Here is a 57,671-nt window from a genome sequence, read left to right on the forward strand (position 1 = left end):
GGATGGCTTCCCGCGAGCCCCGGCCCCCCACCCCAGCCCTCTCCCCGGAGGGGAGTGTGAGCCCGGTTTACGGCGCGGCGGATGCCGCACGCGCAAGCCGCAGTTCCGCATACCGCCTGAGCCGCCGCCCCGCAGACAACCTCCTGCTCCCTCTCCCCTCCGGGGAGAGGGTTGGGGTGAGGGGCGGGGCTCGCGAAGATGTGGAACGACGCGGGGCTGGGGCTTTTTGCTCTCGGACGATCAGGGACTGCACGCGGATGGCTTCCCGCGAGCCCCGGCCCCCCACCCCAGCCCTCTCCCCGGAGGGGAGAGTGAGCCCGGTTTACGGCGCGGCGGATGCCGCACGCGCAAGCCGCAGTTCCGCATACCGCCTGAGCCGCCGCCCCGCAGGACAACCTCCTGCTCCCTCTCCCCTCCGGGGAGAGGGAGCCCGGTTTACGGCGCGAGGCGGGACAAGCTCCTGCCCCTCTCCTTTCCAGGGAGAGGTGCCTGTCTACGGCACGTTGGACGGATGCCGCTCGCGCAGGATCTTCACCACGTCGGGGAACGAGAACCAGTCGGGGATCTCGCTGCCTTCGCGCAGGCGCCGGCGCAGTTCGGTTCCGGAGATGTCGCGCACCTCGTCGCTCGGCTCGACCTCGGTCGCCGGGATATAGGTGTCGCGGTTGACCGCGTACACCATGGCCGGAAACGGCACGATCCGGATGCCAAGTTCTTCCTGGTGCTGCTCCAGCAGTTGCTGGGCATCGTACGGGCCATAGAACGGCTTGCCGCTGGCGTCCTTGCCTGGCCCCGCGTGGTCGCGCCCGACGATGAAGTGACTGGCGCCGTAATTTTTGCGGATGAGCGCGTGCCACATCGCCTCGCGCGGACCGCCCATGCGCATGGCCAGTGGCAGCAGCGACAACTTCGCCTGCCCCTCCGGATAGTGCGAGAGCAATGCGCGGTAGCAGCGCACCCGGGTGGAGTAGTCGACATCGTCAGGCTTGGTGCGCCCGACCGAGGGCTGGATCAGCAGTCTCGCACCCACCTGCTCGGCCGCGCGCAGGGTCAGTTCGCGGTGTGCGCGGTGCATCGGGTTGCGCGTCTGGAAGGCGACGATACGGCGCCAGCCGTTGGCTTCGAACCACGCCCGCAGTTCGCGCGGTGTGTCGCGCAGCTCGGCGAAGTCCGGGTGCGCGGGCCGTTGCAGGCCCCGCACGCGACCGCCCAGGTAGACCGGGCCGGTGCGGTCGAGCAGTTCGGCCACGCCCGGATGCGTGCGGTCGCTGGTGCCGAACACGCGCAGCGCTTCGTGCAGGCGGTCGGGCCAGTAGATGTCTTCCACGTCGAGCACCGCCAGCGCCACGCCCTCGCCATCACGCAGCACCACTTCGCTGCCCTGCGAGAGGTGGGCCGAGAACGCCTCGTCCACGTCCAGCGTGATCGGCATCGGCCACAGCGTGCCGTCGGAAAGGCGCATGTTCTCGACCACACCGTTGTAGTCGCTGCGGCCAAGGAAACCCTCCAGCGGCGAAAACGCGCCCGAGAGCAGCAGCTCCAGGTCGCACAGCTGGCGCGTGTTGAGCTGCAGCGATGGCAGGTCGTCGACGCGTGCGCCAAGCGCCTCGGCCTCCGCCGGGGGCAGGTAAAGGTCCTTGAGTACGCCGCCGTGCGGGGCGATCAAGCGGTCGGTGGCAGCCGTGTCGGCAGCGAGCGCAGTCACGTTCATGTGGCCCTCCTCCAGTCGCTGGGCGACTAGGCTAGTCCAAGGCTCAGAGGATGTTGTGCAGGCCGCATTCACGCGTGAGACCGAAGAAGCGGGTGTCCTGCGGATCCATGCCTGGCTCCCAGCGGTGGCTGGTATGCACGTCGCCGATCGAGGTGTAGCCCTGCTCCCACAGCGGGTGATACGGCAGGCCGTGACGCTTGAGGTAAAGGCCGACGTCGCGATCGGTCCAGTCGGCCAGCGGGTGGAATTTCCAGCGGCCGTTGCGGTGTTCGGCGAACTCCACGCCGGCGCGGGTGCTGGCCTGGCTGCGACGCAGCCCCGCGAACCAGCCGGCGGCGCCCAGTTCGGCCAGCGCGCGTTGCATGGGCTCGACCTTGCGCATCTGGTTGTAGCGGTCGATGCCCGCGACGCCCTGCTCCCACAGGCGGCCATGGCGGGCTTCCATCCAGCCCGGGCTGATCGCGGCCCGGTAGACCTTGAGGTTGAGCCTGAGGCGGTCGGTGAGCTCGTCGACGAAGCGGTAGGTTTCGGGAAACAGGTAGCCCGTGTCGATCAGCACCACCGGGAGCCAAGGCCGCTGGCGCGTGACCAGGTGCAGCGACACGGCGGCCTGCGCGCCGAAACTGGACGAAAGCACGTGCTCGCCCGGTACGTGTTCCAGCGCCCAGGCGACGCGTGCCTCGGCATCGAGCCCTGCCAGGTGGGCGTTGATGTCGGCCAGCGCCTGCGGTTCGCCGATGGCCTCCCGCAGCAACGCCGCACTCATGCGACCACCTCGGCGGGAATGCGACGCGGGGGTGCCAGCACGCCGCTGCGCAGCAGGAAATCACCGAAACCCTCGTCCTGCACCCGCTCGGCCGCATAGCGCGCGAACAACGCATCGAGCGCGTCGAGGATCGCCGCCTCGTCGACGTTCTCGCGATAGGGACGATTCAACCGCTGGCCCGCGAAATCCGCGCCCAGGCGCAGGTCGTAGCGGCCGGGCGCGCGACCGACCAGCGCGATTTCGCCGAGGTACGGCCGCGAGCAGCCGTTCGGGCAGCCGGACAGGCGCAGCAGGATCGGCGCATCGAGCAGGCCGTGGCGGCCCAGTTGCGCTTCCAGCTTGTCGAGGATCGTGGGCAGGTAACGCTCGCTTTCGGCCATCGCCAGGCCGCAGGTCGGCAGCGCCACGCAGGCGATGGCGTGGCGGCGGATCGCGCTCTGCTGGCGGTAGTCGTCCAGGCCATGCGCGGCGACGATCGCGTCGATGCGCTCGCGGTCGGTCGCGTCGACGTTGGCGACGATCACGTTCTGGTTACAGGTCAGGCGGAAATCGCCGGTGTGTACGTTCGCCAACTCGCGCATGCCAGTGAGCAGGCGGTGTTCATCACGATCGACCAGCCGACCCGATTCGATGTGCAACGTCAGGTGCCAGCGCCCGTCCTGGCCCTGCTGCCAGCCGTAGCGATCGCCGTTGTGCTCGAAGCGGTACGGGCGCGCGGGCTGCAGGGCGAAGCCCAGGCGCTGCTCGAGTTCCGTCTTGAACGCGTCGGTGCCGCGGCGATCCAGCGTGTACTTGAGTCGGGCATGCCTGCGCTCGCCACGATCGCCCCAGTCGCGCTGGATGGCGATGATCTGCTCGGCGGCATCGCGCAACTGCTCCGGCGTGACGAACCCGATCACCTCGGCCAGCCGCGGGTAGGTCGTCGGATCGCCATGGGTGGCGCCCATGCCGCCGCCGACCGCCAGGTTGAAGCCGGCAAGCCGGCCGTCCTCGGCGATCGCAATCAGACCGAGGTCCTGCGCGAACACGTCGATGTCGTTGAGCGGCGGGATCGCCAGGCCGATCTTGAACTTGCGCGGCAGGTAGGTGCGGCCGTAGAGCGGCTCGGGCTCCGGTTCGCCAACCAGCTTTTCCCCGTCGAGCCAGAGCTCGTGGTAGGCGGTGGTTTTCGGCGCCAGTTCTTCGGAAAGTTTAGCGGCCCACGCATAGGCCTCGGCATGTGCCGCGGATTGCACCGGCAGCGGCGTGCTCACCACGTTGCGCAGTACGTCGCCGCAAGCCGCGATCGTGCTCGCCATGGCGTGGTTGATCGCCGCGATGGTGGGTTTGAGGTCGTGCTTGAGGATGCCGTGCCACTGGAAGGTCTGGCGCGTGGTGATGCGCAGGCCGCTGCTCGCGCAGTCGCGGGCGAGCCGGTCGAATACCAGCCATTGCGCCGGCGTGACCACGCCGCCGGGCAGGCGTGCGCGCAGCATGAAGCTGTAGAGCGGCTCCAGTTTCTGGCGGCGGCGCTCGTCGCGCAGGTCGCGGTCGTCCTGCTGGTAGCTGCCGTGGAACTTGAGCAGCTTGGTGTCGGCCTCGGCGATCGCACCGGTGACCGGATCGGCCAGGCCGTCGGCGATGGAGCCGCGCAACTGGCGGCTGTTGTCCTTGAGGTGTTCGAGTTCGGAGAGCGCTGGCATGGTCAGTACACGTCGCGGGCGTAGCGCCCCTGGGTGAGGAGGTCGGCGAGCCACTCGCGGGCCGCGTCGGGGGAATGGCCGCCATGCGCGACGGCGATGTCGATGAGAGTCGCGTGCACGTCCTTCGCCATGTGGTTTGCATCGCCGCACACGTACAGGTGGGCGCCGCCTTCGAGCCAGGCGTAAAGCTCCCTGCCCTGCTCGCGCAGGCGGTCCTGCACGTAGGTCTTTTCAGCGCCATCGCGTGAGAACGCCAGGTCGAGGCGGTGCAGCGCGCCGGCCTTCAGCGCCTCCTGCCATTCGACCTGATAGAGGAAGTCGCGGGTGAAATGACGGTTGCCGAAGACCAGCCAGTTGCGGCCGCGCGCACCGGTTTCGCGGCGGTCCTGCACGAACGCGCGGAACGGCGCCACGCCGGTACCCGGGCCGATCATGATGATGTCGCGGCTGTCGTCCGCGGGCAGCCGGAAGCGGTCGTTGGCCTCGATGAACACGGGCACGGTGGCGTCCTCTTGCGCCGACGAGAGAAAGGCCGATGCCGCGCCCCAATGCGGTGCGCCGTAGGCGTCGTACTCGACCCGCGCAACCGTGAGGTGCACTTCTTCCTCGCCCACTGCCCGCGCGCTTGATGCGATCGAATACAGGCGCGGCGTGAGCGGACGCAGGGCGGCGACGAGATCTTCCGCGCGCCATGCCGCGCGGTAGCGGCGCAGCAGGTCGATCGGCTGGTGGCTGGCCAGAAGCTCGGCGAAGGACGCCGCGTTCTCCTTGCGCAGCACGCGCATCAGGTCGGCATGTCCACTGGCGGCCGCGTGCGCGGCAACGAAGGTGCGGGTGAGCCGGGTCATTTCGCGCTCGCGGCCCAGCCATTGCGCGAGTGGCAGCGTGCGGCCCCCGTGGGTGACCTCCTGCGCGTCGTCGAGGCGCAAGGCCTGCAGCCACTGTTCGACCAGCGCGGGCGGGTTGGTCGGCCAGATGCCGATCGCGTCGCCGGGCGCGTAGCGCAGGCCGGAGCCTTCCAGCGAGAGCTCCAGGTGGTGTACAGCGCGTTCGCTGTCGCGCGACACGATGCGCTGGTTGGCCAGCACGGTGGCGGCAAAGGGCTGCTCGCGCGAATGCGTGTTGCGCGTGGGCAACGCATGTACGGTGGCACTTCGCGCGGCGGACGCAGGCGTGCCCAGCGCCTCGCGGGCCTGTTCCAGCGCCTTGGACGACCACGGCACGGCAACCTGGTCGATGTCGACGTCCGCCTCGCCCAGTGGCGCCAACCGGTCGGCGCCGAGTTCGGCCAGGCGTGCGTCGAGCTGGCGCCCGATCGCGCAGAACTGGGGATAGCTCGAATCGCCCAGGCCCAGCACGGCGTAGTGCAGGCCCGGCAACCGGGGGGCGCGCTTGCCGGCAAGGAACTCGACGAAGCCGCGGGCGTCGTCCGGCGGCTCGCCCTCGCCCTGGGTGCTGATCACGATCAGCAGGTGGGATTCCTTCGCCAGATCGCGCTGCGGGTAGGCATCCGCGCGCAGCAGCCGCACCGGCATGCCGGCCGATTCGCTGCGCGCCGCCAGTTGTTCGGCCAGGCGCTTGGCGTTGCCGGTCTGGCTGCCGTAGAGAATCGTCAACCGCGGCGCCGTCGCGGTACCGGCGTGCGCATCGGCCGGGCTGGCGCCACGCTGAGCCTGACCCGCCCGGGAGGCGCTCCAGGCGGCTACCCAGTAGAGCTCTTCCGGCGCCAGGCCTTCGGCCAACCGGGCGAGCAAGGCCGTCTTTTCCGGGGTAAGAATGGCGGGCAAGTGCTCCGGAGCAACCAGGGCGTTCACGTTGTCTTGTCCTTTTGGACGTCCAAATGTGGGGCCCGGACAATCTAGGGCGCGGTGGTCGCGCCAGGGAAAGGACAGCTCGGCATGTGGATATACCAGCCCCTTATTTCCGCGCATGGGCGGCGCCTTCGATACTCTCGCCACCCCTTCGCCCGGGCGTATCGATGACGATTCCCGCCGAATTCCTCACTTTCGCCGCCGTCGGCGCACTGGCCCAGCTGGTCGACGGCGCGCTGGGCATGGCCTATGGCGTGGCCTCTGCGGCGATGCTGCTGGGTCTGGGCGTGCCGCCGGTCACCGCGACCGCGAGCGTGCACCAGGCCGAGGCTTTCACCTGCGGCGCCTCGGGCCTGAGCCACTGGCTCGCCGGCAACGTGCGCTGGCGATTGTTCTGGGTGCTGGCGATCCCGGGCGTGATCGGCGCGGTCATCGGCGCCGCGGTGGTGGTGCACGTGCCGGCCGACTGGATGCGGCTGGCGTTGACGCCCTACCTGCTCGGCATGGGCGTGTTTCTGCTGATGCGCGGCGCGCTGGGCCGGCCGCCTGGCCCGGATGTGCCCCGCGGCACTCCCGTACTCGGCCTGGGCGCGGGCTTTGCCGACGCGATCGCCGGCGGCGGCTGGAGCGCGCTTACCGTCACCACGCTGGTCGCGCGCGGCGCCACGCCGCGGATGGTGATCGGCACGGTGCATCTGGCCAAGTGCGTGGTGAGCATCGCCGCCAGCGTGAGCTTCCTGCTGATGATCGGCCTCAGCCATGGTACGGCCGTGTTGGGCCTGATCGCCGGCGGCGTCGTGGCCGCGCCGGTGGGCGCGATCTTCGCGCGGCGCATGCCGGCACGAGTGGCTACGGTGCTGGCGGCGATCGCGGTGTTGGGCCTGGGCGTCAATAACGTGGTCAAGGCCTTCGGCTAGGCCGGCACCTTGCAGGAGCGAGCCCTGTGCGCGGCCGCCATGCACCCGGTCGCGCACGGTGCGCTCCTACTGGACCTTCGCGCTCTTACAATGTCGCGATGAACGATCATCCCATCGAAGTCCGCGGCTCGACGAAGCAGCCACTGGGCATGTCGCCCGCGCAATTCCTGCGCGACTACTGGCAGAAGCGCCCGCTGCTTATCCGCAACGCCTTCCCCGACTTCCAGCCGCCGCTGCAGCCGGATGACCTGGGCGGCCTGGCCTGCGAAGAAGGCGCCCTGTCGCGGTTGATCATCCACGATGAGGCGCGCGAGCGCTGGTCGGTGAAGACCGGCCCGCTGGACGAGGCCGACTTCTCCCGCACCCCCGACGGCAACTGGACCCTGCTGGTCCAGGACGTGGACAAGTGGGATGCCGACGTGGCGCAGCTGCTGGAGCATTTCCGCTTCCTGCCGAGCTGGCGCATCGACGACGTGATGGTCTCCTACGCCGAGCCGGGTGGTGGCGTCGGCGCGCACGTGGACCAGTACGACGTGTTCCTGGTCCAGGGCCTGGGGCAGCGCCATTGGGCGATCAGCACCGACCCCGGCGCTCCGAAGGACTTCCGCCCCGACATCGAACTCAAGCAACTGGTGCATTTCGAGCCCACCCACGAATGGCTGCTCGAACCGGGCGACATGCTCTACCTGCCGCCGGGCGTGCCGCACGATGGCGTCGCCTTCGGCGGCCCATGCATGACCTTCTCGATCGGCATGCGCGCGCCGTCGCAGGCGGAACTCACCGGCGACCTGGCCGACTATCTCGCCGAGCGGTTGGACGATTCACAACGCTATACCGACGCCGACCTCGCGCCCGCGCGTTCCGCCGGCGAGATCGACACCGCCGCCCTCGAGCGCTTGCGCAGCACCCTGCCCTTCGCCGGTGCGCTGGACGAAGAAAGCCTGCGCGACTGGTTCGGCCGCTTCATCACTCGCTACCGCAACGCGCAAACGCCCGCGCTGCCGGCCAAGTCGACGACCCTGGCCGCGTTGCGCAAGCGCCTCGAGGGCGGCGCGGCACTGCTGCGCCACCCCTGGTCCCGGCTGGCCTGGAGCCGCAGCCGGCGCGCGGCCGTGCTGTTCGCCAACGGCCAGGCGTATGCCGCCCCCGCCGAACTGGCCCGGCGCCTGTGCGCCGAGCGGTCGCTTTCCTTCGAGGACATGCCCGGCGACGACGCCCTTGCCGTGTTGCTGGCGCTGGTAAACGACGGCCACCTCGTTCCCCACAAGGGCCGCCGGTGACGGACGATCCCGCCGCGATCGAGGCACTGCCCGCCGGCGACGCGGCCGAACTCGCGTCCGCGCGGCTCGCACTGCTGGCGTCGGCACGTCGCCAGGTGGACATCCGGGTACCGCGACTGGATGACTCGCTCTACGCCAGCCAGGAAGACATGGCCGAGCTTCGCCGCATCGCCACCTCCGGCCGTGGCGCGCAGATCCGCCTGTTGCTCGGCGATCCGGGCATGGCGTTGCGCGATGGCCACCGGTTGATCCTGCTGATGCAACGGTTGCCCAGCGTGATCCAGGTGCGCATGCCGGTCGACGAGCTTGACCTGGGCAACCCTTCCGCCTGCCTGCTCACCGACGGCGGCGGCTACCTGTTCCAGCCCGACGCCGAACGTTCGCAGGGCCGTGCGGCACGAATCGACCGCCCCGGCTATGTGCCGTTGCGCCAGCAGTTCGACGAGATGTGGGAGCGTGCCGAGCGGGCCCGCATGCTGCAGCCGCTGGATCTGTAGCCGGGCGGGGGTGGGTTTGGGCCCATCCTGTCGTGCCCGAGAAAAGCCGTGGGCTGAAGCCCGCCCTACAGGACCTTCCGGTTCTTGCGCCCGATCGCCACGATAATGATCGCGAAAGCCGCCAGGCGGATCAGGTAGGCGAAGCTGCGATTCTCGACGTAGACGTTGGTCACCGCGATCAGGACCTGCGCCACGCCGAGCAATCCGAACGCCAGCGAGAATGCGAGGAACAGCTTGTCGCCGGTGCGCCGCCAGAACCGCAGGAAAAACAGGCCGACGATGGCGAAACCGAACGTGACCGCCCCGGAAAGGAAATAGATCAGAAGCGTCATTCCCCTTCTCCGTTCCAGATGAAGCCGAACAGCAATGTCGCAACCGCCGCCAGCGACAACAAGGAGCGCGGCACTGCCAGGTCGACGGAGCCCGGAAAGACGATCAGGTCCAGCACCAGCAACAGGTTCTGCAACGCCAGCAACAGGAAACACAGCGCGCTCCAGAACAGCAGCCCCGCGCGGGTCCGGTGGAAACTTCGGCCGAGCATCAACGCACAGACCGTGCTGGCCAGGAAGCACAACAGGTAAACCGCCGGTGCGAAGTATTGGGACACGCGCTAGTCCTTACGGAATCGGAAGGCGTCGGCGAAGGCGACAAGGTTGTCGGATCGTGACCGCATGATCAGCCGCAGCACGGCGTCGGGCGAACGCACGTAAAGGGCCTGGGAGGCTTCGACGAGCTCGTGGAGGTCTTCGGAGGCTGGGCCGTAACGAACCAGATCGTCGCTCTCGCGCACGATCAGGCCCGCGGCGTGGAGCGATTCCACTGCCTGGCTCACGACCAGTTCGCTGGCTCGCAGCGCATCGACCAGTTCCGGGGAGGACCAGCAGCGCGCGGGATCGCGCAGCAGCAGGAACAGCAGTTCCATCGACCAGATGGACCGGAATGTCGACCGCAGGAAACCGGCTACATCCTTCTCCAATGGCATTCCGAAGTTCGCCCCCTTGTCTGGCGGATCACGTGGGCCCCCTCTAAACCCCCAAAAGCCGATCCCGAACCGGAGCGACCTGCTGTAGATAGCCGCCCGCATTCTATGGACTCTTCCTCGCGAAGCCAACCCGGCACCATGCTATGGTGCGGCGGCGCCGGGAGGGGCGCCGGCGGGAGGCATCAGCCGGAATTCCGCGGCGCGGGCCGTGTCATGAGCACGCCCCGCGTCGGTTGCGCCTGCCCGTTGTGTCGACCGGTTGAAGCATGGGTTCAGTGTGGGAAGCGCACTCTCAACGGCTTGCCCCTCGATGGCCGGATGGCAGCCACGTATCCATGACTCGACCCTGGACAGGACGAGCTGTCACCACAGGAGACTCATGTGAGCGCCGAAATTCGCCAGGAATCGCTGGACCGCGCCCAGCTCATCGCCGCCCTGCGCAGCCTGCGCAGCGGTGACTTCAGCGTACGCCTGCCCGAAAGCGGGCCCGGGGCCGACCCCGAGGTCGCTCGCCTGTTCAATGAAGTGGTCGGCTTCAACCGGCAGCTCACCGATGAACTGGAGCGCCTGTCGATCGTGGTCGGCAAGGAAGGCCGCATCAACCAGCGCGGCCGGGTCAAGGCCGCTACCGGCGGTTGGGAAAGCGCGATCCGCTCGGTCAATGACCTGATCGAGGACATGGTGCAGCCCACCGCCGAGGTGGCGCGCGTGATCGGCGCGGTGGCCAAGGGCGACCTCTCCCAGACGATGACCGTCGAGATCGACGGCCGCCCGCTGCGCGGCGAATTCCTGCGCATCGGCAAGGTGGTGAACACGATGGTGGCGCAGCTCGCCTCGTTCGCCTCCGAGGTGACCCGCGTGGCGCGCGAAGTGGGTACCGAAGGCAAGCTCGGCGGCCAGGCGACCGTGAAGGGCGTGGCCGGCACCTGGAAAGACCTGACCGACAACGTCAACGCGATGGCCACCAACCTGACCGGCCAGGTGCGAAACATCGCCGAGGTGACCACGGCGGTGGCTTCCGGCGACCTCTCCAAGAAGATTACGGTGGAGGTGAAGGGCGAGATCCTGGAGCTCAAGAACACCATCAATACGATGGTGGACCAGCTCAACTCCTTCGCTTCGGAAGTGACGCGCGTGGCGCGCGAAGTGGGTACCGAGGGCAAGCTGGGCGGCCAGGCGCAGGTGCCTGGCGTCGCCGGCACCTGGAAGGACCTCACCGACAACGTGAACCTGATGGCTGACAACCTCACCGGCCAGGTGCGGAACATCGCCGAGGTGACCACCGCCGTGGCCTCGGGCGACCTTTCGAAGAAGATCACGGTGGAGGTCAAGGGCGAGATCCTCGAGCTCAAGAACACCATCAACGTGATGGTGGACCAGTTGAACTCGTTCGCCTCCGAGGTGACCCGCGTGGCACGCGAAGTGGGTACCGAGGGCAAGCTCGGCGGCCAGGCGCAGGTGCCGGGCGTCGCCGGCACCTGGAAGGACCTCACCGACAACGTGAACCTGATGGGTGACAACCTGACCGGCCAGGTGCGAAACATCGCCGAAGTGACCACGGCCGTGGCGCGCGGCGATCTTTCCAAGAAGATCACGGTGGAGGTCAAGGGCGAGATCCTGGAGCTCAAGAACACCATCAACGTGATGGTAGACCAGCTCAACGCATTCGCTTCGGAAGTGACGCGCGTGGCGCGCGAAGTGGGCACCGAAGGCAAGCTCGGTGGTCAGGCCACCGTGCCCGGCGTCGCCGGCACCTGGGCCGACCTCACCGACAACGTGAACCTGATGGCCGACAACCTCACCGGCCAGGTGCGAAACATCGCCGAGGTGACAGTCGCGGTGGCGCGCGGTGACCTTTCCAAGAAGATCACCGTGGACGTCAAGGGCGAGATCCTCACCCTGAAGGACACCATCAACGTGATGGTGGATCAGCTCAACTCCTTCGCCTCGGAAGTGACCCGCGTGGCCCGCGAGGTGGGTTCGGAAGGCAAGCTGGGCGGCCAGGCGCAGGTGCCGGGCGTGGCCGGTACCTGGAAGGACCTCACCGACAACGTGAACCTGATGGCCGGCAACCTGACCGGCCAGGTGCGAAACATCGCCGAGGTGACCACCGCCGTGGCGCGCGGCGATCTTTCCAAGAAGATCACGGTGGAGGTGAAGGGCGAGATCCTGGAGCTGAAGAACACCATCAACACCATGGTGGACCAGCTCAACTCCTTCGCCTCGGAAGTGACGCGCGTGGCGCGCGAGGTCGGTACCGAGGGCAAGCTCGGCGGCCAGGCGCAGGTGCCCGGCGTGGGCGGTACCTGGAAGGACCTCACCGACAACGTGAACGCGATGGCGGCCAACCTGACCGGCCAGGTGCGAAACATCGCCGAGGTGACCACCGCCGTGGCGCTGGGCGACCTGTCCAAGAAAATCACGGTGGACGTCAAGGGCGAGATCCTGGAGCTCAAGAACACCATCAACACGATGGTGGACCAGTTGAACTCGTTCGCCTCGGAAGTGACCCGCGTGGCGCGCGAGGTGGGTACCGAGGGCAAGCTCGGCGGACAGGCGCAGGTGCGTGGCGTGGCCGGCACCTGGAAGGACCTCACCGACAACGTCAACCTGATGGCCGAGAACCTCACCGGCCAGGTGCGAAACATTGCCGACGTGACCACCGCCGTGGCGCGCGGCGACCTGTCGAAGAAGATCACGGTGGACGTCAAGGGCGAGATTCTCGCGCTCAAGGACACCATCAACGTGATGGTCGACCAGCTCAACTCCTTCGCTTCGGAAGTGACCCGCGTGGCGCGCGAGGTGGGTACCGAGGGCAAGCTCGGCGGCCAGGCGCAGGTGCCTGGCGTCGGCGGCACCTGGAAGGACCTCACCGACAACGTCAACCTGATGGCCACCAACCTGACCAACCAGGTGCGAGGCATCGCCGACGTGGTGACCGCGGTGGCGCAGGGCAACCTCAAGCGCAAGCTGTCGGTGGACGCCAAGGGCGAGATCGCCGCGCTGGCCGACACCATCAACGGCATGATCGAGACGCTCGCCACCTTCGCCGACCAGGTGACCAACATGGCGCGCGAGGTGGGCATCGAGGGCAAGCTCGGTGGTCAGGCGCGCGTGCCCGGCGCCGCCGGCCTGTGGCGCGACCTCACCGACAACGTCAACCAGCTCGCCGCCAATCTCACCAACCAGGTGCGCTCGATCGCCGACGTGGCGACCGCGGTGACCAAGGGCGACCTCTCGCGCTCGATCGCGGTGGCGGCTTCGGGCGAAATGGCCGCGCTGAAAGACAACATCAACGAGATGATCCGCAACCTCAAGGACCAGACCTTGAAGAATGCGGAGCAGGACTGGCTGAAGACCAACCTCGCCCGCTTCTCGCGCATGCTGCAGGGCGTGCGCGACCTGGCGACGGTGTCCAACCTGATCATGTCCGAGCTCGCGCCGCTGGTGAACGCCCAGTACGGCGTGTTCTACGTCGCCCGCCGCGAGGACAACGAAACGGTGCTCGACCTGGTCGCCAGCTACGGCGCCGAGAGCCGCGACCAGTTGAAGCCCACCTTCAAGCTGCGCGAGGGCCTGGTTGGCCAGTGCGCCGCCGACAAGCGGGCGATGCTGATGACCGACATCCCCGAGAATTTCATCCGCATCGGCTCGGGACTGGGCCACGCGCCGCCGGCCAACGTGGCGATCCTGCCGGCGCTGTTCGAGGACGACGTCAAGGCGGTGATCGAGCTGGCCTCGTTCAACCGCTTCAACGAGACCCACCAGAACTTTCTCGACCAGCTGATGGAATCGGTCGGCATCGTGCTCAACACGATCGCCGCGACGATGCGCACCGAGGGCCTGCTCAAGCAGTCGCAGTTGCTCACCACCGAGCTGCAGGCGCGCCAGACCGAGCTCACCACCAAGCAGGAAGAGCTGCACAACACCAACGAAGAGCTGCAGGAAAAGGCCCAGCTGCTGGAGAACGAAAAGAAGCAGGTGGAGGCCAAGAACTTCGAGATCGACATGGCCCGCCGCGCAGTGGAGGAGAAGGCCGAACAGCTGGCGCTCACCTCCAAGTACAAGTCCGAGTTCCTGGCCAACATGAGCCACGAGCTGCGCACGCCGCTCAACTCGCTGCTGATCCTCTCGCGCCTGCTGGCGGACAACCCGCAGGGCAACCTGAGCGAGAAGCAGACCGAGTTCGCCCGCACCATCCACTCGGCCGGCTCGGACCTCTTGAGCCTGATCAACGACATCCTGGACCTGTCCAAGATCGAGTCGGGCACGGTGTCGATCGAGATCGGCGACATGCCGATGAGCGGGCTCAAGCAGCATATGGAGCGCACCTTCCGGCAGCTCGCCAGCGACAAGAACCTCGAGTTCAAGGTCGAGTTCGACCCGGGCCTGCCCGCCTCGATCCGTACCGACGAGAAGCGCCTGCAGCAGGTGGTGCTCAACCTGCTCTCCAACGCCTTCAAGTTCACCGGCGAAGGCAGCGTCACGCTCGCCGTGCGCCCGGTGTCCGGCGGCTGGAGCACCAACCATCCGGTGCTGCGCTACGCCGAGCGCGCCATCGAGATCGCCGTTACCGATACCGGCATCGGCATCCCGAAGGACAAGCAGAAGCTCATCTTCGAGGCGTTCCAGCAGGCCGATGGCACCACCAGCCGCAAGTACGGCGGCACCGGTCTGGGCCTCTCGATCAGCCGCGAGATCGCGCGCCTGATCGGCGGCGAGCTGCAGGTGCGCTCGACGCCGGGTGTCGGCTCGACCTTTACGCTGTTCGTCCCGCTCGAAGCGGTCACCGCGGCCGCCCTGCCCGTGGGCGGCAGCACCGCCCGCTACGACAACAGCGGCGCGATGGTTCCGGGCGCCCTGCCCGCGCCGATGGAAGTCACCGACGACCGCGACGCGCTGGGCGACTCGCCCTTCGTGCTCATCGTAGAGGACGACCCGACCTTCGCCTCGATCCTGCTCGACATCGCCCGCGAGACCGGCCTCAAGGGCGTGGTTTCCACCGCCGGCGCTGGCACGCTGACGCTCGCGCGCAAGCTGCAGCCGCACGCGATCACGCTGGACCTGGGCCTGTCGGACATCGATGGATTCGTCCTGCTGGACCTGCTCAAGCACGACCCGCAGACCATGCACATGCCGATCCAGGTGATCTCCGGCGCCGACAAGCTCGGCGCCGCATTGAGCCTGGGTGCCTTCGGCGTGACCGAGAAGCCGGCCGCCTCCGGGCAGCTGGCCGAGATCTTCAACCGCCTGGCGACCCACATCGGCCAGACACCCACACCGCGCCCCACGCCGGAGGCCGCCAGCGGCATGGGACCGGTACCGGAACTGGGCGGGGCGCGCATCCTCATCGTCGACGACGACATCCGCAATATCTATTCGCTGACCAGCGTGCTGGAAAGCCACGGCGTGGAGGTGATGCATGCCGAGGGCGGCCGCGAAGGCATCGCGATCCTGGAACAGACGCCCGGGATCGACATCGCCCTGATCGACATCATGATGCCGGAGATGGACGGCTACGAAACGATGCAGCAGATCCGCGCGCAACCGGCACTCGCCGAAGTACCGCTGATCGCGGTTACCGCCAAGGCCATGAAGGGCGACCGCCAGAAATGCCTGGACGCGGGTGCGTCGGATTACATCGCCAAGCCGGTGGACATCGAACTGCTGCTGGCGCTGCTCCGCGTGTGGCTTGCCCGCTCGCGCGAGCGGTCGCCTGCCATTGCGCTGTAGCGCAGAGCCCAAGACGCCATGAACGTACCTGTTTCCCGCCAATCCCCGTCCCCGCTGCGGCGCAGCCATCCGGCCGAGACGTCCGAGCGGGCGCGCATCCTCATCGTCGACGACGACGAGCGCAACCTGCTGGCCATCCGCACCGTGCTTGAGGACATCGCCGACGTGGTGCTCGCCCGTTCCGGCGAGGATGCGCTCAGGCAACTGCTCAAGGGCGAGTTCGCGGTGATCCTGCTGGACGTCTACATGCCCGGCATGGACGGCTACGAGACCGCGCAGATCATCCGGGCGCGCGAGCAGACCAAGCGCATCCCGATCATCTTCCTCTCGGCGGTCAACAAGGAAACCGAACACCTGATCCGCGGCTACGCGATGGGCGCGGTCGACTACGTGTTCAAGCCGGTCGAACCGGTGGTACTGCGCTCCAAGGCGGCGGTGTTCGTCGACCTGTACATGATGACTCGCGAGGTGCGCCGCAAGGCGAAACAGGAACAACAGCTGCTGGATGCCAACCTGCGCGCGAACGCCGAGCGCCTGCGCGCCGAGCAGGAGCTGCGCCTGGCCGAGCAGCGCCAGGCGGCGATCATCCACTCGCTGCCGCTGGTGCTTTACCTGGAAGACCAGGACGCCACGCCGCGCATGCCCAAGTTTGTCAGCGGCAATTTCACCGCAGTCACCGGTTTCACCTACGACGACGTGGTCGCCACGCCCACGCTGTGGCTGGACCGGTTGCACCCGGAGGACCACGACCGCGTCGTCGACGCCCTGCGCGCGCGCCGCCAGGGCCGCGCCTATGCGGTCGAGTACCGTTGGCAGTGTGCCGACGGCGCCTACAAGCACTTCCTCGACCAGGCGGTGCTGCTGCGCGACGCCGAGGGGCGCCCACTGGAATACGCGGGCACCCTGCTCGACGTCACCGACCGCAAGAACCTCGAAACCCAGCTGCTGCACGTGCGCAAGATGGACGCGCTGGGCCAGCTGACCGGCGGCATCGCGCACGATTTCAACAACCTGCTGGCCGCCGTGCTCGGCGGCCTGAGCCTGATCGAGCGGCGGGTCACGCTGGCCGACGACCAGCGCAAGGTGCTGGACATGACCCGCCACGCAGCCCAGCAGGGCGCCGAACTGGTCTCCCGGCTGCTCGCCTTTGCGCGCAAGCAGAAGCTCGAGCCGGCGCACATCGACATGGTCGACCTGTCTGGCGCCGTCACCCAGTTGCTGGGACACACGCTGGGCGGGCTGGTCGCACTGGAATGGGAGCTGCAGGACGGCCTGTGGTCGCCCTATGCGGATGAAACCCAGCTCGAACTGGCCCTGATGAACCTGGCGATCAACGCGCGCGACGCCATGCCCGAGGGTGGCAAGATCTGCGTCGCTTGCCGCAACGTCAGCGTCGTCGACGGCGAGGATGCGGCTGCGGGCGACTACGTGGTGCTTGCGGTTTCCGATACCGGTTGCGGCATCGCGCCGGACATGCTCGAGCGCGTCACCGAACCGTTCTTCACCACCAAGGCCGTCGGCAAGGGCACGGGCCTGGGCCTGTCCATGGTCTACGGCTTCGCCCAGCAGTCGGGCGGCACCATGCGTATCGAAAGCCACCTGGACCAGGGCACCACGGTCGAGCTTTGGCTGCCGCGCGCACCGGAGGCGGCGCGCCGGCCGCCGGCCATCGCGATCGATGGGGCGTCCGCCGCCAGCCGTACCCGCCACATCCTGCTGGTCGACGACCACGAGGGCGTGCGCGCGACCACCGCCGCGATGCTGGAGGACCTGGGGCACCACGTCACCACCGCCGCCGACGGCGAACACGTGAGCCAGTTGATCCAGGCCGACCACCTGCAGGCGATCGACTTCATCATCAGCGACTACGCCATGCCGCTGGTGTCCGGCTCGGAGGTGATCCGCAAGCTGCGCGCGGTCAAGCCGGGGCTGCCGGGCATCATCATCAGCGGCTACGCGGACAAGGCGGCGATCTCGGGCGCGCCCGAGGGGGTGATCGTGGTGTCCAAGCCCTTCACCCCGACCCAGTTGCAGGACGCCATCGCCGCTGCCGCACACGCCAACGCGTAGCTCGCCGCCGCCCATCCACGGACGCACCGCCGCGTTTCCTCCGAACGGAGGGGATCGAGCAACGGCTCCGGCCATGAGGATCATGCGGAACAGGCCCGCTACCGGCCTCGACACCCGTGCATCGGCGGCCAACTGAACAAAGGCTGGACCACCGCCCGCGCCCATCCCGGCGCCCCGGGACACCGGCAGGCACGGTGCCATGCCGATTCGCGCCTCCCCGGCCTTGAAATCAGCCGCCGCACCGCGAACTCCAAGGCTTGGCCGGCTTGCCGCGGCGCAGCAGGCCCGGCGTATAATCGTTAAGATTGCATACGGCCCTTCGCCCTTCCCCAGTCGGACGGCCGCAAAGCCTCCCTTCCCTGCCGGTGGTGACGTGAGCACGAACCTGATTCGCGAGTTTTCCGAGTCCTCCCAACTCGCTGGCGGCAACGCCGATTACGTCGAGCAGTTGTACGAATCCTGGCTCGCCGACCCTGCGTCGGTGACGGCCGACTGGGCCGGTTATTTCGAGTCGTTCAAGGGGCGCGGCAGCGACACTCCGCACTCGGCCGTCATCGCCCGCATCGAAGCCGCGCAGAAGCTGCGCCGCACGACCGGCGCCCCGGTCGACGACGCGCATGCCCGCAAGCAGGCCGGCGTGCTGCGCCTGCTGACCGCCTACCGCTCGCGCGGCCACCTGGCCGCGAACCTGGACCCGCTGGGCCTGGCCAACAAGATGGAGGCACCGGACCTGGGGCTGGCCTTCCACGGCCTGTCCGACGCGGACCTCGACACCGAATTCGACTGCGGCACCTACGCCGGCGGCGGCCAGCGGATGAAGCTGCGCGACCTGCTCGCGCGGCTGAAGAAAACCTACGCCGGCGCGATCGGCGCGGAGTTCATGTACATCTCCGATCACGCCCAGCGCGCCTGGATCTACACCCGGCTGGAGCAGGCCAACGGCAGCGCCGGGCTGGACGCCACCGGCAAGAAGCGCGTGCTGGCGGGCCTCACCGCCGCCGAAGGCCTGGAGCGCTACCTGCACACTAAGTACGTCGGCCAGAAGCGCTTCTCGCTCGAAGGCGGCGACAGCCTGATCCCGATGGTCGACGACGTGGTCACCTCGGCCGGCGACAACGGCGTCAAGGACCTGGTCATCGGCATGGCCCACCGCGGCCGCCTGAACGTGCTGGTCAACATTCTGGGCAAGCCGCCCAAGACCCTGTTCAACGAGTTCGAGGGCAAGTTCGAGCATCCGGACGATCCGGCGCACTCGGGTGACGTGAAGTACCACATGGGCTTCTCCGCCGACGTGCGCACGCCCGACGGCAACGGCGTGCACGTCGCGCTGGCGTTCAACCCCTCGCACCTGGAAATCGTCAACCCGGTGGTCGCCGGCTCCGTGCATGCGCGACAGATCCGCCGCCACGACGGCGAGCGCACCCAGTCGATGGCGGTGCTGATCCACGGCGACGCGGCCTTTGCCGGCCAGGGCGTCAACATGGAACTGTTCCAGATGTCGCAGGCGCGCGGTTTCAAGATCGGCGGCAGCCTGCACATCGTGATCAACAACCAGGTGGGCTTTACCACCTCCAACCCGCAGGACGCGCGCTCCACGCTGTACTGCACCGACCTGGCCAAGATGGTCAACGCGCCGGTGCTGCACGTGAATGGCGACGACCCCGAGGCGGTGATCGAAGTCACCCGCCTGGCCTACGACTTCCGCAAGCAGTTCCGCAAGGACGTGGTCATCGACCTGGTGTGCTACCGCCGCCACGGCCACAACGAAGCGGATGAACCGTCCGCCACGCAGCCGGTGATGTACCAGATCATCAAGAAGCGCCCGACCACGCGCGACCTGTATGCGCAGCAGCTGGTCAAGGAAGGCGTGCTGGCCGAAGGCGACGGGCAGAAGGAGCTCGACGCCTACCGCGACCGCCTCGAAGCCGGCGGCTCGATGACCGCGCTCGACCCCAACCCGCAGCGCGACATCCACGTGGACTGGAGCCGCTTCGTCGGCGGCAAGCTGTCCACGCAGACCGACACCGGCGTGCCGAAGCAGAAACTGCTGGAGCTGGCCAACCACATCCTGGACCTGCCGACCGATCTCACGCTGCAGCCGCGCGTAGCCAAGATCTACGACGACCGTCGCAAGATGGCCGCCGGCGAGCACCCGGCCGACTGGGGCTTCGCCGAGAACCTGGCCTATGCCACGCTGATCGACCAGGACTACAACCTGCGCCTGGTCGGCCAGGATTCCGGCCGCGGCACCTTCTTCCACCGCCACGCGGTGCTGCATGACCAGAAGGACGGCCACACCTACATGCCGCTGGCCACCGTGCGCCCGGGCGCCGACGTCGAGATCATCGACTCGCTGCTGTCCGAGGAAGCTGTGATGGCGTTCGAATATGGCCACGCCACAACCGACCCGCAGACGCTCAACATCTGGGAAGCGCAGTTCGGCGACTTCGCCAACGGCGCGCAGGTAGTGATCGACCAGTTCATCAGCTCGGGCGAGGCCAAGTGGAACCGCCTGTGCGGCCTGGCGCTGTTCCTTCCGCACGGCTACGAAGGCCAGGGCCCGGAGCATTCCTCCGCGCGCCTGGAACGCTTCCTGCAGCTGTGCGCGATGGACAACATGCAGGTCTGCGTGCCGACCACCCCGGCGCAGGCTTTCCACATGATCCGCCGCCAGATGGTGCGCCCGGTGCGCAAGCCGCTGATCGTGATGACGCCCAAGTCGCTGCTGCGCCACAAGCTGGCCGTGTCCTCGCTGGACGAACTGGCAAGCGGCGAATTCCAGTTGGTGATCGGCGAGCACCGCGACCTGGCCGCAAAGAAGGTCAAGCGCGTGGTGTTCTGCTCGGGCAAGGTGTACTACGACCTGCTCGAAGAGGCGGAGAAGCGCGGTCTCGCCGACGTGGCCATCGTGCGCGTCGAGCAGCTCTATCCCTTCCCGCGCCCGCGCGTGGTCGAGGAGCTGGCGAAATACCCGTCGGCCAAGGAAGTGGTCTGGTGCCAGGAGGAGCCGATGAACCAGGGCGCCTGGTTCCAGATCCGCCACCACCTGCAGGCCTGCGTGGGCGCCAAGCACAGCCTGTCCTATGCCGGCCGTGGCCGCTCGCCCGCCCCGGCCGCCGGCCACCTCAACACTCACGTCGCCGAACAGACGGCACTCGTCGAGCAGGCGCTGGTCGCGCCGATCGGCGACGACCAGTCGGCGGAGTAAACTTTTTCGGATCGTGCGGCCAGGATGGCCGCTTTGTGCCGCGCCAGGACCGGCGCCCACCCTTAAGGACCCGTCATGTCCATCGAAGTCAAAGTCCCCGTCCTGCCCGAGTCGGTTTCCGACGCCACGATCGCCAGCTGGCACAAGAAGGTCGGCGAGGCGGTCAAGCGCGACGAGAACCTGGTCGACCTTGAAACCGACAAGGTGGTGCTGGAAGTGCCCTCGCCGGTCGACGGCGTGCTCAAGGAAATCAGGCACCAGGCCGGCGACACGGTGAACAGCCAGCAGGTCATCGCGGTTCTCGAGGAAGGCGCCGCCGCACCGGCGCCCGCGCCCGCCGCGAAGGAAGAGCCGAAGGCTGCTGCGCCGGCTTCAGCCAAGGCCGAGGCACCGCAGGCTGGGGGCAAAGGCGTGGACGAGCTGTCCCCGGCCGGTCGCCGCGTCGCCACCGAAGAGCAGATCGACCCGTCCAAGGTCGCCGGTACCGGCCGCGACGGCCGCGTGACCAAGGAAGACTTGGTCAACTACGGCAAGGGCGGCGCTGCCCCGGCCCCCGCCGCACCGGCCGCCAAGCCGACGCCGGGTTCGCGTCCGGAAGAGCGCGTGCCGATGACCCGCATGCGCGCCAAGATCGCCGAGCGCCTGATGCAGTCGAAGAACTCGATCGCCATGCTCACCTCGTTCAACGAGGTGAACCTGGCCGAGGTCGTGAAGATGCGTAAATCCTTGGGCGAGCAGTTCCAGAAGACCCACGGCATCAAGCTCGGCTTCATGAGCTTCTTCGTCAAGGCGGTCGCCGAGGCGCTCAAGCGCCACCCGGTCGTCAACGCCTCGGTCGACGGCAACGACATCATTTACCACGGCTACCAGGACATCTCGATCGCCGTGTCCACGGACAAGGGCCTGGTGACGCCGGTGCTGCGCGACGTGCAGGACATGAGCTTCGCCGACATCGAGAAGGGCATCGCCGACTACGCCAAGAAGGCGCGCGACGGCAAGCTCTCGCTCGACGACCTGCAGGGCGGCACCTTCACCGTCACCAACGGCGGCACCTTCGGCTCGCTGCTCTCCACGCCGATCGTCAACCCGCCGCAGAGCGCAATCCTCGGGATGCACACGATCAAGGAGCGCGCGATCGTCGAGAACGGCCAGGTCATCGCCGCACCGATGATGTACATCGCCATCTCCTACGACCACCGCATCATCGACGGCAAGGACGCGGTGCTGTTCCTGGTCGACATCAAGGACCAGTTGGAAAACCCGCAGCGGATGCTGCTCGGTCTCTGATCGCCGCCCGGCGATCAGAAAATAGGTACGAAGCTCTAATGGTGGGCCGTGCGATTAAAGCTCGCCCACCGTAGCTTTCCCGCTTCATTCCATGCCGCGATCGTCCCCGACGAGGCATGCAGCAAGGAACCGACCATGAGTGACCAACAATTCGACGTCATCGTCATCGGCGCCGGCCCGGCCGGCTACGTGGCCGCGATCCGCGCCGCGCAGCTGGGCCTGAAGACCGCCTGTGTCGACGACTTCACCGGCAAGGACGGCAAGCAGGCGCTGGGCGGCACCTGCCTCAACGTGGGCTGCATCCCGTCCAAGGCGCTGCTCGATTCGTCGCGCCAGTTCTGGAACATCTCGCACAACTTCCCGGTCCACGGCATCAGCGTGGAGGGCGCCAAGGTCGACCTGGGCACCTTCATCGGCCGCAAGGACAAGATCGTCAAGCAGTTCACCGGCGGCATCGCGCAGCTGTTCAAGGCCAACAAGGTCACGGCCTTCTATGGCAAGGGCAAGCTGCTCAAGGGCAACCAGGTCGAGGTGACCGGCAAGGACGGCACCAAGCAGACGCTCAGCGCCACCAATGTGATCCTGGCTTCCGGCTCGGTGCCGATCGAGCTGCCGTTCGCCAAGTTCGACGGCAAGACGATCGTCGACAACGCCGGCGCGCTGGACTTCGCCGAAGTGCCCAAGCGCCTGGGCGTGATCGGCGCGGGCGTGATCGGCCTGGAGCTCGGCAGCGTGTGGAAGCGCATGGGCGCCGAGGTCACCGTGCTCGAAGCGCTGCCCGACTTCCTGGGCGCCGCCGACGCGGACGTCGCCAAGATCGCGCTGAAGGAATTCACCAAGCAGGGCCTCGCCATCAAGCTCGGCGCCAAGGTTTCCAAGGCCGAGGTGAAAAAGGACGGCGTGCATCTGACCTATTCGGACAAGGACGGCGAGCAGAAGCTCGTGGTCGACAAGCTGCTGGTGGCCGTCGGCCGCCGCGCCTACACGGACGGCCTGCTGGCCTCTGACACCGGCGTCAAGCTGGACGAGCGCGGCCGGATCGTGGTCGACGAGCACAACCACACGGGCGTCGATGGCGTGTGGGCGATCGGCGACGCGGTGCGCGGCCCGATGCTCGCGCACAAGGGCTCCGAGGAAGGCGTGGCGGTGGCCGAGTGGATCGCCGGCAAGGCCGGCCACATCAATCTCGACACCGTGCCGTGGGTCATCTACACCGAACCGGAAATCGCCTGGGCGGGCAAGACCGAGAAGCAGCTCAAGGACGAGGGCGTGCCGTACAAGGTCGGCACCTTCCCGTTCGCTGCCATCGGCCGCGCCGTCGCGATGAACGAGGCCATCGGCCAGGTGAAGATGCTCGCCCACGCCGAAACCGACCGCATCCTCGGCGTGCACATGGTTGGCCCGGGCGTGTCCGAGCTGATCGCCGAGTGCGTGGTGGCGATGGAGTTCAAGGGTTCCTCCGAGGACCTGGCGCGCATCGTCCACGCCCACCCGACCCTGTCCGAGGCCGTGCACGAGGCCGCGCTGTCGGTCGACAAGCGCGCCATCCACAAGGGCAACTGACCGTCCTTGGCAAGGCCAATACGGCCCGCTCGTGGAAACATGGGCGGGCCGCTTCGTTTGGCTTCACCCGTTCTTGGCAGGAGCCCGCTCGCGGGCGATGCTCCCGCCCCGGGCTCCACCGATTAGAGCATCGCCCGCGAGCGGGCTCCTACAAGACACCTTCAGGATACTGATGCCCCAACCCACCGCCCTCTGTGTCTACTGCGGCTCCAGCAGCGGCAGCCATCCGGAGTATGTTGAACAGGCCCGCGCCTTCGGCACCGAGATGGCACGGCGCGACATCGCGCTCGTCTACGGCGGCGGCAAGGTCGGCTTGATGGGCACCGTGGCCGATGCCGTGCTGGCCGCCGGCGGCAAGGCAATCGGCGTGATCCCGCGCCAACTGGTGGATCTGGAAGTGGCTCACCCGGGGCTGACCGAGCTGGTGGTGGTCGAGACCATGCACCAGCGCAAAACCCGCATGTACGAGCTTTCCGACGCCTTCGTCGCCCTGCCCGGCGGGTTCGGCACCATGGACGAGATGTTCGAGATGCTGACCTGGGCCCAGTTGGGCCTGCATCGCTATCCCTGCGGCTTTCTCGACGTACGCGGCTACTACACGCAGTTGCGCGCGATGATGGATCACATGGTCGCCGAGCGCTTCGTGCGCCCGGAGCAGCGCGAGGACGTCTGGTTCGGGGATGACATGGCGGCGCTGTTCGACTGGATGGCAAGCTACGAGGGTCGCTACCTGCCCAAGTGGGTCGACGACCGCAGCATCGACGCCTGAGTGCAGGCAAGGAGGCAAGCATGAGCCCGCCCAACGCGTTCCGCGCCATGCGCATCCACAGCGACCCGTCCGGCTATCGCAGCGGCATCGAGCGCATCGATACCGGCGCGCTCACGCCGGGCGAAGTGCTGGTGAAGGTCGCCTGGTCGTCGGTCAACTACAAGGACGCGCTGGCCGGCACCGGCAAGGGCAAGATCCTGCGCCAGTACCCGTTGAACGGCGGCATCGATCTGGCCGGCCACGTGGTGGCCTCGACCGATCCGGCATTCAAGGAAGGCGACGCCGTCCTGTGTACCGGCAGCGGCCTGTCCGAGACGCGCGACGGCGGGTATGCCGAGTACGCCCGGCTGGAGGCGCGCTGGACCGTCCCGCTGCCCGCGGGCCTGTCCCTCCGCGAGAGCATGATCCTGGGCACCGCCGGCTTCACCGCAGCGCTGGCCCTGCTGCGCATGCAGGACAACCGGCAGACCCCGGACCTCGGCCCGATCGCGGTCACCGGCGCCAGCGGTGGCGTCGGCCAGCTCGCCATCGACATCTTCAGCCGCGCCGGCTACCAGGTGCACGCCATCAGCGGCAAGGCCGACCATTTCGACTTCCTGCAGGGCCTCGGCGCCCGCCAGTGCATCGACCGCCACCAGCTCGCCTTCAGCGGCAAGCCGATGGATTCGGCCCGCTTCGGCGGTGCGCTGGACAACGTCGGCGGCCCGATGCTGGCCGGCCTGCTGCCGCTCATCGCCCCCTACGGCAATGTGGCGATCTGCGGCAACGCCGGCGGCATCGCCTTCGACAGCACCGTGATGCCCTTCATCATCCGCGGTGTGAGCCTGATCGGTGTCGCCTCGGCCGGCACCGCGCGCGACCTGCGCGACGCCATCTGGCGGCACCTTGCCGGCGACTGGAAACCCCGCCACCTCGACCGCATCGCCACTGACGAGGTCACGCTGGAGGAACTGCCGGCCGTTTTCGAACGCATGCTGGCGGGCCGATCCTTCGGTCGTACCCTCGTGCGGGTCGGTGGCGGCTGAAGCCCACGCTTGGAAGCGCTCTCCGCGCGGCATAGAATCCACGACAACTACCAGGAAACCCCCACCTCATGGCACGAATCCTCATCGTCGACGACTCCCCGTCGCAGCTGCTGGGCCTCAAGCGTATCGTCGAGAAGCTCGGCCATGAGTCGCTGACCGCCGAAGATGGCGCCGCCGGTGTCGAAGCGGCCAAGCGCGAGCGCCCCGACCTGATTCTGATGGACGTGGTCATGCCCAACCTCAACGGTTTCCAGGCCACCCGCATCATCAGCAAGGATCCGGACACCGCGCACATTCCAGTCGTGCTGGTCACCACCAAGGACCAGGAAACCGACCGCGTGTGGGGCATGCGCCAGGGCGCCAAGGCTTACGTGACCAAGCCGATCAAGGAAGACGAACTGGTCGCCACCATCAAGCCGCTGCTGCCGGCCTGACATTCTCTTTCGCCCTTCGCGTTCCGCGGAGGGATGCCGCCATCGCGCCCATGTGTGATGGCCTGGCTTTCCAAGCAAGCGGGTTTCCCCGCAAGAGCGGCCCCTCACCCAACCCTCTCCCCGGAGGGGGGAGGGCGCGGGTCTGTGGCAAGTCCAACCTCTGCGAAAACCCGCCCGCCTTCGAGCCCTCTCCCCTCCGGGGAGAGGGTTGGGTGAGGGACCGGGGCTCGCCACTGTCTTTCACTCGTTGCGCTTCAGTTTCTGAACGCTCTCAGCAGCTCCCCGCCAGGGCACCCCTCGCCCCGCTTTCCCCCTGAAGGAAGCGGCAATGACATCTCAAGCGCGCGGGTCGTACCCTTCGAACTGCTTGCTCAGGGCCTCGTAGGCCTCGCGCTGGGCATCGCTCTCGATGGCCGGAGCGCGGATAGACAGTTCCACCAGTTGGTCCCCGGCCGGGTTCCCCGGCAAGCCACGACCTTTAAGCCGCAGCTTGCGACCGGATTGCGAACCGGCCGGGATGCGCAGGTCGACGGCGCCGGCAAGCGTCGGCACCGGCACGGTCGCCCCCAAGGCCGCTTCCCACGGCGCCAGCGGCAGCACGTGCAGCACATTGCGACCTTCCAGCTTGAAACGCGGATCGTCGCGGATCGTCACTTCCAGCATCAGGTCGCCGCTGGGACCGCCGGCGGCGCCCGGCTGGCCCTGACCGCTCAGCCGGATCACCTGGCCGGGGAGGATGCCGGCGGGAATCTTCACTTCCAGCACTCGTTCGCTGCCGCTGCCATCCTGCAGCGCAAGGCGCGTGCGGCCGCCGTCGAAGGCAGTCTGCAGATCGATCTGTACCTGTGCCTGCACGTCGCGGCCACGACGCGGGCGCGGCTGGCCGCGCGGCCCGCCGCCGGCGCGGCCGAACAGGCTCTCGAAGAAATCGCTGAAATCACCGTCGCCGGCCCCGCCGAAGTCGAAACCACCGCCCTGCCCCCAGCCCGGCGGCGGACGGAACTGCTCGCCGCCGCGGTAGCCTCCGGCACGCAGCTGGTCGTAGGTACGGCGTTTTTCCGGATCGCGCAGCGCTTCGTTGGCCTCGTTGATCGCCTTGAAGCGCTCTTCGGCACCGGGTTCCTTGTTCTTGTCCGGGTGGTACTGCCGCGCCAGCTTGCGATACGCCGACTTGATCTCGGCCTCGCTGGCATCGGGCTTTACCCCGAGGATCTCGTAATAGTCTTTGAATTCCACTGGCCTTCCTCGGCAAGACTGCGCAGGCAGGCGACCCGTCGCGGATAGCTTCCGCGAGGGGCCGCCAGGATCACGCTACGGTAGCCGCTCAGTGGTTGCCGCTGCTGGAACCCGGGCCCGAATTACCGGACGTGCCGCCGTGCTCGGTAGTAATCGAGATCCGCCGGGGCGTGGTTTCGGCGCGCTTGGGAATCATGATCTCCAGCACGCCGTGGCGCCCGACCGCGGTGATCCCCTCCGGATCGGCGCTGTCGGGCAACGCGAAGCGGCGATGGAAGGTGCCGTGCGCGCGCTCGATGCGGGTGAAGCGGCCGGTCTGCTCCTGGTTCTGCACGGTGCGCTCGCCCTTGATGGTGAGGATGCCCTTTTCCATGCTCACCTCGATGTTCGCCGGATCGACGCCGGGGACATCGACGAAGATCACGAAGCGCCGGTCCTCTTCCTTGATGTCCACGCGCGGGGCCCACTGGCTGGTCACCACGTTGGACGGGTCGGCCTCGTCCTGCTGGAAGAAGCGATCGAAGGCGTGGCGGATCTCCTCGGGAAACGCGCTGGCTGCATTCCACATCGGGTTACGGTTCGAACTCATGGGCAGGTTCCTCCAGAAAGGCTCACGGCGGGCGCCGCTTGCCTCAAAAGTAGGTGCGGGCGCCGCCGATTCAAGGCGACAGCCGGCGCCGGGCGGGTTTACGATGCTCGGTCCCGCCCCACGGACGAAGCCCCATGAGCATCCAGATCGGCCAGGCCCTGCCGGACCTCGAAGTCGCCGTAATCGAGGACGGCGCACCGGTCCGGCTCATGTCCTCCGCCAGCCTGCTCGGCCAGGGCCCGATGGTGCTGTTCGCCGTGCCGGGCGCCTTCACGCCGACTTGCTCGGACCACCACCTGCCTGGCTACGTGCAGCACTTCGAGGCGTTCCGTGAGCTCGGCGTCGGCGTGGTCGGCATGGCCGTGAACGACGCCTACGTGATGCAGGCGTGGGCGGCCGTGCAGCAGGTCCCACCCGGCCTGAAGCTGCTGGCCGACGGCAACGGCAGCTTTGCGCGCGCGCTGGGTCTGGAATTCGACGGCACCGCCTTTGGCCTGGGCCTGCGCGCCCGTCGCTTTGCGCTGTACGCCGAGGACGGCCTGGTGCGCCAGTTGCACGTGGAGGCGCCCGGTGAGTTCCGCGTGTCGACCGCCGAGGCGGTACTGCAGGCACTCAAGGCGCCCGGGGCCAGCGCGACCGGGTGACGCGCGGACCGACGCGCGTCCCATGTGGCAGGGCCTGCGCCACCCGGAGGCGTTACGATGCGCCCGCGGTACGCAACATCAGCCAGTCCAGGCCCGTCTATCGATCGCCAAAGGAGCGCTGCCATGCGGTACGTACGGTTCGACAAGATCAGTAACGAGGTCATCCTGCTTGCACGGATACTTCTGGTCGTTTTGTTCGTGCTGTTCGGCTGGAGCAAGCTGACCGACTTTTCGGGGACGGTCGGCTACATGGCGAGCCAGGGCTTGCCGGTGCCGACGCTGGCGGCGGCGGTGGTCGTCATCATGGAGTTCTTCGTCGGCCTGGCGATTCTGCTCGGCTTCTGCACGCGACCGCTCGCCTTGCTGCTGGGCCTGTACACGCTCGGCACGGCGTTGATCGGGCACCACTACTGGACCATGGACGGCACCGAGCGCATGGCCAACATGATCAACTTCTACAAGAACCTCTCCATCATCGGCGGCCTGCTGTTGCTGTGCGTGACCGGACCGGGAAGGTACTCGATGGACCGGCGCTAGTCCTGCAGCCCGGCGAAAAAAAGCCCCGGCGAACCGGGGCTTTTTTCATCAGGCCTCTTCCGTTCCATGCGGGACGGGCGCCGGACCTTCCGGCGGGACGCCTTCGGGCGATTCGAGATCCTCGCCGTTGGCTTCCTCGGCATCCAGCCGCACCACGCTGACCAGGTTCTCGTCGGCCGGCAGGCGGATCAGGGTCACGCCCTGGGTATTGCGACCCAACTGCGAGATTTCCCCGACGCGGGTACGCACCAGCGTGCCCTGGTTGGAGATCAGCATCAGCTCGTGGCCCTCGGTGACCTGCACCGCGGCAACCAACCCGCCGTTGCGCTCGGAGCACTGGATGCCGATCACGCCCTGGGTGCCGCGGCCCTTCTTGGTGAACTCCTCCAGCGGCGTGCGCTTGCCGTAACCACGCTCGGTCGCCGTGAGGATGTCGCCCTCCGCCGCCACGATCAGCGAGACCACCTCCGCACCTTCGGCCAGGCGCATGCCGCGCACGCCGGTAGCCGTGCGGCCCATCGAGCGCACGGTGTTCTCGTCGAAGCGGTTGACCTTGCCGTTGGAGGCGAACAGCAGGATGTCGCTGTTGCCGTTGGTGATCGCCACGTCGACCAGCGCGTCGCCCTCGTCCAGGTTGATGGCGATCTTGCCGCGCTGCAACTGGAAGGCGAATTCGGTCAGCGGCGTCTTCTTGACCGTGCCGCTCTTGGTCGCGAAGAACACGTAGCAGTCCGGGCTGTACTCGCGGATCGGCAGCACCGCCTGCACCTTCTCGCCCTCGCCCAGCGGCAGCAGGTTGACGATCGGCTTGCCACGCGCGCCCGGGCCGGCCTCGGGCATCTGGTAGACCTTGAGCCAGTAGACGCGGCCGGTGCTGGTGAAGGTCAGCAGCGTGTCGTGGGTATTGACCACCCACAACTGCTCGACCACGTCCTCGTCCTTCAACGCCGACGCCGAACGGCCCTTGCCACCGCGCTTCTGCGCACGATAAGTGCTGGCCGGCTGGCGCTTGACGTAGCCGGTGTGCGACAGCGTGACGACCATGTCCTCCGGCGCAATCAGGTCGAGAACGTTGAGGTCTTCCTGCGAATGCTGGATCTCGGTGCGGCGGTCATCGCCGTACTCGGCCTTGATCGCCTCCAGTTCCTCTCGGATCACCCTCAGCAGCACGTCCGGGTTCTCGAGGATCTCGATCAGGCCGCGGATGGTTTCCAGGATCTGCCGATACTCGTCGGACAGCTTTTCCTGCTCCAGACCGGTCAGGCGGTGCAGCCGCATGGCCAGGATTTCCTGCGCCTGCACGTCGGAGAGCTGGTAGCCATCGCTCTTGAGGCCGTCGCGCGGATCCATATCTTCCGGCCGCGAAGCCTCCGCGCCGGCGGCGGCCAGCAACGTGCCGACCATGCCCGGCTGCCACTTGCGCGCGAGCATGCGCTCGCGCGCCTCGGCCGGCGAGGCGGAGCTGCGGATCAGCTCGATCATCTCGTCGATATTGGCCAGCGCAACGGTCAGGCCTTCCAGGATATGGGCGCGGGCGCGTGCCTTGCGCAGTTCGAAGATGGTGCGACGGGTCACCACCTCGCGGCGGTGGCGGATGAAGGCCTCGAGGATTTCCTTGAGGTTGAGCAGCCGCGGCTGGCCGTCCAGCAGCGCCACCATGTTGATGCCGAAGGTCACCTGCAACTGCGTCTGCAGGAACAGATTGTTGAGCACCACGTCGGCCATCGCATCGCGGCGCACCTCGATCACCACGCGCATGCCGTCCTTGTCGGACTCGTCGCGCAGCTCGCTGATGCCCTCGAGCTTCTTCTCCTTGACCAGCTCGGCGATCTTTTCGATCAGACGCGCCTTGTTTACCTGGTAGGGCAGTTCGTGGATCAGGATCGTCTCGCGGCCGTTGGCCTCGGTTTCGATCTCGGCGCGCGCCCGCACCAGGATGCGGCCGCGACCGGTGCGGTAGGCCTCCACGATGCCGGCGGCGCCATTGATGATGCCGGCGGTCGGGAAGTCCGGACCGGGGATGTACTGCATCAGCTCGTCGACCGAGAGCGAGGGCTCGTCGATCAGCGCGATGGTGCCGGCGATCACCTCGTTGAGGTTGTGCGGCGGCACGTTGGTCGCCATGCCGACCGCGATGCCGGCCGAACCGTTGATCAGCAGGTTCGGCACGCGGGTGGGCAGCACCAGCGGCTCGCTTTCGCTTTCGTCGTAGTTCGGGCCGAAGTCGACCGTGTCCTTGTCGATGTCGGCCAGCAGCTCGTGGGTGAGGCGCGACATGCGCACCTCGGTGTATCGCATCGCCGCGGCACTGTCGCCATCGACCGAGCCGAAGTTGCCCTGCCCGTCGACCAGCATGTAGCGCAGCGAGAACGGCTGGGCCATGCGCACGATGGCGTCGTAGACCGACGCGTCGCCGTGCGGGTGGTACTTACCGATCACGTCACCGACCACGCGGGCGGACTTCTTGTACGCCTTGTTCCAGCTGTTGCCCAGCTCGTTCATCGCGAAGAGCACGCGGCGATGGACCGGCTTGAGGCCGTCGCGTACATCCGGAAGGGCGCGTCCCACGATCACGCTCATGGCGTAATCGAGGTAGCTCTGGCGCATCTCGTCTTCGATGTTGACGCGGATGACTTCTTTGGCGAGTTCTGCCATCAATCGGCTTCCCAGTGGCTTCCGTGGAACCAAAAAAGGCCGCGCAACGGACGCTGCATGCGCGCGGTTGCGCGGCCCTCAAGCAATCGTGAAATTGTATCACGAACGCGCCTGGAAAGCCCTTATTTTCTCCTTTAGAAACAGCGGCTTACAGAGGTTGCTTTGGCTGCCGGAAAAGCATGCCCCGAGCTGTCGAAAAATTGACCAGCGCAGCCACCGCCGAACCTGCCGCGGCCGCCAGCGCAGGCCAGCGCGTGAGAGGTTCGAAAGACAGCAACAGGGCGGCATAAACGGCATAGTTCACGCACGCGCCAACGCCCATTAGCGCCATCCAGTGCAACCATTCGGCCACCGGGGAACGCCGGCTGGCACGATGGGCGAAGGTATGCCGCCGATTCCAGGCCCACGTCACCGTGGCGGCCAGAAAAAACGAAAGCACCCGCGCCAGATACGGATTCCAGTCCCCCCACCCCACCAACGCCTGCACGGTGCCCGCGTCCACTAGCAGGCCGAACACGCCGCCGATGGCAAACAGGCCGGCCTCGCGGCGCAATCTCATCGGCCGAACATCGCCTGCATGGCCATCGTGTTGGGGCGTTCGATCACGCCACGCTCGGTGACGATCGCATCGATCAGCTCCGCCGGCGTGACATCGAATACCGGGTTCCAGGCCTGTGCGCCCTCGACCACCGTGCGGCGGCCACCGGTAGCGAGCAGTTCGTCGGCGTGGCGCAGTTCGATCTCGATCGCTTCCCCGTTGGGCGTGGCCATGTCGACCGTCGAGGAAGGCGCAACCACCATGAATTTCACGCCATGGTGGCGCGCGGCGATCGCGAGCTGGTAGGTGCCGATCTTGTTGGCGGTATCGCCGTTGGCCGCGATGCGGTCGGCGCCGACGATCACCCACTGCACCTTGCCCGAGCGCATCAGGTGGGCGGCTGCCGAGTCGGCGATGAGATGCGCGGGGATCCTGTCGCGCACCAATTCGTACATGGTCAGGCGCGCACCCTGCTGCCAGGGACGCGTCTCGCCGGCGAACACTTCGTGGATGCGCCCGCCCGCCACGCCGGCGCGGATCACGCCCAACGCGGTGCCGTAACCCGCGGTGGCCAGCGAGCCGGTGTTGCAATGGGTAAGCACGCCCGAGCCCGGTGCGATCAATGCGGCGCCCAGCTCGCCCATGTGGCGGTTGGCGGCCAGATCCTCGTCCTGGATGGACTGCGCCTCGCGCTCGAGTCCGGCGGCATCGGCCCCGGCAGCGATGCGTCTCTTCATGCGGTCGAGCGCCCACATCAAGTTGACTGCCGTCGGCCGCGCGGCCCGCAGCGTGGCCAGCACGTCATCCAGCGGGGCGCCCTGCTGCGCCGCGAGCACCACACCCCACGCGGCGGCGATGCCGATGGCGGGCGCACCGCGCACGGCCAAGTCGCGGATCGCCTGCGTGACCTGGCCGGCATCACGGCATTCGATCCAGCGTTCCTCGGCCGGCAGCAGGCGCTGGTCGAGCAGGCACAGGCGGTCGCCGCGCCATTGCACGGCGCGGATGGTGTCGTGCTCGCGGAAGGATTCGGTGGAAGTGTTCATGGGAAGGCAGCTGCGGAGTGACCGAAAAGCCTAGCACGCGACCCACGCGTCGGGCGTAGGGTGGGCTTCAGCCCACCGCCGTTCCAGGGAACTGAGCGGCTGTCGCCTTCCGTCATCTCCCGCCAAGACCGAGGTGGCTGGAGCCCACCCTGCGCTTACCCGTGCGCGCGTAGCCAGCGATGGATGGCGGGCGGCACTTCACGCTGCGCACGACCGGAAACATAGATGCCGATGTGCCCGCCCTTGAAGGCCAGTTCGGTGTAGTCGTCGCTGCCGATGTGGTGGCCAAGCGCGCGCGAAGCATCGGGCGGCACCAGATGGTCCTGTTCGGCATAGATGTTCAGGACCGGGTGAGTGACCAGGGCAAGGTCCACTGGTTTGCCACCGATCGCGAGGCCGCCCCTGATCAGCTTGTTGGCTTGGAAGAACTCCTTGACGAACTCGCGGAACGCTTCGCCGGCCTGGTCGGGCGAATCGAAGATCCAGCGCTCCATGCGCAGGAAGTTCTCCAGCTCCTTCGGGTTGTCCAGGATGTCGACCAGGTTCACGTACTTCTGCTGCAGCAGCCGGACGGGCTTGAGCGTCAGGTAGACCCAGTTCATCAACGCCGCCGGGATGTTGCCGAGCGTGTCGACGAACAGGTCCACGTCGATGTCGCGCGCCCAGTGCGAAAGCATGTTGTCGGGCGTGTGGTAGTCCACCGGCGTGACCATGGTGACCAGGTTGCGCACCTTGGCCGGGTGCAGCGCCGTATAGCAGAGCGAGAACGCGCCACCCTGGCAGATACCGAGCAGGTCGACGGCCTCCACGCCCGCCTGCGCACGCACCGCGTCCACGCAGCGATCGAGGTAGCCGTCGATGTAGTCCTCCAGCGTCAACCAGCGGTCGGCACCGTCCGGGTAGCCCCAGTCGATCAGGTACACGTCCTCGCCCTGCGCGAGCAGGTTGCGCACCAGCGAGCGGTCGCTCTGCAGGTCGGTCATCCAGACCGTGTTGACCAGCGCGTAGACGATCAGCAGCGGCGTCTGCGAAGTCGGCTCGCGCTCGCCGCGCATGCGCCAGAGCGTGAGCTTGTCCTCGCGATAGACCAGTTCGCGCGGGGTATCGGCATAGGCAGGCTCGGCCAGGCCGCGCAGGCTGGCGGCGCCGGCGGCGAGCTTGCGCTGGAAGGTGGTGATCTCGTCTAGGATCCGGGTGGGATCCAGCGGTCCTGGCGTCTGCATGGGCGGTCTCAGCGCGTCTTGCGCGGTGCGCGGCGGGTGGTGGGCCTGGAGGCTGGCGTGGCGCGGGATGAGGGCTTCGAGGCAGTCGTGCGTTTGGGCGTCTTTACGGCCGGGCGTGCCTTGGCCTCGCTTCCGGCCGCCTGCAGGTGCCGCACTTCGCGACGCAGCTCCTGCAACCGTTGGCCGAGCGTATCGACCTCGCTGCGCGTGGGCAGCCCGACCTCGCGGCACCATTGCTCCACCTGCTGCCGTTGCAGTTGGCGCACGCGCATCTGCGTATTGCCCTGGGCCGCGTAGGCGTCGCGGAACTCGTCAGACAACGCGATCTCCGCATAGGCCTCTTCCACCGCATCGACCCACAGGTCGTACATGGCCTTGAGCGAATCGACCTGGAAGCCGGGCTCGGCCAGCTTGCGCTGCATCCGCTCAGCGCCCTGCACCTGCGCCCGGGCGAGCAACTCCTGATAGCGCGCGCTCGCCTGCTGGTGGTCGAGCAACGCGCGCAGGAGCGCCTGCTGCTGGGCCTGCTGTTCCCGCGTGTAACCGAAGGCGGGGCTGTCGAGCAGGCCGCGCAAGGCGTCGAGGCCGGCGGGCGGCGTGGGAGCGCCGGGCATGCGCCAGCCGGCGAAAGGGGCGACCGGCGGGGGCATCGGGGCACCTTGCCCGGTCAGGGCGGCGGCCACCTGCTGCATCCAGTCGAGGTGACCCTTGAGGCCGTCCATGCCGGGCACAGCCTCGGCGGCGGGCGGAGCGACATGCCCGGGCCAATGGCGGCTCCAGGCCTCCCAGACCTGGCGACCCAGGCTTTCGAAGTCGGTGAAGGGGCTATTCGCGGCGGTCACGGGAATGCCTTGCGAGGAATCGTGGGGATCGTAGCAAAACGGTGTGGCGACCGGCCTCGCGTCGCGTGCGACCGCTGCGTTCGTAGAAGAGCGGGCGCACTGCCCGAGGTTGATGCGCGCATAAAAAAAGCGGGCCGACAGGCCCGCTTTTCATTTCACCGGATCGGCGGCGATCAGCCGTTGGCGGCTTCGTCTTCGGCCACGGCCTTCATCGACAGGCGGATACGGCCCTGCTTGTCCACTTCCAGCACCTTGACCTTCACGATGTCGCCTTCCTTGAGCTTGTCGGAAACCTTCTCGACGCGCTCGGAGGAGATCTGCGAGACGTGCACCAGACCGTCCTTGCCCGGCATGATCGTCACGAACGCGCCGAAGTCCATCAGCTTGGCGACCTTGCCCTCGTAGATGCGGCCCGGCTCGACGTCGGAGACGATCTGCTCGATGCGCTTCTTGGCCTCGTCGGCCGCCAGGCGGTTGACCGAGGCGATGATGACGGTGCCGTCGTCGCTGATGTCGATCGTGGTGCCGGTCTCTTCGGTGATCGAGCGGATGGTGGCGCCGCCCTTGCCGATGACTTCGCGGATCTTGTCCGGATGGATCTTGATGGTGAGCAGGCGCGGGGCGTACTCGCTCATCTCCGAACGCGGCGTGCTGATGACCTTGGCCATTTCGCCCAGGATGTGCAGGCGGCCGCGCTTGGCCTGCTCCAGCGCCACCTTCATGATCTCTTCGGTGATGCCGTCGATCTTGATGTCCATCTGCAGCGCGGAGATGCCATCGGCGCTACCGGCGACCTTGAAGTCCATGTCGCCGAGGTGGTCCTCGTCGCCCAGGATGTCCGACAGCACCACGAAGTCGCCGCCTTCCTTGACCAGGCCCATGGCGATGCCTGCCACCGGCGCCTTGAGCGGCACGCCGGCGTCCATCATGGCCAGCGAGGAACCGCACACCGAGGCCATCGACGAGGAGCCGTTCGACTCGGTGATCTCCGAGACCACGCGCAGCACGTACGGGAATTCCTCGATCGAGGGCTTCACCGCCTGCACGCCACGCTTGGCGAGGCGACCGTGGCCGATCTCGCGACGCTTCGGCGCACCGAAGCGGCCGGCCTCGCCCACCGAGAACGGCGGGAAGTTGTAGTGGAACAGGAACGGATCCTTCGACTCGCCTTCCGGCGCGTCGATGATCTGCGCGTCGCGGGTGGTGCCCAGCGTGGCCACGACCAGCGCCTGCGTTTCGCCGCGGGTGAACAGCGCCGAACCGTGGGTGCGCGGCAGCACGCCGACGCGGACGGTAATCGGACGGACGTCGTCAAGCTGACGGCCGTCGATGCGCACCTTTGTCTTGAGCACGCTGTCGCGCATGGTGCGGTACTCGAGCTCGCCGAATTCCTTCGACAGCTCGGCACTCGACCAGCCATTGGCGTCGGCCTGGCCCTTGAGGGCTTCCATCACGTCGGCCTTGATCGCGGAGATCGCATCGCGGCGCTGCAGCTTGTCGCGCACCTGGAAGGCTTCTTCCAGCTTGTTGCCGACCTCGCCCTTGAGGGCGGCGATCAGCGACTCATTGCGCGCCGGCGCCTGCCAGGTCGAGGCGGGCTTGGCCGCTTCGGTGGCGAGCTCGGCGATCGCGTTGATCGCGACCTGCATCTGCTTGTGGCCGAACACGACCGCGCCGAGCATCACTTCCTCGGACAGCAGCTTGGCCTCGGACTCGACCATCAGCACCGCACCGGCGGTACCGGCGACGACCAGGTCCAGGTCAGAGGTCTTCAGCTCGGTGTGCGTCGGGTTGAGCACGTACTGGCCGTTGACGTAGCCGACGCGGGCGGCGCCGATCGGGCCCTTGAACGGGATCCCGGCCAGCGACAGCGCGGCGGAGGCGCCGAGCATCGCGACGATGTCGCCATCGACCTCGGGGTTCAGCGAAACGACCTGGGCGATGACCTGCACTTCGTTCTTGTAGTCGTCCGGGAACAACGGGCGGACCGGGCGATCGATCAGGCGCGAGGTGAGCGTTTCCTTCTCGGTCGGGCGGCCTTCGCGCTTGAAGAAGCCGCCCGGGATGCGGCCGGCCGAGTAGAACTTCTCGACGTAGTCCACGGTGAGCGGGAAGAAGTCCTGCCCCTCGCGCGGCTTGGCCGCGGCCACGGCGGTGACCAGCACCACGGTGCCGCCCATGCTGGCCATGACCGCACCGGATGCCTGGCGGGCGATTTCGCCCGTCTCCAGTGTGACTTCGTGATTACCGTACTGGAATGACTTGGTTACTTTCGCCACGTTGGTCTCCTCGAGTGATTAACGGCGGAGGCCGAGACGTTCGATGAGGCTCTGATACCGAGCCAGGTCGCGGTCCTTGAGGTAACCAAGGAGGCGCTTGCGCTGGTTGACCAGCTTGAGCAGGCCACGACGCGAGTGGTGATCCTGCTTGTGTTCCTTGAAGTGGTCGGTCAGGTGATCGATGCGGGCGGACAGCAGGGCCACCTGGACTTCCGGCGAACCGGTGTCGTTCGGCACGCGGCCGTACTCAGCAATGATCTTGCCGGTCTGTTCTGCGGTAAGGGACATGTGTATCTCTTCCTTCGAAAATGCGGATGCGGAACTTGTGCAACGTCACCACCCGATGAGGTTGCACAAGCTCCGCCGGTTGAATGTAAAACGCTGGAACAAGCTAGCTATTGTAGCGAGGGCGGGCGTCCGGCAACAAGAGCGCCCAAAGGCGCCTCTTGGGCAGCTGTCCCGGGCGGCCCTGCCTCCGACTTACGGGACGCCGGACCGGCTGCCTCAGGGACCGGGCAGGTTGAAGCCGCGGACGATGCGGATGCGCCCGGACGAATCGGGCTCGACCAACGCCAGCAGGCGGCCATCGGGTGCGAAGGCGGCACTGCGGCCCAGGTCCAGGCGGCCTGGCCAGGGAATCTGCTGGCCCTGCGCCACGGCGAGCGCCTGGGACGCATCCAGCGCAAGAACCGGCAGGTCTGCCAGGCCGGCCGACAGTGGCAGCAATAGCCGGTCCAGTGCCGCCTCGCCTTGCCCTGCGGCCTGTTCCAGTTCCGCAAGGGTGATCATGGTCGGCTCGCGGAACGGCTCGACCCACATCCGGCGCAGCGAGGTCAGGTGCGCCCCGCAGCCGAGTCGCTCGCCAAGGTCCACCGCCAGGCTGCGGATGTAGGTACCCGAGCCGCATTCGACCATGAGCTTCAATCGGTCGCCCCCGTGCGCCAAAAGCTCCAGGCGGTGGATTTCGACCTCGCGGGGCGGCACGTCCACCGCTTCGCCGCGGCGGGCTTTCACATACAGCGGCTCGCCGCCCTGCTTGAGCGCCGAATACGCCGGCGGTACCTGCGTGATGCGCCCGCGCAGCGTGGCCAGGGCCTGTTCGATCATCGCCGCGTCCAACGCCGGCACCGGCCGCTTTTGGACGACTTCGCCTTCCAGGTCGGCCGTGGTCGTCGTGAGGCCCAGTCGGCATTCGGCCAGATACGCCTTGCGCGAGCCCAGCAACATACCGGCGATCTTGGTGCCTTCGCCGAAACACAACGGCAGCAGGCCGGTCGCCAGCGGATCGAGCGCCCCCGTGTGGCCGCCCTTGGCGGCGCGCAGCAACCGGCGCGCGGCCTGCAATGCCTGGTTGGAGCTCAGCCCCAGCGGCTTGTCGAGCAGCAGGATGCCGTGCAGGTCGCGAGATGGAGGGGCGGAGTCCCGGCGTGAACCCCGCCGATTACGACTCGCTTTCGCCATCGCTCTTTGGCTGGATGTCGCCCGAATCGCGCAGCAAACGCTCGATCCGCTCGCTCTTGTCGACCGAATCGTCGTACTTGAAGCGCAGCTCCGGCACGCGCCGCAGGCGCATGCTGCGCGAGAGCGTGCGACGGAACTCGATCGCCAGTTCGTTGAGCGCCTTGACTGCTTCCTTGGCGCGCTCCGCCTGCAAGGCAGTCACCCATACGGAGGCAAAGTCGAGGTCTCGGGTGACTTCGACGTCGGACACGCTGACCGAAGGCAACGCGTGGTCGCGCACGGCAGCGTGCACCAGCAGGCCAAGCTCACGGCGGAGCTCGGCGCCTACGCGGTCGGTGCGTTTGAAGTCGCGTGAGGGCATCAGAAACTCCGAAGAGGAAAACCCTTCTCCCCACGGGAAAAGGTGCCCCGAAGGGCGGATGAGGGTTTGGGCACGCGCGGAATCCAAGCAGTCACGAACCCTCACCCCAGCCCCTCTCCCGAGGGGAGAGGGGCTCGAGCAATTACAGCGTGCGGGCCACTTCGATGCGCTCGAAGCATTCGATCTGGTCGCCGACCTTGACGTCGTTGTACTGCTTCACGGCGATACCGCATTCCATGCCGTTGCGCACTTCGTCGACCAGTTCCTTGAAGCGCCGCAGCGATTCCAGTTCGCCCTGGAAGATCACCGTGTTGTCGCGCAGCACGCGGATCGGCTTGTTCCGCTTGACCGTGCCCTCGGTGATCATGCAGCCGGCCACCGCGCCGAACTTGGAGCTGCGGAAGACCTCGCGCACCTGTGCGATGCCGATGATTTCCTCGCGCACTTCCATGCCCAGCAGACCCGAAGCGGCCTGCTTCACCTGGTCGATCACGTCATAGATGATCGAGAAGTAGCGGACATCCAGGCCGGCAGTGTCGATCACCTTGCGGGCAGAGGCGTCGGCACGGACATTGAAGCCGATGACCAGCGCCTTCGACGCGGCCGCGAGCGTTGCGTCGGACTCGGTGATACCACCGACGCCGGCGGCAATGACGTTGACCTTCACGTTCTCGTTGCCGATCTGGCTGAGCGAGTCGCGCAGCGCCTGCACCGAACCCTGCACGTCGGCCTTGACCAGGATGTTGAGCGTCTGCTGCTCGTTGCCCTGGCCCATCTGCGCCATGATGTCCTCGAGGCGGTTGGCCTTGCTGACCATGCGCGTCTCGCGGCGCTTCTGCTGGCGCTCGGCCGCCACCTCGCGCGCCAGGCGCTCGTCAGCCACCACCACAAAGTCGTCGCCGGCTTCCGGCACGCCGGAGAGGCCCAGGACCTGCACCGGGATCGACGGACCGGCTTCCTGCACGGTCTTGCCGGTCTCGTCGACCAGCGCGCGCATGCGACCGTATTCCACGCCACAGACCACGAAGTCGCCACGCTTCAACGTACCCTGCTGCACCAGCACGGTGGCGACCGGACCGCGACCCTTGTCCAGGCTGGACTCGATCACCACGCCGGTAGCGGGGCCATCGTGCACGGCGGTGAGTTCCATCACCTCGGCCTGCACCGACACCGCGTCAAGCAGGTCATCGATACCCATGCCGGTCTTGGCCGACACGGGGATGAAGGGCGTGTCACCACCCCACTCTTCCGGGATGACTTCCAGGTTGCCCAGGCCCTGCTTGACGTGGTCCGGATTGGCGTCGGACTTGTCCATCTTGTTGAGCGCCACGATCAGCGGCACCTTGGCGGCGCGCGCGTGCTGCACGGCCTCGGCCGTCTGCGGCATGACGCCGTCGTCGGCGGCCACCACCAGCACCACGATGTCGGTGGACTGGGCGCCGCGGGCACGCATGGCGGTGAACGCCGCGTGGCCGGGGGTGTCGAGGAAGGTGATCACGCCCTTGGGCGTATCCACGTGATACGCGCCGATGTGCTGCGTGATGCCGCCGGCCTCGCCCGCCGCCACCTTCGTGCGACGGATGTAGTCCAGCAGCGAGGTCTTGCCGTGGTCGACGTGGCCCATGATGGTGACGACCGGCGGCCGCGCGGACTTCTCGCCCTCGAGCTCGGCATTCTGGGTATGCGCGGCCAGTGCGGCCTCGGCGTTGTTCTCGTTCGCCTCGACCGGGGTATGGCCGAGCTCCTCGACCACCAGCGTGGCGGTGTCGCGGTCGATGGTCTGGTTGATGGTGGCCATCACGCCCATCTTGAAGAGCGCCTTGACCACTTCCGAACCCTTGACCGCCATCTTCTGCGCCAGATCGGCGACGACGTTGGCCTCGCCAACCGCAACCTCGCGCACGACCGGTGCCGTCGGACGGGAGAACCCGTGCGGACCGGAAGCCGCGCCACTACCGCCCCGCGACACGTCCCTTCCACCCTTGCCCGGCTTGCCGCGCTTGCTGGAACGGCGCGCGCGATCGGCATCGGACAGGTGCAGTTCGCCGCCGGCGAAGCGCTTGCCCCCCGGGCCCTCGTCACGGTCACGACCGTAGCGGGTCTTGGCGCCGCGGCTGTCCGCCGGCGCGGGGGCCGGGGCCGGCGCGGGGGCCGGCGCTGCGACAACGACCTTCTTCTCGCGCTTACGCGGTTCGTGGATGCGCGGCACGATCATGCCGAACGCACTGTGATCGGTCACACCGGTGGACGATGCCGGTGCCGGTGCCGAAGCGGGAGCCTTTGCCGGTTCGGCCACGGGCGCCTCGGCGGCTTCGGCCACCGGCTCCTCTACCGCCTCGCTCGTCGCGGTGGCTGCTGCCTGCTCGGCGGCTACGCGCTGGGCCTCCTCGGCCTGGCGCTGCTGTTCTTCCTGCGCACGGAGGGCTTCTTCCTGGCGACGCTGTTCGGCCTCCAGGCGCTCACGCTCCTCGTGCTCGCGCTGCTGCTGCGACTCGGCCAGCTTGCGTGCGGCCTCCTCGCGCTCGGGCTCGGCACTGGCTTCCTCGGCGATCACGCTGCGCTTGACGTAGGTGCGCTTGGCGCGCACTTCCACGTTGACCGTCTTGGCGCTGCTGGCGGCACCGCGCCCGCCCGGCGTGGCAACCTTGAGCTCGCTGACCTTGCGGCGCTTGAGGGTGATCTGGCGCGGGGCGCTGTCCTCCACCTCGGCGGTGGCGTCGCTCTTGCCGTGCGTGCGGCGCAGGAAACCCAGCAGTTTCACCTTCTCGGTGCTGCTGATGACCTGCTCCGGATCGGAGAAATTCATGCCCGCCTCACCCAGCTGCCCGAGCAGCTTGGTGACCGGCATGCCCAGCACCTGGGCCAGTTGTTTGATCGTTACATCCGACATCGTGTTCTTTCTCCGCCGTTCCCGCGCTTATCGTCCGTGCGGCCCCAAGCCTGCACGTCCACCTCCATCCATGGTGGAAGACCCGCAGGTCCTCCTCGGCGCGCCCTTCCAAAGGCGCCGCCGTCCGCGGTTAGCCGCCCTTCTCCAGTCGCTCGATCATCGGTGCGCGGGCCGCCATGATCAATGCCGCGGCGCGCTCCTCGTCCATGCCCTCGATGTCGATCAGGTCGTCGACCGCAAGGTCGGCCAAGTCGTCCACCGTACTGATTTCACGTGCAGCCAACGCATAGGCGGTGGCTTCGTCCATGCCCGGCAGGCCGAGCAGTTCCTCGGTCGGCTCGGCAATGCCCTCTTCGACGGCCAGCGCCTCGGTGAGCAGCGCATCACGGGCGCGGGCGCGAAGCTCCTCGACGATATCTTCGTCGAAACCTTCGACAGCCAGCAGCTCGGCGCTGGGCACGTAGGCGATTTCCTCGACGCTGGAGAAGCCTTCCTGCACCAGGATGTTGGCGATCTCCTCGTCCACTTCCAGCTTGTCCATGAACAGCTGGCGCGCGGCCTGCTGTTCGGATTCGCTCTTGGCGGTGACCTGATCCTGGGTCATCACGTTGAGCTGCCAGCCGGTCAGCTTGCTGGCCAGGCGCACGTTCTGGCCACCGCGGCCGATCGCCTGGGACAGCTTGTCCTCGGCCACCGCGATGTCCATCGAGTGCTTTTCCTCGTCCATGATGATGGACTGCACTTCGGCCGGCGCCATCGCGTTGATCACGAACTGCGCCTGGTTGTCGTGCCACAGGATGATGTCGACGCGCTCGCCGTTGAGCTCGTTCGATACCGCCTGCACGCGCGAACCGCGCATGCCGATGCAGGCACCGATGGGATCGGTGCGCGCGTCGTGCGCGATCACCGCGATCTTGGCGCGGTCGCCCGGATCGCGGGCGCAGCCCTTGATCTCGACCAGGCCCTGGCCCACTTCCGGCACCTCGAGCTTGAACAGCTCGATCATGAATTCCGGCGCGGCGCGCGAAACGAACAGCTGCGGCCCGCGCACTTCCGAGCGCACCTCGTAGAGGTAGCCGCGCACGCGGTCGCCGACGCGCGCCGACTCGCGCGGAATGGTCCTGTCGCGCGGGATGAAGGCCTCGGCGTTGCCGCCCAGGTCCAGGTAGACGTTGCCGCGCTCGACGCGCTTGACGATGCCGGTGATCAGCTCGCCGATGCGATCCTTGTAGGCGTCGACCACCTGCTGGCGCTCGGCCTCGCGCACGCGCTGCACGATCACCTGCTTGGCGGCCTGCGCGGCGATGCGGCCGAATTCGGCGTTCTCGATCTGCTGCTCGATGTAGTCGCCGACCTGGGAATCGTCCTTTTCGTCCAGCGCGTCCATCAGGCGCAGCTGGTGGAACGGCGATTCCATCTCGCCGTCGTCGGCGATGACTTCCCAGCGGCGGAAGGTCTCGTAGTCGCCGCTCTGGCGGTCGATCGCCACGCGGATATCCGGATCCTCTTCCGGATAGCGCTTCTTCGCCGCCGAAGCCAGCGCGGCCTCCATCGCCTCGAAGATCACCTCGCGCGGCACGCCCTTTTCATTGGCGACCGCATCGACGACCAGCAACAGTTCTTTGCTCATTGCAGCAACCTCGGTATTTGTGCGTCCATCCATGGCCGCGAGGATCAAGAAGCGGCCTTCCATGGCCGCACTCTCAAATTTCTTCCGGCTTCGCTGGTGCTTATTCGCCGGTCTTCTTTGCAGATTTTTTGCCACCCGGCTTGGGCTGCGGCACGTAGCCGAGCGCTGCCCAGTCCGGCACCACCCGCGCGCTTTCCACGTCGGCGTGGTCGAATTCGAACGTCTTGCCCTCGGCCTCGAAGGTCAGCTTGTCGCCATCGACCGCGGCCAGCTTCCCGCGCAGGCGGCGGCGGCCCTCGATCGGCGCCTTGAGCAGCACCTTCACTTCCTGTCCGATGACCTTGCCGAACTGCGCCGCGGTGAACAGCGGGCGGTCGATCCCCGGCGAGGACACTTCGAGCACGTAATGACCCGGGATCGGATCGTCGACGTCCAGCATCGCCGACAGCTCGCGACTGGCCGCCTCGCAATCGTCCAGCGTGACCTCGCGACCCTCGGCGTGGTCCAGCACGTCCAGATAAACGCGCAGCGTACTCTGCCCCTGCGACGGGGAGAATTCCACACCGAGGCATTCCAGGCCCAGATCGGCCAGGACGTCGGTGAAGCGTTGTGCCAGTGCCTGTGTATCCATAGTCGTCGTTCGTGTGCTCCAGAAACAAAAAATGGGCGCATGCGGCCCATTCCTCCACCTCGACGATGTGCCGACTCGTCCAGGCTCTTTCCGGCAGCGCATCGGACACCTTAGCGTTACGAACACTGCGACGCATCCTTGCGCCCAACAAAAAAGCCTCACGAGGAGGCTTTCTTGTTCTAAGAAAGATCTGGTAGCGGGGGCAGGATTCGAACCTGCGACCTTCGGGTTATGAGCCCGACGAGCTGCCAGACTGCTCCACCCCGCATCAGAGTCCGCAAACTATAGCGGCATGGCCGATTTCTTGCAAGCTTTTTGACACCAATCACGGACAATTTTGTAGAAGCGCTCCTGTTCCGCGAACGGGTGCATGACGGTCGCGCACAGGGTGCGCTCCTATGACGATCAGCTGGCGAACGCCGCGCGGCACCAGCCCAGCAGCGGACCCCAGTACAGGCCCAGCGCCAGCAGCACCAATGCGTTGAGCGACAGCACCGTGCGCAGCACGCCGTCCGCCTGCGGGCGCACTTCCAGACCCTCGGCCGGCTTGTCGAAGTACATGACCTTGACCACGCGCAGGTAGTAGTACAGGCCGATGATGGCGAACACCACGCCGACGAGCGCCAGCCACATCATGCCCGCGTCGATCGCCGCCTTGAGCACCAGCAACTTGGCAAAGAAGCCGAACAGCGGCGGCACGCCCGCCAGCGAGAACATCGCCAGCATCATCAGGAACGCCATCCACGGCGAACGCTGGTTGAGGCCCTTGAAATCGTCGATCTCCTCGCACTCGAAACCGGCACGCGCCAGCGCCAGGATCACGCCGAAGGCCGCGGTGCTCATCAGCGCGTAGCAGATGGCGTAGAACATCGCCGCCGCGTAGCCCTCGGGACCGGCGTTGACCAGGCCCAGCAGCAGGAAGCCCATGTGCGAGATGGTCGAATAGGCCAGCAGGCGCTTCAAGTTGGTCTGCACGATGGCGACCAGGTTGCCGATCGCCAGCGAGACGACTGCCAGCACGGCCAGCATCATCTGCCACTGCCCCGCCATGCCGCCCATGCCCGACTCGAGCAGGCGATAGGCCATGCCGAAGGCGGCGATCTTCGAGGTCGAGGCGACGAACGTGGTGACCGAGGTCGGCGCGCCCTGGTAGACGTCCGGGATCCACATGTGGAACGGCGCCACGCCCAGCTTGAAGCTGATGCCGACGATCATGAAGATCAGGCCGAACACCATCAGGTTGGACATGCCCGCGTGCACCACCGCGCCGTGCAGCTGCGCCAGCGCCAGCGTGCCGGTGGCGCCGTAGACCATCGACATGCCGTACAGCAACATGCCCGAGGACAACGCACCCAGCACGAAGTACTTGATCGCTGCCTCGGAGGAAAGCTGCGAGTCGCGGTTGAGCGCCACCAGGCCGTACGAGCACAGCGTCAGCAGTTCCAGCCCCAGGTAGATCATCACCAGGTTGCCGGCCGACACCAGCAGCATGGCGCCGATGGTGGCGAAGATCATCAGCGTGTAGAACTCGCCCTGGAACAGCTTGCGGTCCTGCATGTACGGGCGCGAGAACACGAAGATCAGCCCCGTGCACAGCAGCGCGAAGACCTTGAGGATCTCGGCGGCCTGGTCGCGCACGAACATGCCGCCGAAGGCGGTCACCGCCACGTCCGGCTGGCCCGCCACCACCAGGTAGATGCCCACCAGCACAACCAGGATCGAAACCCAGTGCAGGATGTTGCGCTGCTCGGGCTTCATCCAGGCGTCCAGCAGCAACAGGAGGCACGCCGCCGCCACCAGATAGAACTCCGGCAGCATGATCATGATGTCGTTGAGATTCGGCATTAGCGTGTGATCCCGCTTAGATCTTGTGAACGGCGAGCTGCTGGACCAACTGGGACACCGAAGCGTCCATCAGGTGGATCAGCGGCTGCGGCCAGATGCCCAGCGCCAGCACGGCAAGGGCAAAAGCGGCCAGCACGAACGTCTCGCGGCCGTTGATTTCCTTCATCTCGCGCACGTGCGGGTTGGTGATGTCGCCCCACAGCACGCGCTTGACCATCCACAACGTGTAGGCCGCGCCGATGATCAGGGTGAAGGCTGCGAACAGCGCGATCCACGGGTTGGCGCTGAAGCTCGCCAGCACGACCATGAATTCGCCGACGAAGCCGCTGGTGCCCGGCAGGCCGGAGTTGGCCATGGCGAACAGCACGTAGAAAAAGCCGAACCACGGCATCACGTTGATCACGCCGCCGTAGTCCTTGATCTGGCGCGTGTGCAGGCGGTCGTACATCACGCCGATGCAGGAGAACATCGCGCCGGAAACGAAGCCGTGCGAGATCATCTGCACCATCGCGCCCTGCATGCCCAGCTTGGCGGCATCGAGGTTATTGGCGTCGCGCACCAGCATGAAGGCGATGAAGATGCCCAATGTCACGAAGCCCATGTGCGCCACGGACGAGTACGCCACCAGCTTCTTCATGTCGTCCTGCACCAGCGCCACGTAGCCGATGTAGACCACCGCGATCAGGCTGAGCACGATGATCAGCCAGGCGAAGTGCTCGGAGGCATCCGGCACGATCGGCAGCGTGAAGCGAAGGAAGCCGTATCCGCCGATCTTCAGCATCACCGCCGCCAGCACCACCGAGCCGCCGGTCGGTGCCTCCACGTGGGCGTCCGGCAGCCAGGTGTGTACCGGGACCATCGGCACCTTGACGGCGAACGCAATCAGGAAGGCGAAGAACAGCCAGGTCTGCTCCTTCATCGTCAGGGGCAGCATCGCCAGCGTGTGCAAGTCGAAGGTGCCTGCCTTCAGGTACAGGTAGATCAGCCCGATCAGCATGAAGATCGAGCCGAGGAACGTGTAGATGAAGAACTTGAGCGTGGCGTAGACGCGCCGCGGGCCACCCCAGATGCCGATCAGGATGAACATCGGGATCAGCATCGCCTCGAAGAACACGTAGAACAGCAAGGCGTCGGTGGCGCAGAACACGCCGATCATCAGGCCCTCGAGCACCAGCATGGCGGCCATGTACTGGTGCGGCTTGTCCTGGATTACCTCCCAGGCGCCGACGATGACAAGGATCGTGACGAAGGTGGTGAGCAGGATCAGCGCCACCGAAATGCCGTCCACGGCCAGGCCGTAGTGCACGCCGAGCGAGGCGATCCAGACGTGGCTTTCGGTCAGCTGCATGGCGCTGTCGGCCGCGTTGTAGGCCGGCAGCAGGAACAGGCTGGCCACGAAGGCCAGCACCGCCACCAGCAGCGAGATCCAGCGCGCCAGGCCCGGTCGGGCCGAGCCGGCCAGCAGCACCGGGATCGCGCCGACGATGGGGAGCCAGATCAGCAGGCTGAGCAAGTGATTGAACATGGAGCGTGCTTCCTTATTGCCCGATCTGCCCGGACCCGAAGACCCAGAACCCGCCCAGCAGCAGGATCAGGCCGAGAATCATCGCGAAGGCGTAGTGGTAGAGGTAACCCGATTGCAGGCGACGCACGCCGCCGGCAATGCGCTGCACCAGCCCGGCCGAGCCGTTGACCATCGCGCCGTCGATCACTGCCGCGTCGCCCGCCTTCCAGAACAGCCGGCCGAGCGCCACGCCACCGCGGGCGAAGATCGCGAAGTAGACGTCGTCGACCCAGTATTTGCGGTCCAGCACGGTCCACAGCGGCTTGAGGACGTTCTTGATCTTGCCAGCCATGGCCGGGTTGAACAGGTAGATGTACGTCGTGATCACGAAGGCCAGCGCGACCAGCGCGAACGGCCAGCTGGCGAACCCATGCAGCGCCATGGCCGCCGCGCCATGGAACTCGTGACCGAGTTCGCCGAGCACGTTGTTGGCCTCTTCCACGTGGATGGCCTGGCCGAACCAGTCGCCGAACAGCATCGGGCCGATCGTGAAAAAGCCCACTAACAGCGACGGGATCGCCAGCAGGATCAGCGGCAGCGTCACCACCCAGGGCGACTCGTGCGGCGCATGTTCCAGCTCACCCGGCTTGTGTGCGTGATGTGGATCGTCCGAAGGCGCGTGGTGTTCGTCGGCGTGGCCGTCGTGGGCATGCGCGTCGCTGTGGACGGCGTGCGCATCATGCGCATGGCCGTGATGGCCCACCACCACGAAGCGTTCCTTGCCGTGGAAGGTCAGGTACATCTGGCGGAAGGTGTACAGCGCGGTGACGAATGCGCCGATCAGCACGCACACGTAGGCGTAGCCCGAACCCCAGCGATGCGACTCGCCAACCGCCTCGATGATGGCGTCCTTGGAGTAGAAGCCCGAGGTGAACGGGATCGCCACCAGCGCCAGTGAACCGATCCACATGGTGATCCACGTGATCGGCATGTACTTGCGCAGGCCGCCCATGTAGCGCATGTCCTGCTCGTGGTGCATCGCGATGATCACCGAGCCGGCACCAAGGAACAGCAGCGCCTTGAAGAAGGCATGGGTCATCAGGTGGAACACCGCGCCGGCATAGGCCGAGACGCCCAGCGCCACGGTCATGTAACCCAGCTGCGACAGCGTGGAATACGCCACGACCCGCTTGATGTCGTTCTGCACGATGCCGATCAGGCCGGTGAACAGGGCGCCGGTGGCGCCAATCACCATCACGAAGCTGAGCGCGCCCTCGGACAGCTCGAAGAACGGCGACATGCGCGCGACCATGAAGATGCCCGCGGTCACCATCGTCGCCGCGTGGATCAGCGCGGAGATCGGGGTCGGGCCTTCCATCGAATCGGGCAGCCACACGTGCAGCGGCACCTGGGCGGACTTGCCCATCGCGCCCACGAACAGCAGCACGCAGATCACCGTGGCCGCATCCCAATGGGTGTTGGCGGTCACCGCCAGCGTCTTGCCGATCAGGCTGGGCGCACTGGCGAACGCCGTGGCGTAGTCGAGCGTGCCCAGGAAGTACAGCACCGCGGCAATGCCCAGCAGAAAGCCGAAGTCGCCCACGCGGTTGACCAGGAACGCCTTCAGGTTGGCGAAGATCGCGGTCGGGCGCTTGTACCAGAAGCCGATCAGCAGGTAGGACACCAGGCCCACGCCTTCCCAGCCGAAGAACAGCTGCATGAAGTTGTTGCTCATCACGAGCATCAACATCGCGAAGGTGAACAACGAGATGTAGCTGAAGAAACGCTGGTAGCCCGGGTCGTCGGCCATGTAGCCGATGGTGTAGACGTGTACGAGCAGCGACACGAAGGTCACCACCACCATCATCATGGCGGTGAGGCGGTCGACCATGAAGCCGACGCTGACGTGCAGGCGGCCGATCTCGAACCAGGTGTAGATGTCCTGGTTGTAGGACGGCGCACCGCCGGCGGTGATCTGGTAGAGCACGTAGAACGACAGCACGCAGGAGATCAGCAGACCGAGGATGGTCACGCTGTGCGCGCCGGCACGGCCGATCTGCTTGCCGAGGAAGCCGGCAAGCAGGCAACCCACCAGCGGCGCCAGCGCAATGATCAGCAGGATGGAGGTCGAAAGTTGCATCGGCTCAGCCCTTCATCGAGTCGATTTCGGCGACATTGACCGTGCTGCGGTTGCGGAACAGCAGCACCAGGATCGCCAGGCCGATCGCGGACTCGGCGGCCGCGACGGTAAGGATGAAGAACACGAACACCTGGCCGCCCACGTCGCCAAGGAAGCGCGAGAACGCCACGAAGTTCATGTTCACCGCAAGCAGCATCAGCTCGATCGCCATCAGCAGCACGATCACGTTCTTGCGGTTGATGAACAGGCCGGCCACGGCGATGCAGAACAGCACCGCGCCCAGCACGATGAAATGCGACAGGGTGATCATTGCAGCGGCTCCTGCGAGGCGGTCGGTTCATCCGGGCGCGAGGGCGCCATCTTGACCACGCGGATACGGTCACGCGGATTGACGCGCACCTGCTCGCTAGCGGACTCGTGCTTCTTGTCGCCGCGCTGGCGCAAGGTCAGCGCCACGGCCACCACCACGCCCACGGTCAGGATCAGTGCGGCAATCTCGAACGGCAGCAGGTACTGGGTGTACAGCGCCCCGCCCAGCCAGGCGGTGTTGGACAGGCCCGCGGCGGCGGCCGGGTCGGCACCCATCACGTGCGCGTGCATCGCGCGCACGCCGATCAGCGCCAGCATCTCCGCCAGCATGACCAACGCGACGATGATGCCCACTGGCAGGTAGCGGATGAAGCCTTCGCGCACCTGCTCCATCTTGATGTCGAGCATCATCACGACGAACAGGAACAGCACCATCACCGCACCCACGTACACCACGATCAGCGCGATGGCCAGGAACTCGGCCTCGGCCAGCAGCCAGATGCAGGCGGTGCTGAAGAAGGCCAGCACCAGCGAGAGCACCGCGTGCACCGAGTTCTTCAGGCTGATCACCGCCAGTGCGGCGCCCACGGTGACGGCGGCGAAGCCGTAGAAACAGATCAGTTGGAGCAGATTGGTATCGATCATGTCGGTGGCCTTTAGCGGTACGCGGCGTCTTGCGCGCGGGCCGCGGCGATTTCCGGCTCGAAGCGGTCGCCGATGGCGAGCAGCTGCGCCTTGGTTACCACGTTCTGGCCACGCTGTTCGAAGTGGTACTCCATCACCGAGGTTTCGACGATGGAGTCGACCGGGCAGCTCTCTTCGCAGAAGCCGCAGAAGATGCACTTGAACAGGTCGATGTCGTAACGCGTGGTGCGGCGCTGGCCGTCGCTTTCACGCGGGGCCGAGTCGATGGTGATCGCCAGCGCCGGGCACACCGCCTCGCACAGCTTGCAGGCGATGCAGCGCTCTTCGCCGTTGGCGTAGCGGCGCAGCGCGTGCAGGCCGCGGAAGCGGTTCGACCGAGGGATGTGTTCCATCGGAAAGCGTACGGTGTACTTGGGCTTGAACATGTAGCGCAGGGTCAGCGCCATGCCCTTGAGCAGCTCGATGAGCAGCAGGCTCTTGAAGTAGTCGGTAATGCGGTTCATGGAATGCCTTATGCCCCCGTGCCGACCAGAACTAAGCCGAAGTACTTCATGCAGCCGGCCACGAGGACCCACACGATCGTGATGGGAATGAACACCTTCCAGCCCAGCCGCATGATCTGGTCGTAGCGGTAGCGCGGGAACGTCGCGCGGAACCACAGGAACAGGAAGGACATCAGGAAGGCCTTGATCAGCAGCCAGATGACGCTGCCGGTCCAGATCCAGTTGACCCACGGCGAGACGTCCGCCGTGACCCAGCCCTGCAGCGGGCTGAGCCAGCCCCCCAGGAAGAAGATCGAGGCGAGGAAGCTCACCAGGATCATGTTGGCGTACTCGGCCAGGAAGAAGATCGCGAAGGCCGAGCCCGAATACTCCACGTGGAAGCCCGCGACGATTTCCGATTCACCCTCGGCCACGTCGAACGGCGCGCGGTTGGTCTCGGCCACGCCGGAGATGAAGTAGACGATGAACACCGGCAGCAGCGGCAGCCAGAACCAGTCGAACAGGCCCTTGCCGCCCGCCTGCGCGTGCACGATGTCGGTCAGGTTTAACGAGCCGGCCAGCACCAGCACGCAGACCAGCGACAAGCCCATGGCGAGCTCGTAGGAAATCACCTGCGCAGCCGAGCGCATGGCACCGAGGAGCGCGTAGCGCGAGTTGGACGCCCAGCCGGCCAGGATGATGCCGTACACGCCCAGCGAGGTCATCGCCAGCAGATACAAGAGGCCCGCGTTGACGTTGGCCAGCACCATCCGGTCGTCGAACGGCACCACCGCCCACGCGGCGAACGCCGGCACCAGTGCCAGCAGCGGCGCGAGGTAATAGAGGAAGCGGTTGGCGCTGGAGGGAAGAATCACTTCCTTGATCAGCAGCTTCACCACGTCTGCGAACGCCTGCAGGATGCCGAACGGGCCGATCTTGTTCGGTCCCATGCGCACGTGCATCCAGCCAATGACCTTGCGCTCCCAGTACACGAACATGGCCACCGCCAGGATCAGCGGCACCGCGATGCACAGGATGTAGACGACCGGCCAGACCAGCTCGTTGAGGAGTTGTTCGCCCATGGGTTACGCCTTGCTCAAGGTGATGGCCGCGCCATAAGGCGGCAGCGTGGCGGTCAGGTCGTGTGCGGCCTCGATCCATACCGCACCGTCGGGCACGGACGCGTCGATCGCCACCGGCAGCAGCGCGTCGGCGATGCGTACCTGCGCGCCGGCGGTCAGGCCTTGATGCATGGCGTCGTTGGCGTTCATGCGCACGGCGGCCGGCCGGTTGATCGGATGCGCGTTGAGCGCGGTGGCGCGGCGCAGCACGGCGTCGCCGCGGTAGATCGGCCAGGTCGCCAGACGCACCAGGCCGCCTGCCCCAGCCTGGCGCGGGGCCAGGGACGTGGCGTGCGACGGCACCGGACGTTCGGTGATGCCCTCGCGCAGGCCGGCAAGGTCGTCGAACTCGAAGCCACCCAGTTGCAGCATGCCGCCGAGCGCGCGCAGTACCTTCCAGCCCGCGCGCGCCTCGCCGGGCGCCTTGGCGCCGGCCAGCGCGCTCTGCGCCAGGCCGTCCACGTTGACCAGCGTACCGTCGGTTTCCGGCAGCAGCGCGATCGGCAGGATGACGTTGGCCACCTCGCGCAGCGCGTCACTGGCGTAGGCGCTGAACGCCACCACCGCCTGTGCCCCGCACAGCGCCGCCAGCGCCTTGGCGCCGTCGGCGAAGTCGTGCGGCGGCTCGACGCCGTAGAGCACGTAGCCCTTGCGCGGCTGGGCGAGCATCGCCTGCGCATCGAGGCCGCCGTTGCCCGGCAGCACGCCGCCCTGCCCCAGGCCCAGCGCGTTGGCGCCGACCGGGAGTTCGTTGTAGCCGGCGCCGGTCGCCTGGGCGATGAAGCGCGCCACGGCACGCAGCCACGAGGCCTGCGGGTGCGTGGCTGCCGCCTCACCGAGGATCACCACCGCCTTGCCCGCCTTGAGCACGGCGATCGCCTCGCGGTCGCCCTCGTCGTGCCGGGCACCGTTGATGGCGTCGGCCAGCGCGGCTGGCGCGGCGGCACCGCCGGCGACCGCGGCCTTGGCCAGCGCCAGCAGCGCGTCGACCAATGCGGCCGGTGACACGATCGCCTCGCCGGCCAGCGCGTAGTTGAAGCCGAAGCGGGCCGGGTTGACCGTGTACACCTTGGCGCCGCGCTTGACCGCCTGGTGCAGGCGATGGTTGAGCAGCGGCATTTCGTAGCGCAGGTCCGAACCCACCAGCAGTGCGCCGGTGACCTGGCTGACTTCGGCGACCGGGACTTCGAAGCGGGCCGCGACCGGGCGGTCGGACAGGTCCAGCTGGCGCAGGCGATGGTCGACGTGCGCGCTGCCCAGCCCGCGGGCCAGGCGCACCAGCAGGTCGCCTTCCTCGTTGGTGGTGGCAGGCGAGGCCAGGATGCCCATGTCGCTGCCCGGCACGGACTTCAGCGCCTCGGCAGCGACCGACAGCGCCTCTTCCCAGCTGGCTTGCTGCCACTGGCCGTTGCGCTTGATCTGCGGCGCGTGCACGCGGTCGGCGGCGTACAGGCCCTGGTAACTGAAGCGGTCACGGTCGGACAGCCAGCACTCGTTGACCGCCTCGTTATCGCGCGGCACGGTGCGCAGCACTTCGCCGCGGCGCGTGTGCAGCCACAGGTTGGAGCCCAGCGCATCGTGGTAGGCGATCGACGGACGCGCGATCAGCTCCCAGGCGCGCGCCTGGAACTGGAACGGCTTGTTGGTCAGCGCGCCGACCGGGCAGACGTCGATGATGTTGCCCGAGAGCTCGGTCTCGACGGTCTTGCCGATGTACGTACCGATCTGCAGATTCTCGCCGCGGTTCATGCCGCCGAGCTCGTAGGTGCCGGCGATCTCGCTGGTAAAGCGCACGCAGCGCGTGCACTGGATGCAGCGGGTCATCTCGGTGGCGACCAACGGCCCGATGTTCTCGTCGGCGATGGTGCGCTTGCGCTCGGTGTAGCGCGACACGCTGCGGCCGTAGCCCAGCGCCACGTCCTGCAGCTCGCACTCGCCGCCCTGGTCGCAGATCGGGCAGTCCAGCGGGTGGTTGATCAGAAGGAATTCCATCACGTCCTTCTGGAACTTCAGCGCCTTGTCCGAGCGCGTCATCACCTTCATGCCTTCGGCCACCGGGGTGGCGCAGGCCGGCTGCGGCTTGGGCATCAGCTTGCCGCCCATCTCCACGTCGACCAGGCACATCCGGCAGTTGGCGGCGATCGGGAGCTTGCGGTGGTAGCAGAAACGCGGGATCGACACGCCGATCGCATCGGCGGCCTCGATGATCATCGCGCCCTTGCGGATCTGCGTGGGCTTGCCGTCGACCTCGATATTGATCAGGTCCGGCGCGGTGGTGGTCGGCTGCGCGCTCATCAGGCGGCGACTCCAAGCTTGTCGTCGGTCATCGAGCGACCGTGCTCGACGAAGTATTCGAACTCGTTCCAGAAATGGTGCAGGAAGCCCTGCACCGGCCAGGCGGCGGCTTCGCCGAAGGCGCAGATGGTGTGACCCTCGATCTGGCCGGCCACGGCCTTGAGACGATGCAGGTCGTCCTCGGTGCCCTTGCCCGCGACGATGCGGTCGAGCACGCGATACATCCAGCCGGTGCCTTCGCGGCACGGCGTGCACTGGCCGCAGGACTCGGCCATGTAGAAGCGCGAGATGCGGTGGCAGGCGCGCACCATGCAGGTGGTGTCGTCCATCACGATGACGGCGCCCGAGCCCAGACCCGAACCGGCCTTCTGCAGACTGTCGTAGTCCATCGTGCACTCGAGCATGGTCGCGGCCGGCAGCACCTTCATCGAGGAGCCGCCCGGGATCACCGCCTTCAACTGGTGGCCATTGCGCACGCCGCCGGCCATCGCCAGCAGGTCCTTGAACGGCGTACCAAGGCGGATCTCGAAGTTGCCCGGGTTGTTCACGTGGCCGGAGACCGAGAAGATCTTTGGGCCACCGTTGTTGGGCTTGCCGAGGTTCAGGAACCAGTCGGCGCCGTTGCGCAGGATCGCCGGCACCGACGCATAGGTCTCGGTGTTGTTGATCGTGGTCGGCTTGCCGTACAGACCGAAGTTCGCCGGGAACGGCGGTTTGAAGCGCGGCTGGCCCTTCTTGCCTTCCAGCGACTCCATCAGCGCGGTTTCTTCGCCGCAGATGTAGGCGCCGGCGCCGAGCGCCGTGTAGATGTCCACGTCGATGCCGCTGCCGCCGACGTTCTTGCCCAGCAGGCCGGCCGCGTAGGCTTCCTTCAGCGCCGCCTCGAAATGCTCGTACGGCTCGTGGTGGAACTCACCGCGCAGGTAGTTGTAGGCGACGGTCGAGCCGGTGCAGTAGCAGGCGATCGCCAGGCCTTCGATGACCGCGTGCGGGTTGTAGCGCAGGATGTCGCGGTCCTTGGCCGTGCCGGGCTCGGATTCGTCCGAGTTGCAGAGGATGTACTTCTGCATCGTGCCCTTGGGCATGAACGACCACTTCAGGCCCGTCGGAAAGCCCGCGCCGCCGCGGCCGCGCAGGCTCGACTTCTTGACCTCGTCGATCAAGCTGGCGGGATCGGGCTTCTCGGCGAGAATCTTGCGCCACGCCTTGTAGCCGTCGACCTTCTCGTAGCTGTCCATCGACCACGGCGTGTCGAAGTGCAGCGTGGTGTAGACGACCTGGTGGTCTTGCGGTGCGGGTCCGACCGGACCGTTGCTGCTAGCCATTGCCCTGCCTCACTCCAGACCGTCGAGAATTTCGTCGAGCTTCTCGGGCGTGAGCCGCTCGTGGTAGTGACCATTGACCGTCATCGCAGGTGCGTACACGCAGGCGGCGATGCATTCCTCTTCGCGCTTGAGATAGACGCGGCCGTCCGGCGTGCTCTCGCCGAGCTTCACGCCCAGCTTCTTCTCGCAATGACGCACCAGCCCTTCGGCACCGTTGAGCCAGCACGAAATGTTGGTGCAAATGGCCACGTTGTTGCGCCCGACCGGCTTGGTCTCGAGCATCGAATAGAAGCTCGCCACCTCGTAGCCCCACACGGCCGGCAGGTCGAGATATTTGGTTACCGCCACGATCAGGTCGTCCGTCAGGAACCCCTGGTTCTGCTCCTGCGCGGCGAACAACGCCTGGATCAGCGCCGAGCGCTTGCGGTCGGCCGGGAACTTGGCGACCCATTCGTCGATGTGGTGGCGGGTGTGCTCGCTCAGCACGACGAGCGGATCGACGTGCTTGACCTGCTCGTAATTTCCGGTGGCCTTCATGGGAATCTCCTCGGTGCCGGCTTAGCGGTCGACTTCGCCGAACACGAGATCGTAGGTGCCGATCATCGCCACCACGTCGGCCAGCATGTGGCCGCTGACGGTGGCGTCCATCGACGAGAGGTGGGCGAAGCCCGGCGCGCGCAGGTGCACGCGGAAGGGCTTGTTGGCGCCGTCGGAGACCAGGTAGCAGCCGAACTCGCCTTTGGGCGCCTCGACCGCGCAATAGGTCTCGCCGGCGGGCACGCCGTAGCCCTCGGTGAACAATTTGAAGTGATGGATGAGCGCTTCCATGCTCTCCTTCATTTCGGCGCGCGAAGGCGGCGCCACCTTGAAGTTCGTCACCATCACCGGACCGGGGTTGGCACGCAGCCAGTCGACGCATTGCTTGATGATGCGGTTGGACTGGCGCATCTCTTCCACGCGCACCAGGTAGCGGTCGTAGCAGTCGCCGTTGACGCCGACCGGAATGTCGAAATCCATCTCGGCGTACTTGGCGTAGGGCTGCTTCTTGCGCAGGTCCCACTCCACGCCCGAACCGCGGATCATCGCGCCGGTCATGCCCCACGCCTTGGCCATCTCCGGGCTGATCACGCCGATGCCGACGGTGCGCTGCTTCCAGATGCGGTTGGTGGTAAGCAGGTCTTCGTACTCGTCCACACGCGATGGGAAGATGCGCGTGAACTCCTCGATGAAGTCCAGCATCGAACCTTCGCGCGCCGAGTTGATGCGCTTCAGGTCCGCGCCCTTGTGCCAGGGCGATTCCTTGTACTGCGGCATGCGGTCCGGCAGGTCGCGGTAGACGCCACCCGGGCGGTAGTAGGTCGCGTGCATACGCGCGCCCGAGACCGCCTCGTAGACGTCCATCAGTTCCTCGCGCTCGCGGAACGCGTACAGGAACACCGCCATCGCGCCCAGGTCGAGCGCGTTGGAGCCGATCCACATCAGGTGGTTCAGGATGCGGGTGATCTCGTCGAACATCGTGCGGATGTACTGCGCACGCTCCGGCGCCTCGATCCCCAGCAGGGTTTCGATGGCGCGCACGTAGGCGTGCTCGTTGCACATCATCGACACGTAGTCCAGGCGATCCATGTAGCCGATCGACTGGTTGAACGGCTTGGACTCGGCCAGCTTCTCGGTACCGCGATGGAGCAGGCCCACGTGCGGGTCGGCG

General features: G+C 66.9%; 45 protein-coding genes and 1 tRNA gene (1 of these 46 running past the window's edge). 13 read left to right on the forward strand and 33 right to left on the reverse strand.

Annotation, left to right across the window (positions count from 1 at the left end; all coding sequences use genetic code 11):
* Positions 1–493: 493 nt before the first annotated feature.
* From sat to ACFWZ3_RS11550, 4 genes are read right to left on the reverse strand one after another with little or no spacing between them, the layout of a single operon-like run.
* Entirely contained in the window at positions 494–1,711 is a 1,218-nt protein-coding gene (gene sat, locus ACFWZ3_RS11535; RefSeq protein WP_439707880.1) for a sulfate adenylyltransferase, read from the reverse strand.
* A 43-nt stretch (positions 1,712–1,754) separates the two neighbouring features.
* Positions 1,755–2,477: a phosphoadenylyl-sulfate reductase gene (locus ACFWZ3_RS11540; protein ID WP_439707881.1), complete on the reverse strand. Its 723-nt coding sequence runs from the start codon at positions 2,475–2,477 to the stop codon at positions 1,755–1,757.
* The gene (gene cysI, locus ACFWZ3_RS11545; protein ID WP_439707882.1) at positions 2,474–4,159 is read right to left on the reverse strand and encodes an assimilatory sulfite reductase (NADPH) hemoprotein subunit; all 1,686 of its coding nucleotides are present in this window, start codon (positions 4,157–4,159) and stop codon (positions 2,474–2,476) included. Before cysI ends, ACFWZ3_RS11540 begins: the two co-directional genes overlap by 4 nt.
* Before the next feature lie 2 nt (positions 4,160–4,161).
* Positions 4,162–5,973, reverse strand: coding sequence for an assimilatory sulfite reductase (NADPH) flavoprotein subunit (locus ACFWZ3_RS11550; RefSeq protein WP_439707883.1), 1,812 nt, complete (start codon positions 5,971–5,973; stop codon positions 4,162–4,164).
* 164 nt (positions 5,974–6,137) lie between these two features.
* Here ACFWZ3_RS11550 and ACFWZ3_RS11555 point away from each other — a divergent pair, with 164 nt between their 5' ends.
* The 3 genes from ACFWZ3_RS11555 (at position 6,138) to ACFWZ3_RS11565 (ending at position 8,664) form a co-directional block, all read left to right on the forward strand.
* Positions 6,138–6,887 (forward strand): sulfite exporter TauE/SafE family protein, encoded by a 750-nt coding sequence (locus ACFWZ3_RS11555; RefSeq protein WP_439707884.1) that lies wholly within the window; start codon positions 6,138–6,140, stop codon positions 6,885–6,887.
* 98 nt (positions 6,888–6,985) lie between these two features.
* The gene (locus tag ACFWZ3_RS11560; protein ID WP_439707885.1) at positions 6,986–8,167 is read left to right on the forward strand and encodes a ribosomal protein uL16 3-hydroxylase; all 1,182 of its coding nucleotides are present in this window, start codon (positions 6,986–6,988) and stop codon (positions 8,165–8,167) included.
* The gene (locus ACFWZ3_RS11565) at positions 8,164–8,664 is read left to right on the forward strand and encodes a hypothetical protein (protein WP_439707886.1); all 501 of its coding nucleotides are present in this window, start codon (positions 8,164–8,166) and stop codon (positions 8,662–8,664) included. Before ACFWZ3_RS11560 ends, ACFWZ3_RS11565 begins: the two co-directional genes overlap by 4 nt.
* A gap of 65 nt (positions 8,665–8,729) precedes the next feature.
* Here the strand turns inward: ACFWZ3_RS11565 and ACFWZ3_RS11570 are convergent, their stop codons facing one another.
* From ACFWZ3_RS11570 to ACFWZ3_RS11580, 3 genes are read right to left on the reverse strand one after another with little or no spacing between them, the layout of a single operon-like run.
* The gene (locus ACFWZ3_RS11570) at positions 8,730–8,996 is read right to left on the reverse strand and encodes a DUF5985 family protein (RefSeq protein ID WP_439707887.1); all 267 of its coding nucleotides are present in this window, start codon (positions 8,994–8,996) and stop codon (positions 8,730–8,732) included.
* The gene (locus ACFWZ3_RS11575) at positions 8,993–9,271 is read right to left on the reverse strand and encodes a DUF5985 family protein (protein WP_209614811.1); all 279 of its coding nucleotides are present in this window, start codon (positions 9,269–9,271) and stop codon (positions 8,993–8,995) included. Before ACFWZ3_RS11575 ends, ACFWZ3_RS11570 begins: the two co-directional genes overlap by 4 nt.
* 3 nt (positions 9,272–9,274) lie before the next feature.
* On the reverse strand, positions 9,275–9,586 hold the full coding sequence (locus ACFWZ3_RS11580; RefSeq protein WP_267172816.1) for a hypothetical protein: 312 nt from the start codon (positions 9,584–9,586) through the stop codon (positions 9,275–9,277).
* Positions 9,587–10,027: 441 nt separating this feature from the next.
* On the opposite strand from ACFWZ3_RS11580, the gene ACFWZ3_RS11585 reads away from it, so the two are divergent.
* The 8 genes from ACFWZ3_RS11585 to pilH all read left to right on the forward strand — a co-directional run bounded on the left by ACFWZ3_RS11585 (position 10,028) and on the right by pilH (position 25,735).
* Complete coding sequence (locus tag ACFWZ3_RS11585; protein WP_439707888.1) at positions 10,028–15,379, forward strand: HAMP domain-containing protein; 5,352 nt, start codon at positions 10,028–10,030, stop codon at positions 15,377–15,379.
* 18 nt (positions 15,380–15,397) lie between these two features.
* The gene (locus tag ACFWZ3_RS11590) at positions 15,398–17,449 is read left to right on the forward strand and encodes a response regulator (RefSeq protein ID WP_439707889.1); all 2,052 of its coding nucleotides are present in this window, start codon (positions 15,398–15,400) and stop codon (positions 17,447–17,449) included.
* A 373-nt stretch (positions 17,450–17,822) separates the two neighbouring features.
* On the forward strand, positions 17,823–20,657 hold the full coding sequence (locus ACFWZ3_RS11595; RefSeq protein ID WP_439707890.1) for a 2-oxoglutarate dehydrogenase E1 component: 2,835 nt from the start codon (positions 17,823–17,825) through the stop codon (positions 20,655–20,657).
* Between the two features lie 75 nt (positions 20,658–20,732).
* Complete coding sequence (odhB, locus tag ACFWZ3_RS11600; protein WP_439707891.1) at positions 20,733–21,944, forward strand: 2-oxoglutarate dehydrogenase complex dihydrolipoyllysine-residue succinyltransferase; 1,212 nt, start codon at positions 20,733–20,735, stop codon at positions 21,942–21,944.
* A gap of 135 nt (positions 21,945–22,079) precedes the next feature.
* The gene (lpdA, locus tag ACFWZ3_RS11605) at positions 22,080–23,507 is read left to right on the forward strand and encodes a dihydrolipoyl dehydrogenase (RefSeq protein ID WP_439707892.1); all 1,428 of its coding nucleotides are present in this window, start codon (positions 22,080–22,082) and stop codon (positions 23,505–23,507) included.
* Positions 23,508–23,679: 172 nt separating this feature from the next.
* Positions 23,680–24,276, forward strand: coding sequence for a TIGR00730 family Rossman fold protein (locus ACFWZ3_RS11610; protein ID WP_439707893.1), 597 nt, complete (start codon positions 23,680–23,682; stop codon positions 24,274–24,276).
* A gap of 20 nt (positions 24,277–24,296) precedes the next feature.
* Positions 24,297–25,301, forward strand: a complete 1,005-nt coding sequence (locus tag ACFWZ3_RS11615; RefSeq protein ID WP_439707894.1) for an oxidoreductase — start codon at positions 24,297–24,299, stop codon at positions 25,299–25,301.
* A gap of 68 nt (positions 25,302–25,369) precedes the next feature.
* Complete coding sequence (pilH, locus tag ACFWZ3_RS11620) at positions 25,370–25,735, forward strand: twitching motility response regulator PilH (RefSeq protein WP_209614798.1); 366 nt, start codon at positions 25,370–25,372, stop codon at positions 25,733–25,735.
* A gap of 336 nt (positions 25,736–26,071) precedes the next feature.
* Here the strand turns inward: pilH and ACFWZ3_RS11625 are convergent, their stop codons facing one another.
* Positions 26,072–26,971 carry a DnaJ C-terminal domain-containing protein gene (locus ACFWZ3_RS11625; RefSeq protein WP_439707895.1) on the reverse strand — a complete coding sequence of 300 codons (900 nt, stop codon included), beginning with the start codon at positions 26,969–26,971 and terminating at the stop codon, positions 26,072–26,074.
* Between the two features lie 88 nt (positions 26,972–27,059).
* Positions 27,060–27,560: an Hsp20/alpha crystallin family protein gene (locus ACFWZ3_RS11630; protein WP_439707896.1), complete on the reverse strand. Its 501-nt coding sequence runs from the start codon at positions 27,558–27,560 to the stop codon at positions 27,060–27,062.
* A gap of 134 nt (positions 27,561–27,694) precedes the next feature.
* Between ACFWZ3_RS11630 and ACFWZ3_RS11635 the strand changes: the two genes are divergently transcribed.
* Positions 27,695–28,204 (forward strand): peroxiredoxin, encoded by a 510-nt coding sequence (locus ACFWZ3_RS11635; RefSeq protein ID WP_439707897.1) that lies wholly within the window; start codon positions 27,695–27,697, stop codon positions 28,202–28,204.
* A 123-nt stretch (positions 28,205–28,327) separates the two neighbouring features.
* On the forward strand, positions 28,328–28,741 hold the full coding sequence (locus ACFWZ3_RS11640; RefSeq protein ID WP_439707898.1) for a DoxX family protein: 414 nt from the start codon (positions 28,328–28,330) through the stop codon (positions 28,739–28,741).
* A 48-nt stretch (positions 28,742–28,789) separates the two neighbouring features.
* On the opposite strand, the gene gyrA is transcribed toward ACFWZ3_RS11640, so the two are convergent.
* From gyrA to ACFWZ3_RS11760, 24 genes are all read right to left on the reverse strand, one after another.
* Positions 28,790–31,396, reverse strand: a complete 2,607-nt coding sequence (gyrA, locus tag ACFWZ3_RS11645) for a DNA gyrase subunit A (RefSeq protein WP_439707899.1) — start codon at positions 31,394–31,396, stop codon at positions 28,790–28,792.
* A 148-nt stretch (positions 31,397–31,544) separates the two neighbouring features.
* Positions 31,545–31,955: a GtrA family protein gene (locus ACFWZ3_RS11650; protein ID WP_439707900.1), complete on the reverse strand. Its 411-nt coding sequence runs from the start codon at positions 31,953–31,955 to the stop codon at positions 31,545–31,547.
* Complete coding sequence (gene mtnA / locus ACFWZ3_RS11655) at positions 31,952–32,980, reverse strand: S-methyl-5-thioribose-1-phosphate isomerase (RefSeq protein WP_439707901.1); 1,029 nt, start codon at positions 32,978–32,980, stop codon at positions 31,952–31,954. The genes ACFWZ3_RS11650 and mtnA overlap by 4 nt, the downstream gene beginning before the upstream one ends.
* Before the next feature lie 155 nt (positions 32,981–33,135).
* Positions 33,136–34,203 (reverse strand): class III poly(R)-hydroxyalkanoic acid synthase subunit PhaC, encoded by a 1,068-nt coding sequence (phaC, locus tag ACFWZ3_RS11660; protein WP_439707902.1) that lies wholly within the window; start codon positions 34,201–34,203, stop codon positions 33,136–33,138.
* An 8-nt stretch (positions 34,204–34,211) separates the two neighbouring features.
* Entirely contained in the window at positions 34,212–35,045 is an 834-nt protein-coding gene (locus ACFWZ3_RS11665; protein ID WP_439707903.1) for a poly(R)-hydroxyalkanoic acid synthase subunit PhaE, read from the reverse strand.
* Between the two features lie 173 nt (positions 35,046–35,218).
* Entirely contained in the window at positions 35,219–37,324 is a 2,106-nt protein-coding gene (pnp, locus tag ACFWZ3_RS11670; RefSeq protein WP_439707904.1) for a polyribonucleotide nucleotidyltransferase, read from the reverse strand.
* Positions 37,325–37,342: 18 nt separating this feature from the next.
* On the reverse strand, positions 37,343–37,612 hold the full coding sequence (rpsO, locus tag ACFWZ3_RS11675; RefSeq protein ID WP_439701830.1) for a 30S ribosomal protein S15: 270 nt from the start codon (positions 37,610–37,612) through the stop codon (positions 37,343–37,345).
* 216 nt (positions 37,613–37,828) lie between these two features.
* Positions 37,829–38,785, reverse strand: coding sequence for a tRNA pseudouridine(55) synthase TruB (gene truB, locus ACFWZ3_RS11680; RefSeq protein ID WP_439707905.1), 957 nt, complete (start codon positions 38,783–38,785; stop codon positions 37,829–37,831).
* Positions 38,766–39,146, reverse strand: a complete 381-nt coding sequence (gene rbfA / locus ACFWZ3_RS11685) for a 30S ribosome-binding factor RbfA (RefSeq protein WP_439707906.1) — start codon at positions 39,144–39,146, stop codon at positions 38,766–38,768. Before rbfA ends, truB begins: the two co-directional genes overlap by 20 nt.
* A gap of 142 nt (positions 39,147–39,288) precedes the next feature.
* Complete coding sequence (infB, locus tag ACFWZ3_RS11690) at positions 39,289–42,036, reverse strand: translation initiation factor IF-2 (protein ID WP_439707907.1); 2,748 nt, start codon at positions 42,034–42,036, stop codon at positions 39,289–39,291.
* Positions 42,037–42,166: 130 nt separating this feature from the next.
* Positions 42,167–43,666, reverse strand: a complete 1,500-nt coding sequence (nusA, locus tag ACFWZ3_RS11695; RefSeq protein ID WP_439707908.1) for a transcription termination factor NusA — start codon at positions 43,664–43,666, stop codon at positions 42,167–42,169.
* Positions 43,667–43,766: 100 nt separating this feature from the next.
* A complete protein-coding gene (gene rimP, locus ACFWZ3_RS11700; RefSeq protein WP_439707909.1) occupies positions 43,767–44,297 on the reverse strand; it encodes a ribosome maturation factor RimP in 531 nt (176 codons plus the stop codon).
* Positions 44,298–44,488: 191 nt separating this feature from the next.
* Positions 44,489–44,565, reverse strand: a tRNA-Met gene (locus ACFWZ3_RS11705).
* 137 nt (positions 44,566–44,702) lie between these two features.
* Complete coding sequence (gene nuoN / locus ACFWZ3_RS11710; protein ID WP_439707910.1) at positions 44,703–46,142, reverse strand: NADH-quinone oxidoreductase subunit NuoN; 1,440 nt, start codon at positions 46,140–46,142, stop codon at positions 44,703–44,705.
* A 16-nt stretch (positions 46,143–46,158) separates the two neighbouring features.
* A complete protein-coding gene (locus ACFWZ3_RS11715) occupies positions 46,159–47,667 on the reverse strand; it encodes an NADH-quinone oxidoreductase subunit M (protein ID WP_439707911.1) in 1,509 nt (502 codons plus the stop codon).
* 13 nt (positions 47,668–47,680) lie between these two features.
* Entirely contained in the window at positions 47,681–49,786 is a 2,106-nt protein-coding gene (gene nuoL / locus ACFWZ3_RS11720) for an NADH-quinone oxidoreductase subunit L (RefSeq protein WP_439707912.1), read from the reverse strand.
* Positions 49,787–49,790: 4 nt separating this feature from the next.
* Positions 49,791–50,096: an NADH-quinone oxidoreductase subunit NuoK gene (gene nuoK / locus ACFWZ3_RS11725; protein WP_209614757.1), complete on the reverse strand. Its 306-nt coding sequence runs from the start codon at positions 50,094–50,096 to the stop codon at positions 49,791–49,793.
* A complete protein-coding gene (locus ACFWZ3_RS11730) occupies positions 50,093–50,740 on the reverse strand; it encodes an NADH-quinone oxidoreductase subunit J (protein ID WP_439707913.1) in 648 nt (215 codons plus the stop codon). The genes nuoK and ACFWZ3_RS11730 overlap by 4 nt, the downstream gene beginning before the upstream one ends.
* 11 nt (positions 50,741–50,751) lie before the next feature.
* The gene (gene nuoI / locus ACFWZ3_RS11735; RefSeq protein ID WP_439707914.1) at positions 50,752–51,243 is read right to left on the reverse strand and encodes an NADH-quinone oxidoreductase subunit NuoI; all 492 of its coding nucleotides are present in this window, start codon (positions 51,241–51,243) and stop codon (positions 50,752–50,754) included.
* 8 nt (positions 51,244–51,251) lie between these two features.
* Positions 51,252–52,304: an NADH-quinone oxidoreductase subunit NuoH gene (gene nuoH, locus ACFWZ3_RS11740; RefSeq protein ID WP_439707915.1), complete on the reverse strand. Its 1,053-nt coding sequence runs from the start codon at positions 52,302–52,304 to the stop codon at positions 51,252–51,254.
* 3 nt (positions 52,305–52,307) lie between these two features.
* Positions 52,308–54,638: an NADH-quinone oxidoreductase subunit NuoG gene (nuoG, locus tag ACFWZ3_RS11745; RefSeq protein WP_439707916.1), complete on the reverse strand. Its 2,331-nt coding sequence runs from the start codon at positions 54,636–54,638 to the stop codon at positions 52,308–52,310.
* Complete coding sequence (gene nuoF / locus ACFWZ3_RS11750; protein ID WP_439707917.1) at positions 54,638–55,963, reverse strand: NADH-quinone oxidoreductase subunit NuoF; 1,326 nt, start codon at positions 55,961–55,963, stop codon at positions 54,638–54,640. Before nuoF ends, nuoG begins: the two co-directional genes overlap by 1 nt.
* A gap of 9 nt (positions 55,964–55,972) precedes the next feature.
* Positions 55,973–56,500 (reverse strand): NADH-quinone oxidoreductase subunit NuoE, encoded by a 528-nt coding sequence (nuoE, locus tag ACFWZ3_RS11755; RefSeq protein WP_231320566.1) that lies wholly within the window; start codon positions 56,498–56,500, stop codon positions 55,973–55,975.
* A gap of 21 nt (positions 56,501–56,521) precedes the next feature.
* On the reverse strand, positions 56,522–57,671 hold the 3' portion of the coding sequence (locus ACFWZ3_RS11760; protein ID WP_439707918.1) for an NADH-quinone oxidoreductase subunit D. 104 nt of this gene lie beyond the right edge of the window; 1,150 of the gene's 1,254 nt are visible here — the last part of the coding sequence; its start codon lies beyond the right edge, outside the window; its stop codon occupies positions 56,522–56,524.

The organism is Frateuria sp. GZRR35 (assembly GCF_051900415.1).
In the GTDB taxonomy this organism is placed as follows: Bacteria; Pseudomonadota; Gammaproteobacteria; order Xanthomonadales; family Rhodanobacteraceae; genus Frateuria_A.

Coding starts and splice junctions, on each gene's coding strand:
- nuoH (WP_439707915.1), bottom strand. CDS start 52,304: ATGGGCGAACAACTCCTCAACGAGCTGGTCTGGCCGGTCGTCTACATC.
- truB (WP_439707905.1), bottom strand. CDS start 38,785: ATGGCGAAAGCGAGTCGTAATCGGCGGGGTTCACGCCGGGACTCCGCC.
- nuoF (WP_439707917.1), bottom strand. CDS start 55,963: ATGGCTAGCAGCAACGGTCCGGTCGGACCCGCACCGCAAGACCACCAG.
- rbfA (WP_439707906.1), bottom strand. CDS start 39,146: ATGCCCTCACGCGACTTCAAACGCACCGACCGCGTAGGCGCCGAGCTC.
- cysI (WP_439707882.1), bottom strand. CDS start 4,159: ATGCCAGCGCTCTCCGAACTCGAACACCTCAAGGACAACAGCCGCCAG.
- ACFWZ3_RS11555 (WP_439707884.1), top strand. CDS start 6,138: ATGACGATTCCCGCCGAATTCCTCACTTTCGCCGCCGTCGGCGCACTG.
- nuoG (WP_439707916.1), bottom strand. CDS start 54,638: ATGAGCGCGCAGCCGACCACCACCGCGCCGGACCTGATCAATATCGAG.
- ACFWZ3_RS11715 (WP_439707911.1), bottom strand. CDS start 47,667: ATGTTCAATCACTTGCTCAGCCTGCTGATCTGGCTCCCCATCGTCGGC.
- ACFWZ3_RS11560 (WP_439707885.1), top strand. CDS start 6,986: ATGAACGATCATCCCATCGAAGTCCGCGGCTCGACGAAGCAGCCACTG.
- lpdA (WP_439707892.1), top strand. CDS start 22,080: ATGAGTGACCAACAATTCGACGTCATCGTCATCGGCGCCGGCCCGGCC.
- rimP (WP_439707909.1), bottom strand. CDS start 44,297: ATGGATACACAGGCACTGGCACAACGCTTCACCGACGTCCTGGCCGAT.
- nusA (WP_439707908.1), bottom strand. CDS start 43,666: ATGAGCAAAGAACTGTTGCTGGTCGTCGATGCGGTCGCCAATGAAAAG.
- nuoN (WP_439707910.1), bottom strand. CDS start 46,142: ATGCCGAATCTCAACGACATCATGATCATGCTGCCGGAGTTCTATCTG.
- ACFWZ3_RS11630 (WP_439707896.1), bottom strand. CDS start 27,560: ATGAGTTCGAACCGTAACCCGATGTGGAATGCAGCCAGCGCGTTTCCC.
- phaC (WP_439707902.1), bottom strand. CDS start 34,203: ATGCAGACGCCAGGACCGCTGGATCCCACCCGGATCCTAGACGAGATC.
- ACFWZ3_RS11590 (WP_439707889.1), top strand. CDS start 15,398: ATGAACGTACCTGTTTCCCGCCAATCCCCGTCCCCGCTGCGGCGCAGC.
- ACFWZ3_RS11730 (WP_439707913.1), bottom strand. CDS start 50,740: ATGATCGATACCAATCTGCTCCAACTGATCTGTTTCTACGGCTTCGCC.
- ACFWZ3_RS11580 (WP_267172816.1), bottom strand. CDS start 9,586: ATGGAACTGCTGTTCCTGCTGCTGCGCGATCCCGCGCGCTGCTGGTCC.
- rpsO (WP_439701830.1), bottom strand. CDS start 37,612: ATGTCCCTTACCGCAGAACAGACCGGCAAGATCATTGCTGAGTACGGC.
- nuoI (WP_439707914.1), bottom strand. CDS start 51,243: ATGAACCGCATTACCGACTACTTCAAGAGCCTGCTGCTCATCGAGCTG.
- gyrA (WP_439707899.1), bottom strand. CDS start 31,396: ATGGCAGAACTCGCCAAAGAAGTCATCCGCGTCAACATCGAAGACGAG.
- ACFWZ3_RS11635 (WP_439707897.1), top strand. CDS start 27,695: ATGAGCATCCAGATCGGCCAGGCCCTGCCGGACCTCGAAGTCGCCGTA.
- odhB (WP_439707891.1), top strand. CDS start 20,733: ATGTCCATCGAAGTCAAAGTCCCCGTCCTGCCCGAGTCGGTTTCCGAC.
- mtnA (WP_439707901.1), bottom strand. CDS start 32,980: ATGAACACTTCCACCGAATCCTTCCGCGAGCACGACACCATCCGCGCC.
- nuoE (WP_231320566.1), bottom strand. CDS start 56,500: ATGAAGGCCACCGGAAATTACGAGCAGGTCAAGCACGTCGATCCGCTC.
- sat (WP_439707880.1), bottom strand. CDS start 1,711: ATGAACGTGACTGCGCTCGCTGCCGACACGGCTGCCACCGACCGCTTG.
- nuoK (WP_209614757.1), bottom strand. CDS start 50,096: ATGATCACCCTGTCGCATTTCATCGTGCTGGGCGCGGTGCTGTTCTGC.
- ACFWZ3_RS11640 (WP_439707898.1), top strand. CDS start 28,328: ATGCGGTACGTACGGTTCGACAAGATCAGTAACGAGGTCATCCTGCTT.
- nuoL (WP_439707912.1), bottom strand. CDS start 49,786: ATGCAACTTTCGACCTCCATCCTGCTGATCATTGCGCTGGCGCCGCTG.
- ACFWZ3_RS11610 (WP_439707893.1), top strand. CDS start 23,680: ATGCCCCAACCCACCGCCCTCTGTGTCTACTGCGGCTCCAGCAGCGGC.
- ACFWZ3_RS11650 (WP_439707900.1), bottom strand. CDS start 31,955: ATGAGATTGCGCCGCGAGGCCGGCCTGTTTGCCATCGGCGGCGTGTTC.
- ACFWZ3_RS11540 (WP_439707881.1), bottom strand. CDS start 2,477: ATGAGTGCGGCGTTGCTGCGGGAGGCCATCGGCGAACCGCAGGCGCTG.
- infB (WP_439707907.1), bottom strand. CDS start 42,036: ATGTCGGATGTAACGATCAAACAACTGGCCCAGGTGCTGGGCATGCCG.
- ACFWZ3_RS11615 (WP_439707894.1), top strand. CDS start 24,297: ATGAGCCCGCCCAACGCGTTCCGCGCCATGCGCATCCACAGCGACCCG.
- ACFWZ3_RS11570 (WP_439707887.1), bottom strand. CDS start 8,996: ATGACGCTTCTGATCTATTTCCTTTCCGGGGCGGTCACGTTCGGTTTC.
- pilH (WP_209614798.1), top strand. CDS start 25,370: ATGGCACGAATCCTCATCGTCGACGACTCCCCGTCGCAGCTGCTGGGC.